56 protein-coding genes (2 of these 56 cut by a window edge) are annotated in these 57,325 nt (G+C 41.4%); 34 read left to right on the plus strand and 22 right to left on the minus strand.

Features of this window, described 5'->3' with window-relative positions:
• The 3 genes in view from CRO16_RS14225 to CRO16_RS14235 are tightly spaced (at most 23 nt apart) and all read left to right on the plus strand, a layout consistent with a single transcriptional unit that may run on beyond the window.
• Positions 1 to 753, plus strand: partial view of a RelA/SpoT family protein gene (locus CRO16_RS14225; RefSeq protein WP_097057056.1) — the 3' portion only. It extends 1,449 nt beyond the left edge of the window; 753 of the gene's 2,202 nt are visible here — the last part of the coding sequence; its start codon lies off the left edge, out of view; the stop codon is at positions 751 to 753.
• Positions 754 to 776: 23 nt separating this feature from the next.
• Positions 777 to 1,232, plus strand: coding sequence for a Fur family transcriptional regulator (locus CRO16_RS14230; protein ID WP_097057057.1), 456 nt, complete (start codon positions 777 to 779; stop codon positions 1,230 to 1,232).
• Between the two features lie 11 nt (positions 1,233 to 1,243).
• Positions 1,244 to 2,515 carry an adenylosuccinate synthase gene (locus CRO16_RS14235; RefSeq protein WP_097057058.1) on the plus strand — a complete coding sequence of 424 codons (1,272 nt, stop codon included), beginning with the start codon at positions 1,244 to 1,246 and terminating at the stop codon, positions 2,513 to 2,515.
• 194 nt (positions 2,516 to 2,709) lie between these two features.
• Here CRO16_RS14235 and CRO16_RS14240 read toward each other — a convergent pair whose 3' ends face one another.
• Complete coding sequence (locus tag CRO16_RS14240) at positions 2,710 to 4,113, minus strand: glycosyltransferase (protein WP_097057059.1); 1,404 nt, start codon at positions 4,111 to 4,113, stop codon at positions 2,710 to 2,712.
• A 136-nt stretch (positions 4,114 to 4,249) separates the two neighbouring features.
• Between CRO16_RS14240 and CRO16_RS14245 the strand changes: the two genes are divergently transcribed.
• The 8 genes from CRO16_RS14245 (at position 4,250) to CRO16_RS14280 (ending at position 14,417) form a co-directional block, all read left to right on the plus strand.
• On the plus strand, positions 4,250 to 4,492 hold the full coding sequence (locus CRO16_RS14245; protein WP_143544553.1) for a hypothetical protein: 243 nt from the start codon (positions 4,250 to 4,252) through the stop codon (positions 4,490 to 4,492).
• 164 nt (positions 4,493 to 4,656) lie between these two features.
• Positions 4,657 to 6,504 (plus strand): OstA-like protein, encoded by a 1,848-nt coding sequence (locus CRO16_RS14250; protein ID WP_097057061.1) that lies wholly within the window; start codon positions 4,657 to 4,659, stop codon positions 6,502 to 6,504.
• Positions 6,505 to 6,508: 4 nt separating this feature from the next.
• Positions 6,509 to 7,690 (plus strand): aspartate aminotransferase family protein, encoded by a 1,182-nt coding sequence (locus tag CRO16_RS14255; protein WP_097057062.1) that lies wholly within the window; start codon positions 6,509 to 6,511, stop codon positions 7,688 to 7,690.
• 104 nt (positions 7,691 to 7,794) lie between these two features.
• A complete protein-coding gene (locus CRO16_RS14260) occupies positions 7,795 to 9,195 on the plus strand; it encodes a tetratricopeptide repeat protein (RefSeq protein ID WP_097057063.1) in 1,401 nt (466 codons plus the stop codon).
• Between the two features lie 33 nt (positions 9,196 to 9,228).
• Entirely contained in the window at positions 9,229 to 10,182 is a 954-nt protein-coding gene (locus CRO16_RS14265) for a DUF368 domain-containing protein (protein ID WP_097057064.1), read from the plus strand.
• The gene (locus CRO16_RS14270; RefSeq protein ID WP_097057065.1) at positions 10,154 to 11,176 is read left to right on the plus strand and encodes a DUF368 domain-containing protein; all 1,023 of its coding nucleotides are present in this window, start codon (positions 10,154 to 10,156) and stop codon (positions 11,174 to 11,176) included. The genes CRO16_RS14265 and CRO16_RS14270 overlap by 29 nt, the downstream gene beginning before the upstream one ends.
• A complete protein-coding gene (locus CRO16_RS14275; RefSeq protein WP_097057066.1) occupies positions 11,169 to 11,903 on the plus strand; it encodes a shikimate dehydrogenase family protein in 735 nt (244 codons plus the stop codon). Before CRO16_RS14270 ends, CRO16_RS14275 begins: the two co-directional genes overlap by 8 nt.
• A gap of 111 nt (positions 11,904 to 12,014) precedes the next feature.
• Positions 12,015 to 14,417, plus strand: coding sequence for a DUF349 domain-containing protein (locus tag CRO16_RS14280; protein WP_097057067.1), 2,403 nt, complete (start codon positions 12,015 to 12,017; stop codon positions 14,415 to 14,417).
• 106 nt (positions 14,418 to 14,523) lie between these two features.
• Here the strand turns inward: CRO16_RS14280 and mazG are convergent, their stop codons facing one another.
• The 5 genes from mazG to ruvX form a co-directional block, all read right to left on the minus strand.
• Complete coding sequence (gene mazG, locus CRO16_RS14285; RefSeq protein ID WP_097057068.1) at positions 14,524 to 15,297, minus strand: nucleoside triphosphate pyrophosphohydrolase; 774 nt, start codon at positions 15,295 to 15,297, stop codon at positions 14,524 to 14,526.
• Between the two features lie 70 nt (positions 15,298 to 15,367).
• Positions 15,368 to 15,844: a DUF5606 family protein gene (locus tag CRO16_RS14290; RefSeq protein ID WP_097057069.1), complete on the minus strand. Its 477-nt coding sequence runs from the start codon at positions 15,842 to 15,844 to the stop codon at positions 15,368 to 15,370.
• Between the two features lie 57 nt (positions 15,845 to 15,901).
• Positions 15,902 to 16,492, minus strand: a complete 591-nt coding sequence (gene def / locus CRO16_RS14295) for a peptide deformylase (protein ID WP_097057070.1) — start codon at positions 16,490 to 16,492, stop codon at positions 15,902 to 15,904.
• A gap of 44 nt (positions 16,493 to 16,536) precedes the next feature.
• Positions 16,537 to 16,923 carry a four helix bundle protein gene (locus tag CRO16_RS14300; protein ID WP_097057071.1) on the minus strand — a complete coding sequence of 129 codons (387 nt, stop codon included), beginning with the start codon at positions 16,921 to 16,923 and terminating at the stop codon, positions 16,537 to 16,539.
• Between the two features lie 57 nt (positions 16,924 to 16,980).
• A complete protein-coding gene (gene ruvX, locus CRO16_RS14305) occupies positions 16,981 to 17,388 on the minus strand; it encodes a Holliday junction resolvase RuvX (protein WP_097057072.1) in 408 nt (135 codons plus the stop codon).
• 220 nt (positions 17,389 to 17,608) lie between these two features.
• Between ruvX and CRO16_RS14310 the strand changes: the two genes are divergently transcribed.
• The 4 genes from CRO16_RS14310 to CRO16_RS14325 are packed head-to-tail and all read left to right on the plus strand — an operon-like array spanning position 17,609 to position 21,272.
• Positions 17,609 to 18,424, plus strand: a complete 816-nt coding sequence (locus tag CRO16_RS14310; RefSeq protein WP_097057073.1) for a 2,3,4,5-tetrahydropyridine-2,6-dicarboxylate N-succinyltransferase — start codon at positions 17,609 to 17,611, stop codon at positions 18,422 to 18,424.
• 39 nt (positions 18,425 to 18,463) lie between these two features.
• On the plus strand, positions 18,464 to 19,543 hold the full coding sequence (locus tag CRO16_RS14315) for a glycosyltransferase family 9 protein (protein ID WP_097057074.1): 1,080 nt from the start codon (positions 18,464 to 18,466) through the stop codon (positions 19,541 to 19,543).
• Positions 19,540 to 20,226, plus strand: a complete 687-nt coding sequence (locus CRO16_RS14320; protein ID WP_097057075.1) for a phosphocholine cytidylyltransferase family protein — start codon at positions 19,540 to 19,542, stop codon at positions 20,224 to 20,226. The genes CRO16_RS14315 and CRO16_RS14320 overlap by 4 nt, the downstream gene beginning before the upstream one ends.
• Positions 20,223 to 21,272 (plus strand): CDP-glycerol glycerophosphotransferase family protein, encoded by a 1,050-nt coding sequence (locus CRO16_RS14325; RefSeq protein ID WP_097057076.1) that lies wholly within the window; start codon positions 20,223 to 20,225, stop codon positions 21,270 to 21,272. The genes CRO16_RS14320 and CRO16_RS14325 overlap by 4 nt, the downstream gene beginning before the upstream one ends.
• A 12-nt stretch (positions 21,273 to 21,284) precedes the next feature.
• Here CRO16_RS14325 and CRO16_RS14330 read toward each other — a convergent pair whose 3' ends face one another.
• The 3 genes from CRO16_RS14330 to CRO16_RS14340 are packed head-to-tail and all read right to left on the minus strand — an operon-like array spanning position 21,285 to position 23,954.
• Complete coding sequence (locus CRO16_RS14330; protein WP_097057077.1) at positions 21,285 to 22,043, minus strand: lipopolysaccharide kinase InaA family protein; 759 nt, start codon at positions 22,041 to 22,043, stop codon at positions 21,285 to 21,287.
• Positions 22,040 to 22,834 (minus strand): glycosyltransferase family 2 protein, encoded by a 795-nt coding sequence (locus CRO16_RS14335; RefSeq protein ID WP_097057078.1) that lies wholly within the window; start codon positions 22,832 to 22,834, stop codon positions 22,040 to 22,042. Before CRO16_RS14335 ends, CRO16_RS14330 begins: the two co-directional genes overlap by 4 nt.
• A 1-nt stretch (position 22,835) precedes the next feature.
• Positions 22,836 to 23,954, minus strand: a complete 1,119-nt coding sequence (locus tag CRO16_RS14340; RefSeq protein WP_097057079.1) for a glycosyltransferase family 4 protein — start codon at positions 23,952 to 23,954, stop codon at positions 22,836 to 22,838.
• Between the two features lie 160 nt (positions 23,955 to 24,114).
• On the opposite strand from CRO16_RS14340, the gene CRO16_RS14345 reads away from it, so the two are divergent.
• The 6 genes from CRO16_RS14345 to CRO16_RS14370 all read left to right on the plus strand — a co-directional run bounded on the left by CRO16_RS14345 (position 24,115) and on the right by CRO16_RS14370 (position 30,002).
• Entirely contained in the window at positions 24,115 to 25,233 is a 1,119-nt protein-coding gene (locus CRO16_RS14345) for a glycosyltransferase family 4 protein (RefSeq protein ID WP_097057080.1), read from the plus strand.
• Entirely contained in the window at positions 25,205 to 25,774 is a 570-nt protein-coding gene (locus tag CRO16_RS14350; protein ID WP_097057081.1) for an L-threonylcarbamoyladenylate synthase, read from the plus strand. Before CRO16_RS14345 ends, CRO16_RS14350 begins: the two co-directional genes overlap by 29 nt.
• A 91-nt stretch (positions 25,775 to 25,865) precedes the next feature.
• The gene (locus CRO16_RS14355) at positions 25,866 to 27,281 is read left to right on the plus strand and encodes a CCA tRNA nucleotidyltransferase (RefSeq protein ID WP_097057156.1); all 1,416 of its coding nucleotides are present in this window, start codon (positions 25,866 to 25,868) and stop codon (positions 27,279 to 27,281) included.
• A gap of 28 nt (positions 27,282 to 27,309) precedes the next feature.
• On the plus strand, positions 27,310 to 28,323 hold the full coding sequence (locus tag CRO16_RS14360) for a COX15/CtaA family protein (protein WP_097057082.1): 1,014 nt from the start codon (positions 27,310 to 27,312) through the stop codon (positions 28,321 to 28,323).
• Positions 28,324 to 28,373: 50 nt separating this feature from the next.
• Entirely contained in the window at positions 28,374 to 28,883 is a 510-nt protein-coding gene (locus tag CRO16_RS14365) for an IS1096 element passenger TnpR family protein (RefSeq protein WP_097057083.1), read from the plus strand.
• A gap of 60 nt (positions 28,884 to 28,943) precedes the next feature.
• Positions 28,944 to 30,002 (plus strand): nucleoid-associated protein, encoded by a 1,059-nt coding sequence (locus CRO16_RS14370; RefSeq protein ID WP_097057084.1) that lies wholly within the window; start codon positions 28,944 to 28,946, stop codon positions 30,000 to 30,002.
• Positions 30,003 to 30,164: 162 nt separating this feature from the next.
• Here CRO16_RS14370 and CRO16_RS14375 read toward each other — a convergent pair whose 3' ends face one another.
• On the minus strand, positions 30,165 to 31,226 hold the full coding sequence (locus CRO16_RS14375; RefSeq protein ID WP_097057085.1) for a hypothetical protein: 1,062 nt from the start codon (positions 31,224 to 31,226) through the stop codon (positions 30,165 to 30,167).
• Positions 31,227 to 31,316: 90 nt separating this feature from the next.
• Between CRO16_RS14375 and CRO16_RS14380 the strand changes: the two genes are divergently transcribed.
• The 4 genes from CRO16_RS14380 to CRO16_RS14395 all read left to right on the plus strand — a co-directional run bounded on the left by CRO16_RS14380 (position 31,317) and on the right by CRO16_RS14395 (position 36,448).
• Positions 31,317 to 32,219: an ABC transporter ATP-binding protein gene (locus tag CRO16_RS14380; RefSeq protein WP_097057086.1), complete on the plus strand. Its 903-nt coding sequence runs from the start codon at positions 31,317 to 31,319 to the stop codon at positions 32,217 to 32,219.
• Positions 32,219 to 33,055 (plus strand): ABC transporter permease, encoded by an 837-nt coding sequence (locus tag CRO16_RS14385; protein WP_097057087.1) that lies wholly within the window; start codon positions 32,219 to 32,221, stop codon positions 33,053 to 33,055. Before CRO16_RS14380 ends, CRO16_RS14385 begins: the two co-directional genes overlap by 1 nt.
• Before the next feature lie 87 nt (positions 33,056 to 33,142).
• Complete coding sequence (gene uvrB / locus CRO16_RS14390; RefSeq protein WP_097057088.1) at positions 33,143 to 35,146, plus strand: excinuclease ABC subunit UvrB; 2,004 nt, start codon at positions 33,143 to 33,145, stop codon at positions 35,144 to 35,146.
• A gap of 90 nt (positions 35,147 to 35,236) precedes the next feature.
• Positions 35,237 to 36,448: a hypothetical protein gene (locus CRO16_RS14395; protein ID WP_245859062.1), complete on the plus strand. Its 1,212-nt coding sequence runs from the start codon at positions 35,237 to 35,239 to the stop codon at positions 36,446 to 36,448.
• 184 nt (positions 36,449 to 36,632) lie between these two features.
• Here the strand turns inward: CRO16_RS14395 and CRO16_RS14400 are convergent, their stop codons facing one another.
• On the minus strand, positions 36,633 to 38,729 hold the full coding sequence (locus CRO16_RS14400; protein WP_097057089.1) for an acetate--CoA ligase family protein: 2,097 nt from the start codon (positions 38,727 to 38,729) through the stop codon (positions 36,633 to 36,635).
• Between the two features lie 123 nt (positions 38,730 to 38,852).
• Here CRO16_RS14400 and CRO16_RS14405 point away from each other — a divergent pair, with 123 nt between their 5' ends.
• Complete coding sequence (locus tag CRO16_RS14405; protein WP_097057090.1) at positions 38,853 to 40,070, plus strand: aminotransferase-like domain-containing protein; 1,218 nt, start codon at positions 38,853 to 38,855, stop codon at positions 40,068 to 40,070.
• 106 nt (positions 40,071 to 40,176) lie between these two features.
• On the opposite strand, the gene CRO16_RS14410 is transcribed toward CRO16_RS14405, so the two are convergent.
• The 3 genes from CRO16_RS14410 to CRO16_RS14425 form a co-directional block, all read right to left on the minus strand.
• A complete protein-coding gene (locus CRO16_RS14410) occupies positions 40,177 to 40,776 on the minus strand; it encodes an indolepyruvate oxidoreductase subunit beta (protein WP_097057091.1) in 600 nt (199 codons plus the stop codon).
• Between the two features lie 31 nt (positions 40,777 to 40,807).
• Positions 40,808 to 42,421, minus strand: a complete 1,614-nt coding sequence (locus CRO16_RS14415) for a thiamine pyrophosphate-dependent enzyme (RefSeq protein ID WP_097057092.1) — start codon at positions 42,419 to 42,421, stop codon at positions 40,808 to 40,810.
• A gap of 401 nt (positions 42,422 to 42,822) precedes the next feature.
• Entirely contained in the window at positions 42,823 to 43,269 is a 447-nt protein-coding gene (locus CRO16_RS14425) for an Hsp20/alpha crystallin family protein (protein WP_097057094.1), read from the minus strand.
• Positions 43,270 to 43,489: 220 nt separating this feature from the next.
• Between CRO16_RS14425 and CRO16_RS14430 the strand changes: the two genes are divergently transcribed.
• Together CRO16_RS14430 and CRO16_RS14435 are read left to right on the plus strand one after the other, a co-directional pair.
• The gene (locus CRO16_RS14430; protein ID WP_097057095.1) at positions 43,490 to 43,735 is read left to right on the plus strand and encodes a DUF1456 family protein; all 246 of its coding nucleotides are present in this window, start codon (positions 43,490 to 43,492) and stop codon (positions 43,733 to 43,735) included.
• Positions 43,736 to 43,738: 3 nt separating this feature from the next.
• Complete coding sequence (locus tag CRO16_RS14435) at positions 43,739 to 44,428, plus strand: phosphoadenylyl-sulfate reductase (protein ID WP_097057096.1); 690 nt, start codon at positions 43,739 to 43,741, stop codon at positions 44,426 to 44,428.
• 102 nt (positions 44,429 to 44,530) lie between these two features.
• Here CRO16_RS14435 and CRO16_RS14440 read toward each other — a convergent pair whose 3' ends face one another.
• The 4 genes from CRO16_RS14440 to CRO16_RS14455 all read right to left on the minus strand — a co-directional run bounded on the left by CRO16_RS14440 (position 44,531) and on the right by CRO16_RS14455 (position 47,501).
• The gene (locus CRO16_RS14440) at positions 44,531 to 44,854 is read right to left on the minus strand and encodes a hypothetical protein (protein WP_097057097.1); all 324 of its coding nucleotides are present in this window, start codon (positions 44,852 to 44,854) and stop codon (positions 44,531 to 44,533) included.
• Positions 44,855 to 45,034: 180 nt separating this feature from the next.
• On the minus strand, positions 45,035 to 45,376 hold the full coding sequence (locus CRO16_RS14445; RefSeq protein WP_143544554.1) for a hypothetical protein: 342 nt from the start codon (positions 45,374 to 45,376) through the stop codon (positions 45,035 to 45,037).
• 173 nt (positions 45,377 to 45,549) lie between these two features.
• Positions 45,550 to 46,740: an ADP-forming succinate--CoA ligase subunit beta gene (gene sucC / locus CRO16_RS14450; RefSeq protein WP_097057099.1), complete on the minus strand. Its 1,191-nt coding sequence runs from the start codon at positions 46,738 to 46,740 to the stop codon at positions 45,550 to 45,552.
• Positions 46,741 to 46,844: 104 nt separating this feature from the next.
• Entirely contained in the window at positions 46,845 to 47,501 is a 657-nt protein-coding gene (locus tag CRO16_RS14455; RefSeq protein ID WP_097057100.1) for an LON peptidase substrate-binding domain-containing protein, read from the minus strand.
• 184 nt (positions 47,502 to 47,685) lie between these two features.
• Between CRO16_RS14455 and lysA the strand changes: the two genes are divergently transcribed.
• Complete coding sequence (lysA, locus tag CRO16_RS14460; RefSeq protein ID WP_097057101.1) at positions 47,686 to 48,912, plus strand: diaminopimelate decarboxylase; 1,227 nt, start codon at positions 47,686 to 47,688, stop codon at positions 48,910 to 48,912.
• A 15-nt stretch (positions 48,913 to 48,927) separates the two neighbouring features.
• Here the strand turns inward: lysA and CRO16_RS14465 are convergent, their stop codons facing one another.
• Positions 48,928 to 49,905 carry a potassium channel family protein gene (locus CRO16_RS14465; RefSeq protein WP_097057102.1) on the minus strand — a complete coding sequence of 326 codons (978 nt, stop codon included), beginning with the start codon at positions 49,903 to 49,905 and terminating at the stop codon, positions 48,928 to 48,930.
• Positions 49,906 to 50,025: 120 nt separating this feature from the next.
• On the opposite strand from CRO16_RS14465, the gene CRO16_RS14470 reads away from it, so the two are divergent.
• The gene (locus tag CRO16_RS14470; protein ID WP_097057103.1) at positions 50,026 to 51,324 is read left to right on the plus strand and encodes an erythromycin esterase family protein; all 1,299 of its coding nucleotides are present in this window, start codon (positions 50,026 to 50,028) and stop codon (positions 51,322 to 51,324) included.
• Between the two features lie 9 nt (positions 51,325 to 51,333).
• Positions 51,334 to 52,020, plus strand: a complete 687-nt coding sequence (locus tag CRO16_RS14475; protein WP_097057104.1) for an MBL fold metallo-hydrolase — start codon at positions 51,334 to 51,336, stop codon at positions 52,018 to 52,020.
• Here the strand turns inward: CRO16_RS14475 and CRO16_RS14480 are convergent.
• Together CRO16_RS14480 and CRO16_RS14485 are read right to left on the minus strand one after the other, a co-directional pair.
• A complete protein-coding gene (locus tag CRO16_RS14480; RefSeq protein ID WP_179670554.1) occupies positions 52,017 to 52,739 on the minus strand; it encodes a DUF72 domain-containing protein in 723 nt (240 codons plus the stop codon). The two genes, CRO16_RS14475 and CRO16_RS14480, sit on opposite strands and share 4 nt — an antisense overlap.
• Entirely contained in the window at positions 52,736 to 53,521 is a 786-nt protein-coding gene (locus CRO16_RS14485; RefSeq protein ID WP_097057106.1) for an Fpg/Nei family DNA glycosylase, read from the minus strand. The genes CRO16_RS14480 and CRO16_RS14485 overlap by 4 nt, the downstream gene beginning before the upstream one ends.
• A 165-nt stretch (positions 53,522 to 53,686) precedes the next feature.
• Here CRO16_RS14485 and CRO16_RS14490 point away from each other — a divergent pair, with 165 nt between their 5' ends.
• Together CRO16_RS14490 and CRO16_RS14495 are read left to right on the plus strand one after the other, a co-directional pair.
• On the plus strand, positions 53,687 to 54,334 hold the full coding sequence (locus tag CRO16_RS14490) for a M48 family metalloprotease (protein WP_245859064.1): 648 nt from the start codon (positions 53,687 to 53,689) through the stop codon (positions 54,332 to 54,334).
• 277 nt (positions 54,335 to 54,611) lie between these two features.
• A complete protein-coding gene (locus CRO16_RS14495) occupies positions 54,612 to 55,292 on the plus strand; it encodes a hypothetical protein (RefSeq protein WP_317042534.1) in 681 nt (226 codons plus the stop codon).
• Between the two features lie 158 nt (positions 55,293 to 55,450).
• Here the strand turns inward: CRO16_RS14495 and CRO16_RS14500 are convergent, their stop codons facing one another.
• The gene (locus CRO16_RS14500; protein WP_097057107.1) at positions 55,451 to 56,989 is read right to left on the minus strand and encodes a GH3 family domain-containing protein; all 1,539 of its coding nucleotides are present in this window, start codon (positions 56,987 to 56,989) and stop codon (positions 55,451 to 55,453) included.
• Between the two features lie 155 nt (positions 56,990 to 57,144).
• On the opposite strand from CRO16_RS14500, the gene CRO16_RS14505 reads away from it, so the two are divergent.
• Positions 57,145 to 57,325 carry the 5' portion of a DUF3820 family protein gene (locus CRO16_RS14505; protein ID WP_097057108.1) on the plus strand. Its footprint extends 53 nt past the window's final position, so only the first 181 of its 234 coding nucleotides appear in the window; its start codon is at positions 57,145 to 57,147; the stop codon falls past the right edge of the window.

Here is a 57,325-nt window from a genome sequence, read left to right on the forward strand (position 1 = left end):
AAGATCAAATCTTCTTTAAAAGAAGAGAAGAAGAATATTGCCGAAGAAGGAAAAGCCATTCTCGCAAGAAAGTTGAGGGCTCAAAAAATACCTTTCAACGAAAAAACAGTGAATGAGCTGGTGATCTTTTTTAAGCTAAAGACCAGTCTTGACCTTTTCTATCGGGTGGGAGTGGGCACCATAGACAACCAAAAGCTTAAAGATTATGCTGCTTCCCGCAGTAATGCGCTGGTTAGCTTCTTTAAGAGCAAAATGAGGAAGTCTCCCTTGGTTGAAGATATTGACCGGGATGAAATTACCGCAAAATATGATCAACTGGTTTTTGGTAGAGATGAAGAAGTCCTGGATTACAAACTGGCGAACTGCTGTAACCCCATACCCGGGGATAATGTTTTCGGGTTTATTACTGTAAGTGAGGGAATAAAAGTTCACAAAAAGGATTGTCCTAATGCCATCCAGTTGCAGAGCAATTTTGCCTACAGGATCATTCAGGCAAAATGGAAAGATTCAACGCAGGAGGAATTCAAGGCTGTCATCAAATTAACCGGAATAGATAATATCGGGCTGGTAAATGATGTCACAAAGGAGATCTCCAACAACATGAATGTCAACATTAAAAACATTAATTTTGACAGTAGCGACGGAATCTTTACCGGAAGGATCACAGTGGTGGTAAAGAACAACAGTATCCTGAAGAAATTGATGGAACACCTCAAAAAAATAAACGGTATAGATAAGGTCTCACGTGAATAATCTTATACCTTTGCACCCATATCATGAGCAAGAAAGTAGTCAATAAAAATGACCAGGCCATTGTAAAGAATGTCTTTACAAAATACCTGGAAGAAAAAGGACACCGCAAAACACCCGAGCGTTTTGCCATCCTGCAGGAGATATACAACAGTGAAGAACATTTTGATATAGAATCTCTTTACATCAAAATGAAAAACAAAAAGTATAGAGTAAGCCGGGCGACTTTATACAATACCATTGAGCTTCTTTTGGAATGCGGGCTGGTGAGAAAGCACCAGTTTGGAAATAATCAGGCACAGTACGAGAAATCTTATTTTGACCGCAACCATGACCATATCATTCTTACAGATACGGGAGAAGTCATTGAATTCTGTGATCCCAGGATCCAGTCCATTAAACAAACTATTGAAGAGGTGTTTGACATTGAGATCAGCACCCATTCCCTCTATTTTTACGGAAACAAAAAAACAACCGAATAACCTGAATTTTTATGGCAGTAGACTTACTTCTTGGATTACAATGGGGAGATGAAGGAAAAGGAAAGATTGTAGATGTATTTACCAAACAATATGACATCATCGCCCGCTTCCAGGGAGGCCCAAATGCCGGTCACACCTTAGAATTTGACGGCAAAAAGCATGTGCTTCACACGATTCCTTCGGGAATTTTTCATGAAAACGCAGTAAACCTCGTGGGTAACGGGGTTGTGATTGATCCTGTGATCTTCAAGAGAGAACTTGACAACCTCACGAAGTCCGGCGTGGATTATTCAAAAAAATTAATAATTTCAAGGAAGGCACATTTAATACTACCTACACATCGCCTGCTCGATGCTGCCAGTGAGGCTTCAAAAGGCAAGGCTAAAATTGGCTCCACCCTTAAGGGGATTGGTCCTACTTATATGGATAAGACCGGGAGAAACGGGATTAGAGTGGGGGATCTGGAGCTAAGCGACTGGAAAGAGAAATACCGTACCCTTGCAGACAAGCATGAAGCGATGATAAGTTTCTATAATGTGGATGTTCAATATAATCTGGAAGAGCTCGAGGCAGAATTCTTTAAGGCTATAGAAACCCTTAAATCACTGCAGTTCATTGACAGTGAGGAATATCTTTATCAGGCTCAAAAAAGCGGAAAATCCATTCTTGCTGAAGGCGCCCAGGGTTCATTACTGGATATCGATTTTGGAACCTATCCTTTTGTTACCTCTTCAAATACTACGGCAGCAGGTGCCTGCACCGGTTTAGGGGTAGCACCAAATCAAATCAAAGAGGTTTTCGGAATCTTTAAGGCTTACACTACCCGTGTGGGTAGCGGACCTTTTCCAACAGAGCTTTTTGATGAGGACGGAGAAAGAATGGGCCGTATTGGGAAAGAATTTGGTGCCACCACTGGAAGACCCCGTCGTTGCGGCTGGTTGGATATGGTTGCATTAAAATATGCCGTACAGGTTAGTGGGGTTACCCAATTGATCATGATGAAGGCAGACGTTTTAAGCGGTTTTGAAACCCTAAAGATCTGTACAGCCTATAACTATCGCGGAGAAGAGATCACTCACCTGCCTTATAATATTGAAGCTGAAAATGTAACCCCTGTTTACACCCATTTTAAAGGCTGGAAGGAAGATCTTACCAAACTTAGTTCGGCTGACGAATTACCGAAAGAGCTTAAGGAATACATTACCTATATCGAAAAAGAACTGGAGATCCCAATCAAGATCGTTTCTGTAGGACCGGACAGGCTACAGACCATTGAAATGTAAATTTCAGAGTCAGGAACAAGGAGACAAGAACCAGGACCGGATTACGTTCTAAAATAATAAAGACCTCACAAGTTTCAGAAACCTGTGAGGTCTTATTGTTTTATCCCGATTGTTTTTTTGCTTTTAATTCAGCTCAGTCTGTCGTTTCCAACACTGCAACTGCGCACTGAATACTTAGCACTGCCCACTAATAATTATCCTCTGGTAAGCCAACCTCTTTTGCTCGCTGTTGCGATAGCATAAGGCGTGATCCAGAACAGGCCAAAGGTGTAAAGGATACTATAGGAATACGCCCAGAAGGATTCAGATAACTTATACTTTTTAGCATAGAACAGCACAGGGAAACTTGACCAAATCAAGATGCTGAAAAGTGTTGAAGCCAGGAACAATACCGGATCCATAGAGATGAAGAAAATCATCATTAGAATGGTGGGATAGCTCATCAATAGTTTCAACACCTGATTGAGAAATAAGACCCGTGATCCTGTTTTTGAACCCTCACGAAAATCGGTGAATACATATTTCGCCATGGCAATATTCTCCCGTACGTTACTTCTCCCCCATCTAATGAACATTTTATATAGCCCGGTGTATTTTTCAGGTACATTGGTATAGGCAAATGCATTTCTCTGGAACAGCACATGGTATCCCTGTTTAAGGATCATATTGGTCATTGCACGATCCTCTCCAATGTCTGAGGGACGCCCCATAAAAGTTTGGTTGATCCATTCATCCAGGCAACCGAAAACAGCTTCCCTCCTATAGGCCGCCAAAGCTCCAGGGGTACAAAGCACCGATTCCAGGCTGCTTTCAGCAGAACGTACGAATTCGAAGCTTAAAACAAAACTTACATCGAGCATTTTGGGCAACAAGGCTTTTTGTCCATTGTTTAGCACACGAATATTTCCTGCTACTGCTCCACATTTGTCGTTTACAACAAACGGGCTTACCAGGTTTCGTAAGGTATCTGCACTAACTTCAGAATCACTATCTACAGTCACAAAAACTTCTCCTGTACCCAGGTGGAATCCGCGGTAAAGCGCGTGACGTTTTCCTTTGTTCTGAGGTTGCTGGTAAATATTCACGCGATCGCCAAGATCTTCCTTAGCTTTTTGCATCCATTCCCAGGTATCATCCTTACTCCCATCATCAATCGCCAGTAACTCCAGTTTTCCTTCAGGATAGTCACTTTTCGCCAGGCTCATCAAAGTTGCCCACACCTGTTTTCCTTCATTATATGCAGGAACGATTACAGTTACTGTTGGCAGCTCTGCATCTGTTACCGAAGCAATAGGTTTATACCTCAGATACAGGTAAAGGTTATAGAAAAAGAATCCGGCTCTAAAAAGAAGCAGGGAACCTGTTACCGTCAAAATGGCTATTCCCCAGTTGGAATCAAGTCCGGATAAATTATACCGGCTAAAGTCATTCTGAAGTACATAGACCAGGTATGCGGCACCAAAAAGCAGGGCCAAACTTAGCGCTCTGACAAGAATTCCTTTAAGGTGTCTCGGTTTTTCTTTCTGAAGATCATTTGAAGCAGATTTCTCTGCGGAATTATTAATTTGAATTGGAGCTGTTATGCTATTATTTTTCATTCCTTTTATATTCTTATTTGTTTTTGGTCCTAACGGTGTTAACTACCAGTAGGACACCTGCCACACTTAGCAATCCACGTACCAAGAATTTAAAAGGCTTCAGTTTAACATTCTATGCATTACTAAAGATTAAAAATTGGGGAATTTCTCTACACCTTTTCCGGGATATACCCACAAAACTCCCACATTTGGGGCTATGATGGAACAGGCTGTACCTCTAAATATTTTGTTTCAGCCAAACCTTTTCTCTATAAAAAACTTTATTTTCTTCTGGCGGGACATATTTACCGTCGCCCGCCATGCTTTGAGAATGGGCTGGATCAGTAAAGATCAGTTAGACACCATCAAGAAAAGCTGCGAAGAAGACGCTGAAGAATAATTCGAACCTCTTTTTGTCAAAAAAGCTTAGGGAAATAATCCTGTAGCACAAATACTGCTGTACTTCAAAACAGGCAGCATAATATTCACATCATGGACAGTTCGAAAATATGCGTTGGCATAAAGTCTTCAGGAATTCACTACTTTTGACACAAAATTTTTCAATTGAAAAACACGCGCTCTTATCATACTTTTTTACTGCTTTTGCTGTGCGGCTTTACGGTTTTTGCACAACAGGGGCGGCAAATAGAATATGACAGCGACCGTACCATTGTGAATGAGGAGCGCTACCCCGGCGCTTTTATTCTGAGCAAAGTAGATAACCAGGTGGTATTTACCCATGAAGGGATCAAGGTGTGGTGTGACCAGGCGATACTGTATGACGAAGAAAATTTCTTTAAAGCCTATGGAAACGTGCGTATGGAACAGGGCGACACGATAACCATGACCAGTCAATATGCCGAATACAATGGAGATACCCAGTTCGCTTTTGCCAGCGGAAAGGTATTTATGCGAAATCCCCAATCCAGTCTGCAAACCGACACCTTATTCTTTGACCGTAATAAACAACAGGCCTACTACCGCAGCGGCGGAACCATACGAGATACTGCCAGCGTTCTAAAAAGCCGCATTGGCCGATATTATCTGGAGCAGGAGAAATATTCCTTTGCTTCGGAAGTAGTGATCACCAACCCGGATTATGTTTTGCAGTCTACCCAATTGGATTTCTATTCAGAAAATGGACACGCCTATATGTATGGTCCATCCACGATTACCAGTGAGGCATCTACAATTTACTGCGAACGCGGATTCTACGACACCCGTGGCGATACCGGCTATTTTGTAAAGAATTCCAGAATAGACTATGAAAACCGCATTTTAGAGGGTGATAGTCTTTACTTCAACCGGAATACCAATTTTGCGTCAGGGACCAATAATATAAAAGTTACTGACACCGTAAACAAAAGTGTCATTAGAGGACATTATGCCGAAGTTTTCCGCGACAAAGATTCGGTTTTTATAACCAGGAGAGCGGTTGCGGTAGCTCTTCAGGAAAAAGATTCCGTCTACATCCATAGTGACACGTTGATGGTTACGGGTAAACCTGAAGATCGGGTGATCCGCGGTTTTTATGATGTGCGGCTTTTTAAGAGCAACATGAGCGGGAAGAGCGATTCCATTCACGTAAGGGAAAGAACCGGTCTAACGCAAATGCTTGGAAACCCTGTGGTTTGGTCAGAAAACAATCAGCTAACCGGAGACACCATTCATTTGATCAGCAATGTGGAGACAGAAGAAATGGATTCTCTCAAGGTTTTCGACAATGCTTTTATGATTCAGCAGGATTCCCTTGGCGGCTATAATCAGCTTAAGGGGAAAGAGATGTACGGGAAATTCAGGGAAAATGAGCTTAAGCAGGTGGACCTTGTAAAAAATACCGAAACGCTCTACTATATGCGGGATGATTCAGGGCAGCTTATTGGGATCAACAAAACCCTTTCAAGCTCTATAAGCATCTTTTTTGAGGACAGGAAGGTAGAGATGATTGATTATATTCAAAATGTCGAAGGCACTATTTATCCTGAAGAAGACCTGCCTCCAAATGCCAGGGAGCTTTTAGGCTTCAACTGGCGGGGAGAGGAAAAACTGAATTCGATAGAAGATCTTTTTGCAGGAGAAGAGGAATATGAGCTCACTCCTATTCGCGGAATTCCATTACCAGAAGAGGAAGAAGGCTTTTTTGAAAATGGAGAGTCAGATGAACATTTGCTGAATGAAAAGTCCAGACTTCGTCTTGAAGATCTGCAGGAAAGGGCCGGGGACACCATCCCCGGGCTTCAGGAAAATACTGTTCGTGACAGCATAGCCCAACCCGAACCTCTTATTGGACCTGAGCTCCTGGAAAGCTTACCTGCCAATGATACTATACAGCCGGGGAATAACGAGCCGAGGCCTGAAACACGCGGGGATACAGTCTCCCCTGCTGTGATCCCACAACAAAAAAAGAAGTAAGCATTTGAAAGAGGATTTTCTAAAATATCAGGCGCAAACTTCGCCTTATCCGCTGGCGCTGGAAGTTTCACATGCTTCAGGCTCATACATTTACTCCACAGATGGCCGTAGGCACCTCGATTTCGTTGCAGGAGTTTCGGCCTGTACCCTGGGTCATTGCCATCCCCGGGTGGTCAATGCCATAAAGGAGCAGGCAGATAGGTATCTGCATGTTATGGTCTATGGGGAATACGCACAGGGTCCTGCTGTAGAATTATGTAAGCGACTTGCTAAATATTTACCTGCTCCTCTTGAGAAGACCTATTTAACCAATTCGGGTACCGAGGCCATTGAAGGAGCCTTAAAACTGGCGCGCCGCTATACCGGTCGCACCGGAATTATCGCTGCCAAAAATGCCTACCACGGCAATACTATGGGATCCCTGAGCTTGATGACCTATGAAGAACGTCAAAAACCCTTTCGCCCTTTAATTCCCGATGTCTCCTGGATCGAATTCAACAATGAGAAGGATTTGGAGCAGATCACAGAACATACTGCAGGAGTCATTTTGGAAAGCATCCAGGGCGGCGCTGGATTTATTCAGCCGCAGAATGATTATCTTAAAATGGTAAAAGATCGCTGTGAAGAAGTTGGAGCCTTACTTATCCTGGACGAGATCCAACCCGGCTTTGGGCGCACGGGAAAATTATTTGGATTTCAGAATTTTGACATGGTGCCCGATGTTGTGGTAATGGGCAAAGGAATGGGCGGAGGAATGCCAATAGGTGCTTTTACCGCTTCCGGACAAATGATGGATACGCTGAGTCACGATCCCAAGATGGGACATATCACCACCTTTGGTGGCAATCCCGTGATAGCTTCGGCAGCATTAGCAACTTTAAAAGAGCTGGTTGAAGGAAAACTGGTAGAAAAAACTCTTGAAAAGGAAAAACTCTTCAGGGAATTGCTGGTGCATCCGTTAATAACTGAGGTGCGTGGCCGTGGATTAATGCTTGCTCCGATCTTAACTTCCGAAGAAATTGTAAACGAATTGGTGCTGAGAGCCCAGGATAAAGGCCTTATCCTGTTCTGGTTGCTTTTTGAAGGAAAAGCTGTCAGGATCACGCCTCCGCTGACAATTTCCGAAGAAGAAATAAGAGAAGGTTGCGGCATAATTATTGACATATTGAATGATTTAACGCAGTAAACGCTGATTGTTGATTACTTTGTTAACAACAATTTTAGACAAATCAGGTGTCGCTGTAGAACATTTATAACTTTAATACTGTAGAAATCAGTAACAAATAGCTTATGCAATTGAGCCATAACGAAGAAAACAATTTCTCCCTTACTCGTTTTGAATCGATGCTGAAGACGAATGATGTATTGTTTTTTGATTCCGAGGAATTTGAGAACATTATTCATTATTATTTAGAGAACGGAAAAATTGCCCTTGCCAAGAAAGCTGTAAAGCTGGGACTTTCTCAACACCCTACCTCTGTTAACCTAAAGTTGCTACGGGTAGAAATCCTTGTCTTTGAAGATAAGCTGGACCAGGCAGAAAACATACTGAACGAAATTTACGATCTGGAATCTTCCAATGAGGAGATCTATATTCAAAAAGCTAATATACTTTCCAAAAAGGATCTGCATCAGGAAGCTATTCAAATGCTGGAAACAGCTTTGGAGCTTACCTATGATGAAGCCGATGTCTATTCCCTTTTAGGGATGGAATACCTGTTCCTTGAAGATTTCGAAAATGCAAAGCAAAATTTCATGAAATGTCTTGAAGCCGATGAAGAAGATTATTCGGCTTTATATAACATCATGTACTGCTTTGATTTTCTGGAACAAAAGCAAGGCGCTATTGACTACCTCAACACCTTCCTTGACAGGAATCCTTATTCTGAAGTAGGCTGGCACCAGCTCGGAAAACAATATTTTGATCTTAAAAATTATATAAAAGCACTTTCATCTTTCGATTTCGCGATCATAAGTGACGATACTTTTATAGGAGCTTATCTTGAAAAAGGAAAGGTCCTGGAAAAACTGGGCAGGTACAATGAGGCCATAGAGAACTACACTATCACTATGGATCTGGACGATCCTACTTCTTTCGCTTACCTTAGAATTGGAAAGTGTTATGAAAAACTCGGTCTTGATGAACTGGCACTAAAGAACTACAGGCAAACCGTACATGAAGATCCTTTGCTCGATAAAGGCTGGATCGCCATTACAGATTTCTTTTTTAAGAAGAAGAACTATCAGAAAGCTTTGTACTATATCAATAAAGCCATCAATATTGATGGTGAGAATGTGTTGTACTGGAAAAGGTATGCCCGTATCAATAATAAGCTGCAGCGCCTGGAGGAAGCCGAAAGGGGTTACCGCAGAAGCCTTGAGCTTGGAAATTATGAGCTGGAAACCTGGATCAAACGCTGTGATATTTTAATCGATCTTGGAGAATTTGAGGCGGCAGTACAAAACCTGCTTCAGGCCACAGAATTCTACCCGGAATCTGTTGAGGTTGAATACAGACTTGCAGGGCTTTATTTCATGTTACATGAACCTGAAAAAGGGAATTTCCACCTTAATACAGCCCTAAAGATGGATTCGGAATACTACATCATCATTGAAGAGCTTTTCCCATCGATCTTTGCCAGGAAATCTGTAAAAGACAAAATTAGCCTGCACCTTAAATCCTGTAGTTAATTCTGTTAACTTTGCGCCTTTCAAATTCAGGCGATGCGACGAAGTTTTAAAGATTACCTTATTATCTCGGTTAAAGGAATGGCAATGGGAGCTGCAGATGTGGTTCCCGGAGTGTCGGGAGGCACCATTGCCTTTATTTCAGGAATTTACGAAGAGTTGATCAACACCATAAGCGGGGTAAAGATTGGCCTACTAAGGACCTGGAAAGAAGCCGGGTTTAAAGCCATGTGGCAGGAGCTTAACGGCAATTTCATTGTCGCGCTTTTATCGGGTATTCTTTTAAGCATCTTTACCGTGATGAGACTGGCAAATTACCTGCTGGAAAATCATCCTATCCTTATCTGGGCCTTTTTCTTTGGATTGGTATTGGCCAGTGTGTATTACGTTGCAAAGCAGATCCCAAAATGGACCTTCAATGTATTTTTGTTTTTGCTCATCGGTGCCGCAATAGCTTTTTACCTGTCTTCCCTGCCTCCAATGGCGGCAGCGGCTAGTGAACTGTTCCTGTTCTTTGCCGGCGCAATAGCTATTTGCGCGATGATCCTTCCCGGTATTTCTGGTGCTTTTATTCTGGTGCTGCTGGGAGCTTATAAGACAGTAAGTGAAGCCGCCCATGATTTCGATATTAAAACCCTTGGTATAGTTGCCCTGGGAGCTGTTTTTGGTTTGCTTTCTTTTTCGAGGTTGCTCAAATGGCTTTTTGTAAACTACAGCACCCTCACCCTTGCAACCCTTACCGGGTTCATAGCCGGTTCCCTCAACAAGATCTGGCCATGGAAGCTAACCCTTGAGACCGCACAATACGGGGACAAGTCAATTGTGATAAGGGATCAGTCGGTATTGCCCTGGAATTTTGACGCAGAACCGCACACCTACCAGGCCTTTATTTTAATGCTTGCCGGGTTTCTTGTTATTCTTATCTTAGAGGGCCTCGCAGAGAAAAAACCGGTGCAGGAAAATGCAGCAAACCCGAACACTAACCGATAAAATATTTCTTGTTATCAAAGGTATCCTAATGGGTGCCGCCAATAAAGTTCCGGGAGTATCGGGAGGTATGGTTGCTTTTGTTGCGGGCTTTTACGAAGAGTTTATCTTTTCCCTAAAACGCATCAACCTAAATTCCCTTAAGCTCATCGTTAACGGCAGGTTTCGCAGTCTCTGGTATTACACCAATGCCAAATTCTTATCGCTGCTTATCCTGGGGATGGTGATAAGCTATTTTTCGGTTTCCCTGCTGCTCGATTATCTCATCACTCATTATGAACTCTATGTTTGGGCAGCTTTCTTTGGGATGATCCTTGGCTCCATCTATTATATCAGCAAAGATTTCGAAGAGTGGAACCGGCGGAATATTGGTTTCATGCTGCTGGGCGTTATTGCAGGGGTAAGCATCAGCTTTTTAGAACCTGCGGCTCAAAACGACAATTTATGGTTCGTCTTTTTTTGCGGCATCATAGGTGTTTCCGGGATGACGTTGCCGGGTTTATCCGGTTCCTTTATATTGATCTTACTCGGGAATTATGTTTTACTCCTGGTAGATTCGGTCAATGCCCTTTACCTTACAATTGCTGAAGTCTTTACCTGGGATTTCTCATTCGCACAGGATGAAGAGCGAAAACGTCTTTTACAGGTGCTTCTGGTTTTTACTTTAGGTTCTCTGGCAGGTCTGGTTAGCCTTTCCCATATTTTGGGATACCTCCTGAAGCATTATAAAAATGCCACTTTTGCCGTGATCATAGGTTTTATAACGGGTTCGCTTGGTGTGGTTTGGCCGTGGAAAAAAGCAGTTTTTCGTCGGAATGAAGAAGGTATTTTTCTATTCGATAAGACCGGAAACAGGATCATCGATAATTACGACAGGTACCTGCCGTCATTCCACGAGCTGAGTACCTGGATAGCCATTTTCTTAATCATTACAGGAGCATTGTTGGTGTTATGGCTGGCCTGGGCCGAACTTAAAAGTAAGAAACAGGATGCGTAGATTCGGACTTCTTGGCAGGAATATCTCCTACTCTTTCTCCAGAACTTATTTTACACAAAAATTTGCTGCGGAAGGCATTGAAGCCGTATACGAGAATTTTGACCTGCAGCATATTTCTGAATTTCCGGAGGTGCTTCGGAAGCATCCTGACCTTAAAGGTCTAAATGTCACAATTCCTTATAAGGAGGAAATTTTTTCATTTTTAGACCGCCTTGATCCTGAAGCTTCAACCATAGGCGCGGTAAATACCATTAGATTTGAAAATAACGGCAGTCTCTCCGGGTTTAATACAGATTACGTAGGTTTTACAAGCGCAATTAAACCTTTCCTGAAACCACATCATCAAAACGCCCTCATCCTTGGCACCGGCGGCGCTTCAAAGGCAGTACATTATGCGCTTAAAAAGCTAAAAATCAACCCTCTTTTTGTTTCGAGAAATCCTTCCGAAAATTCCATTTTATACGAGCATATTTCCTCAGAGCTCTTGAAAGAATATACTGCGATCATCAACACTACCCCTTTAGGTACCTTTCCTAAAACTGAAGAAATCCCGGCAATTCCGGTAGAATTTTTAAGTAAACAGCATCTGGTTTTTGACCTGGTTTATAATCCGCCGGAAACCCGGTTGATGCAGTTAGCACGACAACAAGGTGCCACTGTTTTAAATGGTCAGAAAATGCTGGAACTTCAGGCCGAAAAAGCCTGGGAAATCTGGAACCGCAGCTAAGGCTTTCAGGACATTTTTCACTTCACAAATAGCCCGAAACCTTTGTTAGGTACGCGGGGAGTTGTTATCTTTCAGGATTAATAAGTAACGACGAACCTAACATTGAAAGATATGTCTGAGAAAGAAAACCTGTCAAACAAAAATCTTCCGGAGAACGAGGAAAAAAACCTGCACTCACAGGACCAGAATACCCGCCCGGAAAAGACAGAAAATCAAGCTGAAAACACTTCCGAAGAAATGGAAGAGAGGGATTCCATAGCCGATGCTATGGTAGATGAGGCCAATGCAACCGAAGAAAAGAGAGATGCAGAATCTCCTGAAGCTGCGTTGGAGAGTGATGATGAGGTGGAGGAAAAACCAGCTTCTCAGAAAAATGAAACTACGCCGCCCGCTCCAGAGAAGCCGGTGACTCAAAATAAACCTTCCGAAGAACAGGAGGAGAAGGATCATATTTCGGACGCCATTGTAGACGAAAACAAAGCCACCGAAGAAAGAAAAGATGCCGAAAAAGTAACATCTCCCGAAGCAGCGCTGGAAACCGACGAGGAAGACGAGGAAAAAACAGCATCTCAAAAAGAAGATGAAGCTAAGGATTCAACTTTAGAAGAAGATGCTTCAGAGGGTCCAAAAAATCCATTTTTTGACGCCCCTGCTCCAAAAGAAAATCTTGAAGAGGATCAGGAAGAAGAAGAAACCTCTGAGCCGGCAAAACCCAGGGATGCACAGAGCGAAATGGACGATGCGGTTGCCGAAGACAGTGAGGATGAAACTACTCACGAGCGACATGGGATCGAGAAAAAAGATTACCACGCCATGAGCAAGGAAGCTCTTGTAGCCGAACTGGAAAAACTTCTTAAGAAAGAGAAAGTACAGGCTATTAAAGAGCACGTAGAGGAAATAAAAGTTGAATTCAATGCGAAGTTTGACGAGGAAGTAGAGGAGAAAAAAGAAGAATTCCTTGCCGAAGGCGGGAATATCATCGACTTCCACTACTCTACTCCACTAAAGAAGCAATTCAATTCCCTGTATTTTGACTACAAGGAAAATCGCAATAAATATTACCAGCAATTGAAACAGGATCTAAACAAGAACCTGGAAAAAAGGCTGGAGATCATAGAAGAGCTTAAAGGTCTGCTTGATGTCGAAGAGAACATCAATACCACTTACAAACATTTTAAAGACCTGCAGGATCGCTGGAAAACCGCAGGACCAATTCCGCGGGATAAGTACAACACGGTTTGGAACACTTACCACCACCATGTTGAAAATTTCTATGACTTTCTACACCTCAACAGGGAATTCAGGGATCTTGACTTCAAACACAATCTGGAGCAAAAATTAAAGATCATTTCCCGTGCAGAGGAACTCACCCAGGAACCAGATACAAACCGCGCTTTTAGGGAGCTGCAAATGCTTCACAAAATGTGGAAAGAAGATCTTGGGCCGGTAGAAAAAGAATACCGCGAAGATATCTGGCAAAAATTCAGTGAAGCTACCAAGCAAATACATGATAAACGCCAGCAGTACTTTGAACAGCTCGAAAAGGAATTTGAAAAGAACCTGGAGAAAAAACAGGAGATCATTGCCAGGATTCGTGAGATTGCTGATGGAAGCTACACCTCACATAAACAGTGGCAACAAAAGATCACCGAAGTTGAAGCACTGAGGGAAGCTTTTTTTAATGCAGGAAAGGTGCCTAAGCAGGTAAATGATGAAACCTGGAAGAAATTTAAAGAAGCAGTTAGAACCTTTAACCGCAATAAAAATGCTTTTTACAAGAATCAGAAAAAGGAACAGTACGATAATCTTGAGAAGAAGCAGGAGTTGGTAAAACTGGCCGAAGAACATAAGGACAGTGAAGACTTTAAGGCTACTACTCCCATCATGAAAAAGATCCAGGCAGACTGGAAGAACATAGGTCATGTTCCGCGCAGGGACAGCGATAAGATCTGGAAAAAGTTCAAGGCTGCCTGTAACCATTACTTCGACCGGCTTCACGCGTCAAGAAATGAGGAAAATAAAGAAGAGAATGAAGCTTTTGAACAAAAGCGGGAACTTCTGGATAAATTGAAAAATCAGGAGCTCTCCGGGGATCGTAAAAAAGATCTTCCGGTGATTAAGAGTTATATCGAGGAGTGGAAAAAGCTGGGTAGAGTACCTCAAAGCAAGCGCTATATTGAAGGAAAATTCAACCGGGCTTTAGACCATGCTTTTGACAAACTCGATATGGACAAGAAGCAAACCGAAATGCTCAAGTACGAGAACAAGGTGCAGGCTTTGGAAGATGCCGACGATTCCCGAAAACTGAATAACGAGCATTATTTCCTTACCAAAAAAATTGAGGAAACCAAGGCAGAGATTCGCCAGCTGGAAAACAATTTGCAGTTCTTTTCCAATGTGGATGACAAGAACCCACTTGTGCAGGATGTTCACAAGAACATCCGCGATCATAAAGAGCAGCTAAAGATCTGGAAGGAAAAACTGGAAAAGGTAAAATCACTATACGACCAATAAAAGTCATTGCTTACATAAAGAAGCCTTCAAAAAACTTATTTTTGAAGGCTTCTTTAATTTGATCTACTAAAAAAGTTCCGACTCCGGGCTCCCCGTTGCTGGTTTTCTAGATTTTTTTCGCTTCTTCCCAGTAGACATCCATTTCGGCCAGGGTCATATCCTTTAAACTTTTATCGAGCTCCTTTGCCTTTCCCTCAAGGTATTGAAATCTTTTTATGAATTTCTTATTGGTCCTTTCCAGGGCGTCTTCGGGATTTACTTTTAGGAAGCGAGCATAATTGATCATACTGAACATTACATCCCCAAATTCCTCCTCAATTTTCTGCTGATTGTTACCGTCAACTTCGTGTTGCAATTCCTCCAGCTCTTCCTGAAGTTTCTCAAAAACCTGTTGTGGCTCCTCCCAATCAAAACCTACTCCCGCTACCTTATCCTGAATTCGGCTGGCTTTCACCAGGGCAGGAAGTGAAGCTGGTACACCTTCAAGTACACTTTTTTTTCCTTCCTTCAATTTGAGTTGCTCCCAATTGCGCTTTACGTCATCCTCATTCTCCACTTTGGTATCGCTATAGATATGTGGATGCCGGCTAATCAGCTTTTCCGAAATGCCATTGGCGACATCGGCAATATCGAAATCCTGAGTCTCGCTTCCGATTTTAGAATAGAAAACTATGTGCAACAGTAAGTCACCCAACTCCTTTTTCACCTCCTGCAGATCGTTATCAAGAATAGCATCACCCAGTTCATAAGTTTCCTCGATGGTAAGGTGGCGCAGGGATTGTAGCGTTTGCTTTCGATCCCAGGGGCATTGCTCCCGCAACTCATCCATAATGGTTAGTAACCTGTCAAATGCCTTTAGCTGTTCTTCTCTTGTATTCATGCGTCTCTGTAAAAGGGTAATTTAAAAACAAAAAACCAACTGAGATCAGTTGGTTTCGATATTGTGAATACTATTCTTCTTCGCCTCCGGAATCTTTCGGTTGCTTTTTGCTGGTGGTTTCTTCTTCTGAAGTTCCTTCTTCCACAGTCGTATCTTCAGCCTTCGAAAAGTCGGTGTAACCTTTGCTCACCAGCAGGTTGTACCATTGAAAGATCTTTTTGATATCACTCACGTAAACACGATCTTCATCATAATCTGGTAACACTTCGCTGAAGTATTCCTCCAGCTTAGCCTTAGATTCCTTGTGGCTGATGGCCTCTCCCCCATTTTCCTTTTCAGAAATCTTCTGAAAAACCTCTCTAAGAGGCACTTCTTCGGTATAAGTATATATGGCGATCTCGCTAAGCAGGCTCACATTGTGGCGCAGGTTAACAGAGATCTTCTTTCCGTCTAACATAGATTCCGCTACAAAACCACCTCTGGTTTGAGCTTTAAGTTCATACAATCCCGGCTTTCCGGAAATCGACAACACTTTATCTAACTTCATATTTTTTTCAATTTTGGATGGCAAATATCAGGTGTAACACCTAGAAAACAAAAATAATTAACGGCCTTTTTTAAGTTCAGGGAACTTCATGCGGTAATCTACCTGGATCTTTCCTTTAGAGATGTTGGCAAGTTTTCCTTTTATCAGTCTTTTTTTAAGGCTGCTAAGCTTATCGGTAAACAGAATTCCTTCAATATGATCATATTCGTGCTGGATCACCCGTGCCGCCAAACCATCATATTCTTCGGTATGTTTATTAAAATCCTCATCAAAATATTCAATTTTGATCTTAGGTTTTCTAAAAACATCCTCCCTTATGTCAGGGATACTTAGGCAGCCTTCATTAAATGCCCATTCGTCTCCCATGTCTTCCAGGATGGTAGCATTAATAAAGACCTTTTTGAGAGATTCCAGTTCTTTCTTCTCTTTTTCTGTCAATTCTTCATCTTCGGCAAAAGGAGAAGTATCCACAAGGAAGATCCTTATTGGCAGACCCACCTGCGGCGCCGCCAAACCTACTCCGTAAGCTCCATACATGGTATCCCACATATTCTGAATAAGCTCCTTTAGATTAGGATAATCCTGTTCAATATCCTTTGCTTTCTTTCTTAGTACCGGGTCTCCGTATGCTGTAATTGGTAAAACCATATCAATGTTTAACGTTTAATGTCTAATGTTTAATCTTTTAAATTTTAAGGCTGCTCTTGCTCATTTTTCCCACTTGAACGTAAAAGAGATTTTTCAGCAGTCCTTCTTGAAGCAACGAAAATTGCCGTTAGCTCCCGGGCTTCCCTTAATATATCCTCAAATTTTCCTTGTTGAAGTAATTTCTCTTCTTCCAAAAATTCAATCCAAAAAATACATTCGTCTGCTTCTTCAATAACAATACTCAATTTTGAAATAAAAGATCTTTTGGTCTGGCCCAAATTAGCAGCCCTGTAATTTGCGGCTACAGATGTAGAGGCTCTAATTAATTGCTTTTGAACATGATCTTCAAGAACACCTCTTTTAAAAGAAAGAGCGAGATTTACACATTTGTGAGCAAAATTGTTTGAGCGTTTCTTAAGATCACTTTCCATTATCCTTTCTCCTAATCTATCAATTTTATTAATTAATCCTTTAACCTTAGACCCTAATCATTTATACAGATAGCTCTGCAGGATAATCGTTGCGCTTATCTCATCCACAAGGGCTTTATTTTGACGCTGTTTCTTTTTAAGTCCGCTGTCGATCATGGATTGAAAAGCCATTTTTGAGGTGAACCTTTCATCTACTCTTAGCAGTTTCATCTGGGGAAAGGCTTCCGTAAACTTTTTCAGAAATTCCTGAATGCCTACCTCACTTTGAGAAGCCGTATTGTCCATTTGCTTCGGCTCTCCCAGCAGGACGAGCTCAACTTTTTCTTCGGAAAAATATTTCCTGAGAAATGTCAACAGGTTGGCAGTTGGAACTGTGGTCAAACCCGAAGCTATCATTTGAAGCTCGTCGGTAACCGCAACTCCGGTGCGTTTGCTGCCGTAATCTAATGCCAGAATTCTCGCCATGAAATATTTTTGGCAAAGATAGCTTTAATCATGGAAACCTGAAATTTACCACCTCCAACTACTCTTCAGATCGATGATTTTTTGCTGATCTTTAAATTTCAAGAAGTATGGAAGAATGCATGCGGAATCAGGATTGGTCTTATTTCTTCACTTTTCCTGTTTAAAATAAAGCACATCATTTAACTTTGCCCTTTTAGCAGAAGTAAAATCAGAAACTGAAATGCAGGAATTAAAAATTATAATTGAAGATGCCTGGGAAAACAGGGAACTTTTAAAAGAAGATAAAACTACAAAGGCTATCAGGGAAGTTATTGACCTGCTTGACAGCGGAAAACTCAGGGTAGCCGAACCAACAAATGAAGGCTGGCAGGTGAATGAATGGGTGAAAAAAGCTGTAGTTCTTTACTTTCCTATCCAGAAAATGGAAACTTTGGAAGCAGGGATCTTTGAATACCACGATAAGATCCCGTTAAAGACAGGATATAAGGAAAAAGGAATTCGGGTGGTGCCAAATGCAGTGGCCAGGCATGGCGCCTATATCTCAAGCGGAGTCATCATGATGCCGAGTTATGTGAATATTGGAGCTTATGTAGATGAGGGTACCATGGTTGACACCTGGGCTACCGTAGGAAGCTGTGCTCAAATTGGCAAAAACGTGCACCTTAGCGGAGGAGTAGGAATAGGAGGCGTCCTTGAACCTTTACAGGCAGCCCCGGTAATCATAGAAGACAATGCATTTCTTGGTTCCCGCAGTATTGTAGTAGAGGGCGTAAAAGTGGAAAAAGAAGCTGTCCTTGGAGCTAATGTGGTATTGACTGCCTCTACAAAGATCATTGATGTTACGGGAGACCAACCTGTAGAAATGAAAGGAATTGTACCCGCTCGTTCTGTAGTGATCCCGGGAAGCTACACCAAAAAATTCCCTGCAGGCGAATATCAGGTGCCTTGCGCTCTGATCATTGGGAAAAGAAAAGAAAGCACCAATAAAAAAACTTCTCTTAATGACGCTTTGAGAGAACATAATGTTGCCGTGTAATAATTAAAAATATTTTCCTGGGGTAAAGGAAAGTGGGCTATGAAAGTACTGGTGATTCAGCAAAAAATGATAGGAGATGTGTTGACATCTTCTATCTTATTTGAAGCTTTAAGAAAAAAATATCCTGCCGCCCGGTTGGATTATCTTATCCATCGCCATACCGCAGCCGTGGTAGAACACAATCCGTTTATAGATGAGCTCATTCTTTTTGATCCCATAGCAGATCAAAAACCTGCCGCTTTTTTTCGGTTTTTGAAGAGTATAAAAAAGCAGAAATATGATATTGTGATCGATGTCTACTCAAAAATTAATACGGCCTTAATTACCAGATTTTCCGATGCAAAATTGCGGATCTCCTACGACAAATGGTACACCAGGAAAGCCTATACTCAAACCTTTAAAAACAAGAAAAAAAGCGAGACCAACGCCGGACTTGCCATTGAAAATCGCATGCAGCTCCTGCAGGCTATAAGCCCTGATTTCCCTGTGGAGATCAAACCTAAGATCTATCTTACTTCCGAAGAAAAAGAGAAAGCTGAACAACGACTATTGGCTGACGGGATAGATTTGAAAGAACCGCTTATCATGTGCGGGATCCTGGGAAGTTCAGAAGCTAAGACCTATCCTTTACCTTACATGGCACAGGTGCTGGATTTCATTGTGGAAAAAACCGGCGCCCAGTTGTTATTCAATTACATTCCCAAACAAGTGGAAGCAGCGGGAACTCTTTATGATCTATGTAAGCCAGAAACACAAAAGCAGATCTTTTTTGACATTTTTGGAACCTCCCTTAGGGAATTTATGGCCATCACTTCTTTTTGCGATGCTTTAATAGGCAATGAAGGTGGAGCAGTAAATATGGCCAAAGCTTTGGATGTACCCACTTTTGCTATTTTCTCTCCGCAGATCAAGAAGCAAAACTGGAGCATTTACGAGAATGGCACCACCAATGTTTCTGTACATCTTGCCGACTTCTCTCCCACCGAACTGGATGGTCTTACAGTTTCGGAAATCACAAAAAAAGCTCCGGAATTATATAAACTCCTAACTCCAAACCTTATATTCGCTAAACTGGAGACTTTTTTAAAATCAAATTCAGAAATAAAAAATAATCTATGAAGATCATCATCCTGGCTGCAGGAATAGGTTCCCGCCTTGGAAATCCATTTCCGAAGCCTCTTACCCCCTTAAAAGACGGAAGAACGATTATGGAAAGACAGGTAGAAAGTCTTTCAGATGCTTTTTCTGAACATGATATTACCATCGTGGTGGGGTTTAAAAAAGATCTTATTATGGAAAGGTTTCCCGATCTTACTTACATCTACAACCAGTTTTTTGACGCCACAAACACCTCAAAAAGCCTTTTAAAAGCTTTAAAGAAAAACCAGAATGAAGATGTGTTGTGGCTTAATGGAGACGTGATCTTTGAACCGTCGATCTTTGATGTTCTTAAAAAAGAAATAGCCCGTAAAAATTCGTTTGTATCTGTAAACACAAGCCGGGTGGCCGAAGAAGAGGTGAAATACACCCTCAAAAATGGGACGATTGAAGAGCTTTCCAAAACTGTAAAGAATGGCCTCGGAGAAGCCGTGGGCATTAATTTTATAGCCAAAAAAGATGTGCAACTTTTGATCGAGCACCTGGAAAAATGTGGCGACAATGACTATTTTGAACGCGGAATAGAAACTGCGATCCAGGAAGACGGTATGAAAGTTACAGCTTTAGATATTTCCCAATATCGCTGTATGGAGGTTGATTTTAAAGAAGACCTGGAGGTAGCAAATAAAATTTTTCGATCATGAAATTCATCCTTTTTTGTCAGAACCCTTATGCCTTCGGTATTCTGGAGCCAATCATGCAGGAACTCAAGGAGCAAAAGGAGGAATACCTGTGGTTCCTTACAGAAAATTTAAAAGGTAAATTTCCTTTTAAGGAGGAGCCGCATACCTGTGACATTGAGGAGCTGGTTGCATGGCAAAGCGATGCGATCTTTTGCCCCGGCAATGAAGTCCCACATTATCTTAGGGGAGTAAAAGTGCAGATCTTCCATGGACTGGCAGGAGAGAAAAAAGGACATTTCAGAATAAGGCACTATTTTGATCTCTATCTCACCCAGGGACCATATTTCACTAGGAAATTCCGAAGGCTCAAACGCCGTCACAGGAATTTCGAGGTGGTGGAAACAGGATGGCCAAAGCTGGACATTTATGCAAGGGATCTTCAGATATATGAGACTGAAAAGAAAACTTTACTGAATGAACACAAGGCTGAAAAACTGATTTTATATGCCCCTACTTTTTCTCCTTCCCTTACCTCTGCCCCACATTTACTGAAGGAAGTTAGGGAACTTGCAAAAGAAGAAAATTATCTTATCGTGATAAAGTTCCATGATCTCATGGCTCCCGAAGTCGTGGAAGAATACCGGAAACTCGCCGCCAACGCTCCAAACATTATTTTGGAAGAAGAACCTAATATTGTAAAGTTCCTGCTAATGGCCGATCTTATGATCAGCGATACCTCATCTGTGGTCTATGAATTCCTGTTGCTGGATAAACCGGTGATCACCTTTAAAAGTAATTCTCAAACTAAAGTTTGGGACAATGCGAACGAATATGTTGGTCTGGCCAGAAAAGTTAGAATAAACCTGGAACAGGATCCTTTTAAAGAAGAACGCAAAGAGGTCATTGAAGAATATCACCCTTACGATGACGGAAGAAGCGCCGAAAGAATGGTTAAGGCTGTAAAAGATTACATCAAAGAATTTGGTGTTCCCGCAAGAAGAAAACTTCCTTTCCTTAGAAGGCGTAAGATGAACAGGATGTTCCGCAGAAAGAGGTCCGGAAAATAGGTTTTTTGGAACTTATTTTTTCCAAAACTTTATTTTCTTCTTGAGCGCCTTTTTCTTTTGGAAATCCTTCTGGAATTCCTTTGTATATCCCCACATTTTCTCAAAGATCTTTTCCTCGGGTTGTGAAATGAGTTTGGAATATTCAGATGCCATTACTCTAACCATATCTTTTTGGGGAGTTAGCCGTGAAAAATTCTTCATTCTTTCCTCAAGGGAAAGATTTTTAAAATTCATTCGGTTTAGATCCACAAGGAAGAACTGGTAATCTCCTTTATTCAGCCGTATCAGGGTATTACCCGGAGAATGATCCAGAAATTCGACTCCGTTTTCGTGAAGTTTCCAGGTAAAGCGGGTAAAAGCCCTTAAGATCTTCTCATGGTCAGGATAATCTGATTGCTGCACCAGTTCGCGGTAAGTAAGATCGTAACTTAAATGCTCGCTGATGTAGTAGCTGTGGACGAATGTCACAGGATTTTTCTCTTCCAGGTAAGCAATAGGACGCGGCGTACCTATTCCTTTCTCAAGTAATCTTTGAGCATAGGTAAAGGATCTTTCTGCCTTGGATTTTCTGAAAAACCGGTATACTACCCGATTAACAGCATTCGGTACTTTAAAAGCTTTGACATTGACCCTCATTCCTTGGAGATCGAACAATTTTATCCGGTTGCGGACTCCATTACCCAGCTGCTCCCCTTTCTTATCAAAATTGTCAATGAGATCGAGGATCTCTGCTTTTGAATTCCGGAAATTTTCTGAGATCACTAATTTCATGCTTGCTCAAGATATTTATCAATCCCCTTTTCACAGCGAAGTTTCTTCTCTCTCATTGTTCGTTCCTGGATCTCGTTATTACGCTCCAAAAATTCTTTGGACTTTTCAGGATGAAATATATGATAGACAATTCCGCCATATCGAAGCCTTTTTCCTTTAACGCCATAGTTCAAAAGCCTTATTACATACTCTGAATCTTCCCTTCCCCAGCCTTCCATAACTTCATCATAACCATTTACTGCAATAAAATCTTCACGCCAGTAAGAAAGATTACAGCCTCTCGTCTTCCCTGAAAACCCGGAGGTAGGTTTATAAAACCTTTGCACCAATGGAATTCTCAGGTTTCGGGATTTATTTTTAATAGCTTCGGAAAGTAAAGAAAATTTTGCCTGATCCATTTCCAACACCTCGCTTACTGCTGAAGGTTTAATGTTGACCCTGGAGCCAAAAAGAAAAATTCCTTTTTCTGCACGAGCCAGATGATCTTTAATAAAATGCGGATGTAAAATGCAGTCCCCATCGATTTGGATGATATAATCTGCTTTTGTTCCTGCAACAGCTTTATTTAAGATAGCCGACTTACGGAAGCCTTTATCCTCCTGCCAAACATGCTTCACCGCAACCCTGCTTTTATTAGAGAATTCCTCAATAACTGCTTTAGTCTGGGCTCCCGAACCATCATCGGCAATAAGGATCTCATCCGGAAGCCGGGATTGGATAATGATGCTGTTCAAAACAGACCTCAGTGCTTCGGGCCAGTTATATGTTGAAAGTAGTAAGGCTGTCTTCATATTAATGAACCAGGTTTCTTTTTGAGGTCACTAATTCCTTATATACATCGAGGGTTTTTTTTCCCAAATGTTCCGCAGTAAATTCGTTCCGGTATTTTTCAAAAGAAAGATCACCAAATTGCTTTTCAAGCTCCGGATTCCTGATAAATTCTATCAATTTTTGAGCTAGAGCCTCAGGATTTTCAGGTTCTACAAAAAATCCATTTCTCCCGTTTTCAATAACTTCCTCCACAACTCCCACTCTAGTTGTGATCACTGCCGTTTTCTGAGAAAAGGCTTCCATTAAAGAAGATGGCCCTCCTTCTCTTTTTGAGCTTATAACGAGAGCATCAAGCTGTGGCATGAAAGAAACCGCATTAGCTACAAATCCTAAAAAGGTAAAATATGGACCAATTCCTGCAGCTTCAACAGCCTTTTTAAATTCCGGGGTCAGTTTAGAAGGTGAACCCATTTGAACCAGGTGGAAATTAGTAACCCCTTTTTTTACCACAATTTCTACAGCTTTAACAAGAGTCATTAGATCTTTTGCCCTGGTATGGTTTGCAATATTTCCAAAAAGTACAAGCTCCTCTTGCAAGCCAAGTTTTTTTCTAATGGAAAATTCAGGTTCTCCACGGTCAATTTGTTTGATCCCATTATGAACCGTTACCATTTTGCTGTGATTCTTTCTTTTAAGTACCTTTTTGAAGTTCTCTCTGACATATTCAGAGATCACTATGATCCGGTCAATAGCGGGGTAATTGTACTTGTATTTGCTCAGGATGCTGTTCTTTTCCCTTACCCCTTTTTTAGCAAAAACAGTAGGAATTCCAATAACTTTAAATAGGTCCGTGACCACAAAACCTGTAACAGAATCACTGGTGTGAAGGTGAATAACATCAATTTTATGTTGTTCCACAAGATTCCTAAAGAACTTCCTGTATGCTGAAGTATGAGGCTTTTTATACTCCATGGCTAAGATTTCCACGGGATGGTTTTTCACCTCTTCAAATAAAGGGGTTCCGGTAAAACAAAAGATTTTCTGTTCCACCCCCAGCTTTTCCAGCTCATCAATTAGGTACATCAACTGCTGTTCATTACCACCCCAGCTGCGGGCGCCCGAAACGTGTAATACTTTCATAAAGATCAATCTTCACAAACAAAGGTAAAGGTTTTCCCTTGCAGTACCCATTTTGTATACAGTCCCAATAAAAATTTACTGAAATAACGGCTTTTTGGATACCTCCTTTCCTCCCCTGTTTTAAAATTATAAAGTAATTTTACCGGCGTAAAAAATTGAAGTGAAGATCTTACATCTTTCGGCTGCGGAAAAATGGGGCGGTGGTGAAAACCACCTGGAAAACCTGTGTCATGAGCTGAAAAATGAGATTTCCAACACGGTTTTTTGCGTAGCTGAAGGCATGCTGCACGAACGCCTGAAAAAAAATGGAACGAGGATAATACCTGCCCCCCTGGCCAACAAAATGGATCCGCGTTTTGTCCTGAAGCTGGCACGTACCTGCAAAAAGGAAAAATTCGACCTGCTTCACATTCACGACAGCACAGCGCTCACCCTTGCAGTGATGGCCGACCATTTTGGGGAACTGCCGCCATTCATTTTCAGTAAAAAAACATCTTTTCCCATAAGACCCCGACGCCAAACCCTTTTTAAATATAATTATCCCAAGGTCAAAAAGATCCTTTGTGTTTCAGAAGCTACCCGCAGGATCAGTTCAGAGAATCTAATTGGACAGGAACGCCTCGAAGTAATTTACCACGGCACCCGTCTTGACAACAAGCGTCAAAAATCCCCTTTTTGGATAAGAGATAAATATGAAATTCCTGAAGGTGCAAAATTGGTAGGGAATATTGGAAATCATATTGAAGCAAAAGACCTGGAGACCTTTATTCGCACTGCACATCACCTGGTGAACCTGAAGCAGCAAAAAGATCTTTATTTCATCCAGATTGGAAGTTTTAGCAGGAGGACCGAAGCCTTACTGGCGATGGTAGAAGAATTTCAGCTTCAAAAGCATGTGATCTTCACAGATTATATTCCGGAGGCTTCTGCATTGATCCCACAGTTTGACGTGATGCTGCTGACTTCAGAAAATGAAGGTATTCCGCAGGTGATCTATGAATCATTTTACTATAATGTGCCGGTAATTAGTACCGAAGTCGGCGGAATTGCTGAAGTCATTGAAGACGAGGTGAACGGGTTCTTATGCAAACCATATGATCACACGGGAATAGGTGAAAAGCTGTTGTTTTTAATTGCTAATCCGCAGGTAATCCCGACCTTTGCAAAAATTTCCAGGGAAAAACTGTTGCAGCATTTTACAAGTGATATAATGGCGCAGAAAACCCTGAAAGAATATAAAACAGCGATCAATGGTAGATTATACAGAGGAACTGAATAACGCATTAGCCGTTCTTAAAAGAGGCGGAATTATTTTATATCCTACCGATACGGTATGGGGAATTGGCTGTGATGCAACCAATGCCGATGCCATAGACAAGATCTATGCTTTAAAGAAAAGGAGTGAAGAAAAGGCCCTTATCTGCCTGGTTTCAGATTTTAAAATGCTGAACCAGTTTGTTGAAGAAGTACCCGAAGTAGCATACGATATCCTAAAATATGCCGCTAAACCTACCACGATCATCTACGATAAACCTATTAGAGTAGCAGAAAACCTGGTGGGCAAGGATAATACTTTAGGAATACGGGTTACCAAGGACGATTTTTGCCAGAAATTGATCCGGAAATTAAAGCGGCCCCTTGTTTCTACATCGGCAAATTTAAGTAACCAGCCCACCCCTGAATCCTTTGCCCAAATTGCTCCCGAAATTTTAAAGGGTGTAGACTATGTGGTAAATTTACAACAGTCTATAAAGACTCCTAAGCCTTCAGCTATTATCAAGCTGAGCAATGATGGAGAAGTAAAAGTAATTAGAAAGTAAAAATTTTTATAGACCTCACAGGTTTTTAAAAACCTGTGAGGTTTTGCCTCTGAAAATATTCGTGGATTCGTGGCAAGAAAAATTACAATACGTGAACAACTATAAGCAAGCCCTTTCAAACAACATTTTTAAAGTTATTTCTTTAGCAGCCAAAGAACTGCAGTTGGAAAGCTATGTAATTGGTGGTTTTGTGAGGGATTATATTCTGCAGCGTGGGGAACATAAGGATATTGATATAGTCGCAGTGGGCAGCGGGATCGAACTGGCAAAAAAAGTATCTTCCCTGCTTCCACATAAGCCAAAAGTGCAGATCTTCAAAACCTACGGTACGGCTATGCTACGGGCATATGATATGGAAGTGGAATTTGTTGGCGCCCGTAAAGAAAGCTATTCTGAAGAAAGCAGGAATCCGGAAGTTGAGACCGGTACTCTTGAAGATGATCAAAACCGAAGGGATTTTACCATCAACGCCCTTGCCCTAAGCCTTAATGATGAGACCTATGGCGACCTGCTGGACCCGTTTAACGGACTGCAGGATCTAAGCGCCGGAGTGATAAGAACTCCGTTGGACCCCGACGTTACTTATTCTGATGACCCGCTTAGAATGCTAAGGGCAATACGATTTGCCTCGCAATTACAATTCAGGATCGAGAAGGATTCTCTGCAGGCGATCACCCGCAACAGGAACCGGATCAAGATCATCTCGCGTGAAAGAATTGTTGATGAACTGAACAAGATCCTGCTTTCTCCAAAACCTTCAGTTGGTTTCAGCCTTTTACACAAAACCGGAATGTTGGGATTGCTCCTGCCCGAACTTACTGCACTTGAAGGGATAGATGAAATTGAAGGGCAGCGCCACAAAGATAATTTTTGGCACACCCTGGAGGTGGTCGACAACATTTCAGAAAACACTAATGACCTGTGGCTGCGATGGGCAGCCTTACTTCATGATATAGGTAAAGCTCCCACAAAAAAGTTTGATGAGAATTTGGGCTGGACCTTCCATGGTCACGAATTTGTAGGATCCAAAATGGTGTACAAGCTATTTAAGCGCCTTAAAATGCCATTGAATGAAAAGATGAAGTTCGTACAAAAGATGGTCTATATGAGTTCGCGTCCTATTGTTCTTTCGCAAGAGGTAACGGATTCGGCAGTGAGAAGACTTATTTTTGATGCAGGAGAAGATATTGAAGATCTCATGACACTTTGTGAAGCAGATATTACCACGAAGAATCCGAGGAGGTATCGCAGGTATCACAATAATTTCAAGGTTGTAAGACAAAAAATTAAAGAAGTCGAGGAGCGGGACCATGTGCGGAATTTCCAACCCCCGGTTTCGGGAGAAGAGATCATGGAAACTTTTGACCTTAAACCTTCCAGGGAAATAGGAGTCATAAAAGATGCAATCAAAGAAGCCATTTTAGAAGGAGTTATTCCAAATGAATATGATGCGGCCAGAGAGTTTATGCTTCAAAAAGGAAAAGAAATAGGTTTATCCCCTAAATAAATCATGCGTTACCTTCACATTCACCCCCATGAAAGACAATAAGAAAGTAGTTTACTGGCTGTACACCGGTTGTTTTCTAATTTTTGTAATGGTTGTTGTAGGTGGGATCACCCGCCTTACAAATTCCGGTTTATCTATTTCAGATTACAAATTGATCACCGGGACCATTCCCCCTTTGACAGAGGAACAATGGGTGGAAGAATTCGAATTCTACAAACAATTTCCTGAATACCAGAAATTGCATTACCACTTCACCCTTGAAGATTTTAAAGGAATTTATTTTTGGGAATGGCTGCACCGGGTTATTGGAAGGCTCATAGGACTGGTCTTTGTTTTTCCATTCCTCTATTTCCTGGCCACCAAACAACTTACGCGTCCCACGATTTATAAATCTATTGTTCTGTTATTCCTGGGTGGATTTCAGGGATTTCTTGGCTGGTACATGGTTAAAAGTGGCCTTGTAGATATGCCGGCAGTTAGCCATTATCGCCTCGCTGCCCATCTAACTACAGCTTTTGTAACTTTTGCCTACTGTTTTTGGGTTGCCATGGACCTGGTCTATCCAAAGAAAAAACAGATCAATAAAAGCTTCAGGAATCTTATTTGGGTGGGAATGATCATTCTGCTCCTGCAGATCATTTGGGGCGCTTTTGTAGCCGGCCTGGATGCAGGATGGATCCATAATTTCTGGCCAAAAATGACAGGTGGCGAATGGATCCATGAGACCGTTTATATCGAACAAAACCCGCTGTGGAGGAATTTCATCGAAGGAAAAAGTGGGGTGCAATTCGTTCACCGCTACCTGGCTTATGTGGTAGTAGGGGTCATAGTATATATCTGGTTCAGATCAAGAAAAATGGCACTCACTCTTCCGCAGCAAAAAGGAATAAACTGGCTCCTGGGATTAGTGTTTCTGCAATTTATTTTGGGTGTCCTAACCTTGATCTATGCGGTGCCGCTATGGTTAGGAGTTGCACACCAGGTGGGAGCATTTTTCCTGCTTACGGCGATGACATTTACGCTCCACAGATTTAGCAGATAGCTGAAAAATGTCATCTAAAAATGTATCTTTGCAATCCAATTTTTTGATTTATGCTTTATAGATTTAGAATTATTCTTGATGCCGAAGAAGATGTGTTTCGTGATATAGAGATCATGGCCGATAACACATTGGAAGACTTACACAACACCATACTACAATCATTTGGTTTTGATGGCACCGAGATGGCTTCATTCTACATAAGTGACGACGATTGGAACCAGGGGGAGGAGATCTCCCAGTTTGACGTTACAGATGGAGATGCATCTGTACGCCTCATGAATGAGACAACACTTGATGATGTGGTTTCAGAATCCCAGACCAAATTGATCTACATTTACGACTTCCTTAGCATGTGGACTTTTTTGGTGGAACTGGCAGAGATCGCAGAACCCGATCCACAAATGGACTACCCGAATCTTCTCTTTGTACACGGTCAATTGCCCGTGGCTGCACCCGAAAAGGAGTTTGAAGCTGAAGCCGATGACCTAGGGCTGGACTTTAATGATGATTTCGACGTAGACGATTACGACGATCTTTCTTTCGACGAGAACTGGAACTAGTTCCTTTTTTCCTATTTTTCGCATTTAATTAACCCGGTAACTTAACCGCAGCTTTTCAATATGATCAATTTATATAACGCTCAAATTGAGTCTCTATCTATTCACAGGGTTGGCAACAAGAGCCGAAATGAGAATATTTTTCTCTCCACCCAGCCTTTTCATTTGAATGATGAGATCACTCCTCTTATTAAGGAATATTTCCTGAAGCCCTTTAGGGAAAAAGAAGAGAATTATTTTCAGTTCTCAAACGAGGTGGATGTGGATTTCAACCCGTTGTATGAGATCGTAAATCACATTTTTGACAATCCGCAGGATGTACATGAGCAGTCAAAGAAGATCACCACCTTGCTTTTTGAACAGTCTGCCCATCCGCATATTAAAAGTGGAGAGGTTTACGTGGTACATTTTGAGAACATCATGCTCGATAATGAAAAGACCAACGCTATCGGAATTTTTAAATCTGAATTGAAGCACGATTTCCTGCAGTTTCAGGAAAAGGAGAGCATTTTGGAAATGATCATTCAGCAGGGGATCAACCTGAACAAACTTGACAAAGGTGCTCTTATTTTAAACCGCAACAGAGCCGAAGGTTATAAGATCCTTTCGGTAGATTCCAATAAATATGATACCAAATACTGGCTTGAAAATTTTTTAGGGGTTGATGTACTGGCCGATGAGAATTTCCACACTAAAAAGTACCTGAAATTCTGCCAGAATTTCGCTAAAGACGTGGTGCTTCCTGCGGAAGATAAAAAGGAAGAAGTGATGTTCATGAACCGAAGTGTGGATTACTTCGCCAAGAATGATGAATTTGAAGAAACTGCCTTCCTGAATTCGGTAATAGACAATCCCGATCTAATTCCGGAATTTAAAAACTATAAAACTGAAAAGGCTCCAAAATACAAGATCGAAGACCTTACCAGTTTTCCAATTTCCAATACAGCTGTGACCGCAGCCAGGAAATCTATAAAGAACACGATCAATCTAGACACCAACATCCAGATAAGAATGGATTTCATCAACCCGGAATCTGCGGAAAAATTTGTAGAAAAAGGCTGGGATGAAGAAAAACAGATGTATTACTACCTGGTGTATTTTAACAAAGAGCAAAAAAGTTAAGACAGCTACGGTCTAGAGTCAAGAACCTAGAGCCAGGACTTTTTAATTCAAGATTTCGGATTCAGGGTTTAAAATCCCTGGAGAAAAAGAAGGAGCCTCAAAAATCACATTTTTGAGGCTCCTTCTTTTAGAGGTAGTCAATCCTGAATTTTGAATTTTGAATCATATAAGTCTTTTCATATTCACATCCTCATAATTTCTTTTTACAAAGTCGAGGGCGGTTCTAAGGATTTGTCCCATGGAGCGGGCTCTTTTGAACTTCATATCATTCGAGAATTCATAGAGTTCTTTTCGCAGCTGCCTTACATTAGGTTCATTGGAGATCTGGTCATTTAGTATACAGCGCATCAATTCTTTATACCTCGTCTGGGCGTTGATTATTCTCTTTGCAAGTAAAGAACGCTCTTCCCTTCTGTATTGTTCTATTGAATTCTCCTGAAGCTTTTCCGCAACCAGCTGCACCATCTTAAAGTTCTCCTTAAAGAACTGTGGCCGGTAAACTTTCAGATTCCCTTCATAGCATTGCTGATCAAAATCTATAGCCCGAATCTGGTACTCCACATGATCAAAATCATGAGTAGGAATGATCACATAATTATAGGATCTCATGTCCCCCAAAAGCCGAATTGTACAGCGTTCATTGAATTTCACAAACTGCTTGGCGATCTGTGTTTTAGCACGTTCATCACACATAGGCAATTCGTTTTCAATAAATACATCCCCGGGAATTCCGGCAATATGTTCCTCAATAAGAGTATCGCGGTACACCAGGAAGTTGATCCTGTGAGGAGAAAGTATATGTTCAAATTCAAGCCCGTAAATGCGGGAAGCATCGGCTTTCTTTACATAGAAATAAGTAAAACTGTCGTTGAGAATATTCCTGACCTTGATCCTGAAAGGCTTTGAATTTCCGAAGGTGCAGTAATCAATAGCATCAACATTCAGAAATTCCAGGGAATCATCGCTCCCGTCTGAATGCAGGATGGTATATACCTGTTTGAGGCTGTTATCTATGTCATCCCTTTCATAATCCGGGTAATAGCAACGCACCCAATAAGTATCCTCTTCATGCTGATCGTAGACCACTATTGATCCCGAAAACCGGAGCAGGTCATCATAAAAAACGGGAATTTTTGTATTGCGATTGTATTTTGCAAGGTATTTATGAAACCTGTCATTTACGGGAAATGACGGCTTCTTTTTTGACATTAACTTTTCCTGCATACCTTGAATTTCCTCAAAAATAAGACTTCTTTTTATTTACGGGTGTAACAAAACGTTAACTTAGACGTCGAATGTTAAAACGCGTTAATTTTGAGCACCATACTTCGACTGAATAACCTTACAAAAAAATATGGACCGGTCACTGCCGTAAAGGATCTGTCTTTTTCCATTGAAAAAGGCAATGTATATGGCATTCTGGGTCCCAACGGGAGCGGAAAATCCACAACTCTCGGTATAGTCCTGAATGTTGTGAACAAGACCAGTGGAGATTTCCAATGGTTTGACGGCACCCAAAATACCCATGAAGCCCTTAAGAAAGTTGGTGCGATCATAGAACGACCCAACTTCTATCCTTATATGACTGCAGCTCAAAACCTGGAGCTGGTTTGTAAAATTAAAAATGTACCTCCTAATAAAATTGATGAAAAGCTGGAACTGGTGGGTTTATTAGACAGGAGGAACAGTAAATTTCGCACCTTTTCGCTGGGAATGAAACAGCGGCTTGCTATAGGGTCTGCCCTTTTAAACGATCCTGAAATTCTCATTTTAGATGAACCTACCAACGGACTCGACCCACAGGGAATTCACCAGATACGGGAGATCATTACCAGGATCGCCGCCGGCGGAACCACTATTTTGCTGGCATCTCACCTGCTTGATGAAGTTGAAAAGGTGTGTACGCATGTGGTGATCATTAGGAAAGGTGAAAAACTATACAGTGGGCCGGTGGATCAAATGAACGCCAGCTTCGGATTTTTTGAGCTTAAAGCTGCCAATGAGGAAAAACTACTGGCGCTATTAAATTCTCATCCTGCCATTGGTAAGGTGAGTCAAAAAGGGGAAATATATACTGCTTTCCTGGAAGAACCGCTGGAGCCGGAAGCTTTAAACACTTACCTTTTTGAAAATGGTCTTATTCTTTCCCAGCTCGTAAAACGTAAAGAAAGCCTGGAAGAGCAATTCCTGTTGTTAACCAACCAAACCACCGTCTAATGCTACGATTACTCAACATAGAATATCATAAACTAAGGTACAGCAAATCGTCCAAAGTACTTATCACCACCTATTTTATCCTGATCACCTTTATCGCACTAATCGCGTCTATAGAATTTAAATTTGGAGGGATAAATTTTCGGGTGGCAGATCAGGGGATATTTAATTTTCCATACATCTGGCATTTTAACAGTTATATCGCTGCGCTGCTTAAGCTGTTTCTGGCTATCGTGATTGTTTCCATGGTTTCCAATGAATACAGCAATCGCACGATCAAACAAAACCTCATCGACGGGCTGAGCAAAAAGGAATTTATCCTTTCAAAATTCCTTACAGTGGTCTCTTTTTCCTTTTTATCCACCGTATTCCTTTTCGTTGTATCCCTGATCCTTGGTCTTATATTTTCAGATTATACAGAGATCTCCATCATATTTTCTGATATGGAATATCTGCTGGCATATTTTATAAAACTTACAGGATTTTTCGCCTTTTGCATGTTCCTGGGAATGTTGATCAAACGTTCGGCTTTTGCATTGGGCTTCCTCTTCGTTTGGTGGATCCTCGAAAGCATCGCCCGCGGACTTATGAAATACCAGATCTTCAGGGATACCGATATTGCTGAAAATATAGCACAATTCTTTCCGCTGGAATCTATGGCGCTGCTGGTAAAAGAGCCTTTTTCACGATTGAACGTTATTCAATCGGCGGCTACACAACTGGGATCAGAATTCACCAAGGACTACGGGGTGCATTGGTATCAATTGTTGGTCGTTATTATTTGGACCGCAATTTTTGTCTATTTCTCCTATTTGCTGCTGAAGAAACGCGACCTGTAAGAGCGCTCATCTTTATGATTTTGGGAGCAGGCATAATTTGCCGAAAACCATGGAATTAGCTACTTTTGCAGGTCAGCAAAAAATTCTATGAAATTCAAGGTAAAATCTGATTTTAAACCCACCGGGGACCAGCCTCAGGCAATTAGCCAGCTGGTCAACGGCATCAATAATAAAGAGAAATATCAAACCTTACTTGGAGTAACCGGTTCCGGAAAAACCTTTTCGGTTGCCAATGTCATCCAGGAAGTGCAGAAGCCTACGCTGGTCCTGGCGCACAATAAAACCCTTGCAGCTCAGCTTTATTCCGAATTCAAGCAATTCTTCCCCGATAATGCCGTGGAATATTTTGTGAGCTACTACGACTATTATCAGCCGGAAGCCTTTATTCCCACTTCGGGCACTTATATTGAAAAGGATCTTTCCATAAACGAAGAGCTCGAAAAAATGCGTTTGAGCACTACCTCTTCCCTGCTTTCCGGAAGAAGGGATATTATTGTGGTGGCATCTGTTTCCTGTCTCTACGGAATTGGGAATCCCGTGGAATTCAAGAAGAACGTCGTTTCCATTCAGAGAGATATGGTGATCTCCCGAACTCAATTGCTTCACAGGCTGGTACAGAGTTTATATTCCCGAACTGAAGCCGAATTCAGCCACGGAAACTTTCGTATAAAGGGAGATACGGTTGACATTTTTCCAAGTTATGCAGATAACGCTTTTAGAGTCCACTTTTTTGGAGACGAGATCGAAGAAATTGAAGCTTTTAATCCTGCTACTAATGACATTATTGAGAAATACGACCGTTTGAATATCTATCCGGCCAATATGTTCGTGACCTCTCCTGATGTTTTGCAGGGAGCAATAAGAGAAATACAGGACGACCTTGTCAAACAAGTGAATTACTTCCAGGACATTGGGAAACATCTTGAGGCAAAACGCCTGGATGAGCGAACCAACTTTGATTTGGAAATGATCCGGGAATTAGGTTACTGCTCCGGAATCGAGAACTATTCCCGTTACCTCGACGGCCGCCTGCCCGGCACCAGGCCATTCTGTTTGCTGGATTATTTCCCGGATGATTATTTAATGGTAGTGGATGAAAGTCACGTTACCATCCCACAAGTGCATGCCATGTATGGCGGAGACAGGTCTAGAAAAGAGACACTGGTAGATTACGGTTTCAGGTTGCCTGCAGCTATGGATAACCGTCCGTTAAAATTTGAGGAATTTGAAGCGCTTCAGAATCAGGTGATCTATGTAAGTGCGACGCCGGCAGATTATGAGCTTCAGAAAACAGAAGGGATGTATGTTGAACAGGTGATACGTCCTACCGGACTGTTGGATCCTGTGATCGAAGTGCGGCCAAGTCTGAACCAGATCGATGACCTTATCGAGGAAATGCAACTACGAATTGATAAAGATCAACGAATTCTCGTTACAACGCTTACCAAACGCATGGCCGAAGAGCTTACAAAATATCTTACCCGGATCAATATACGTTGCCGTTACATTCACAGTGATGTGGACACCTTGGAGCGGGTGGAAATTATGCAGGACCTTCGAAAAGGGCTTTTTGACGTTCTGGTTGGGGTGAACCTGTTGAGAGAAGGTCTTGACCTTCCGGAAGTCTCTTTGGTAGCCATTCTGGATGCAGATAAGGAAGGTTTTCTTCGTAGTAACCGTTCCCTTACCCAAACCATTGGTCGTGCGGCCCGTCATCTGGAAGGAAAAGCTATCATGTATGCAGACAAGATCACAGACAGCATGCAGAAAACGATCGATCAAACCGAGTACAGGAGAGAAAAGCAGCTAAAATATAACGCCGATAATAACATCACTCCTACTGCCCTGAAAAAATCTTTCGAAAACATGCTGGTTCGCAAAAAGCCGGAGCTATATACCTACGAGGTGGCGCCCGATCTTAAAGCTGCGGAAGCGGAAACAGAATACTTCAGCAAACCTCAACTGGAGAAGCGCATCAGGGAAAAACGCAAGGCAATGGAGTCGGCAGCGAAAGAGCTGGATTTTATGACAGCGGCAAAGTTGCGGGATGAGATCAAAATGCTTCAGGAGAAAGTGCAGACTGCATCATAAAGTGTTAAATTATTTATAGAAGCCTCTGCTTCAGAAGAATAAATATTTATATTTAATTCTCTTTGGTGCCTCCCCACAATACTTTCAGCTTTGAAAAAGATCACTATTATTTTAGTGCTGGGCTTCCTGTGGTTGACAGAAACTGCTGCACAGGTGGGGATAAATACTACAGATCCCAAGGCACAACTGGATATTCACACCTCAGATCCTGCGACTCCCGGTCCTGCAGATGGTATTTTGATCCCGAGGCTTGACAAATTTCCGGCCACCAATCCGGGTACAGATCAAAACGGAATGCTGATCTTCCTTACCTCCCAAAAAGGGGAATTTTCTCCGGGGTTTTACTGGTGGAATTCTTCCGAAGGAAAATGGGAAGGCATGTCGGGAAAAGCATCTTCAGATTTTTATAAGGTAGGTACTACAGGCCCGGCAGCCAATCCCAACGAGGCAGTTTTCCGGAAAGGAAATGTAAATATTGGAGGCTCTTCCCAGAACGTGAAACTCAAAGTTATGATAGATGCCACTGAGGAAGCAACCACCCGCACCGGACTGGAGGTGGAGAATGCCAGTTCCACTCCGACGAATGTCACCTATGGCATTGTGAGCAACAACAAAAGTCTAACTGCTGATAAAAAATATGGGATCAAAAACAGCGTTTCGGCCGACGGAATAGGAATACATTACGGGATCTTCAATGAGGTTAATCAAAATACCAATGAAGAGATCTATGGGATTTGGAACGATGTGGGGAAAACCTTCGGTGCAACCAAGAACCATTATGGCATCTACAACGTCATTGGCACTATACAGGGAACCGGCTTTGTCTATGGTATTTACAGCAAAGCACTGGGAAATGATCCGAAAAAATTATTTGCCGGCTATTTTGAAGGCAGAGTGGGAATAGGTACCCCGGGCACAGATTACATACTTCCTGCCACCCGAGGTAGTCTGGACCAGGTGCTGGTTACCGACGCCGGCGGAATTGTCTCCTGGAAATATCCATATTTCAAGACCTACTCCTCCACTACTTCTTCCACAGGAGCTTATTCCATTCCTGATGACACCTATACTTTAAGAATAAACAACCAGGTGAGCAGTATAATAATTCCGGATGCAGCAGCTAATAAAGGTCGGTTGCTATACCTCATCAACTGGCCGGGAAATTCTTATAAAAGTTTCGACTTTTTGGGCAGTAATGATCTTTTTGACATTACTACGAATTCGACTGTTACAGGAATTGCCGCGGGACAGAAATATTTGATCCAAAGCGCAGGGAACAGGTGGATACTTTTAGATAAATAAACTTAAGAAAGATTTTGGCTAAAGCCCTGCTGATATTTTAATTCTAAATCCTCCGGGTAAATCCGGGGGCAATTCATGGAATCCATATTAATCTTTCCGGGGAATTGAATTACCTCCGCCTTTAGGCGGAGGTTAAGAAGCCGCTATTCCAAGGGCTTTAGCCCAACTGGATTTCAGATTCAATTTAAACGAACTCATTTGTCTCATTAGGCTGCAGCTTCTTAACTGATCTTTCCAAACGAATTCTTACGTCTACGGCTGTAAGGTCTTTTTCAGATGCCATGAGAGGATTCAGATCTAATTCTGCAATTTCGGGCACTAGAGTCAGGAGATCTGAAATTTTTACGATGGTTTCAGCAAATAATTTAATGTTGATACTGGCCTGACCTCTAATCCCTTTTAAGATCGGAGCTGCTTTTAGATCTGTGATCATCTTTAAAGCCTCTTCTTCTGAAACAGGGATCATAGAAGCACTTATATCTTTTAGAACTTCCACAAAAATACCTCCGAGTCCGCATAGAATGACGTGAGGATAGTTTGTTTCTTTCTTTGCTCCAATGAATATTTCCTTGCCTTTTATCATAGGCTGGATCATGACAGAAGTTGCTCCTTCGATCTGCATCAACTTGTGGAAACCATCATGTAGTTCGGATTTATTAGATACGTTTAAAATGACCCCACCGACATCAGATTTATGCAACGGACCTTCAACCTTTAGAACTACCGGAAAAATTACAGTATTTGCAAAATAGTTTAGCTTTGCTTCATTCTTAACCTGAAGTGGAACAGCGAATTTCACTCCTGCAGTTTCCAGCAATGTAACGGCTGCTTCTGTGGGCATATATCCATCGGGAAGTGCATCTATCAATTTCCTGATTTCTGTAGAAAATTTGGGGTCAGGATTTTCAGTTTTTATACTAACCGACGCGTGATTATAAACCTTAGCTAAGGCCTGTCCGAATAAGACCTCATCCTGAAAAGCAATATTTCCTTTCTTTAAAAACACCTGAATTTCATCTTTCACATTCACCACTGATGGTAAAACGGCGTAGATCGGTTTTTCAGAAGATTTTATTCTCTCATTCAATACTTGATAAACATCGTCTACAGCTGTTAAACCGGGACTTCCAAAAATAACTGCCATAGCATCGATCCGGGGACTGGATTCACAAACTTCAAGAATTGCTTTTAACTGCCCGGCATTGCCTGTAGCCAAAAAATCAATTGGATTGGAGACCGAGGAGCCGTCAAACAATTGATCCAGTAGAGCTTCACTTTCTTTACCTTCTATATGCGGAATTTTCAAACCGTTATTTGACAGCACATCTGTCAGCATTACCGCAGGTCCGCCGGCATGGGTGATGATAGCTATATTTTTTCCGGCGGTTTCTTTTTGCTGAAGGATCCCGGCAACTGTAATAAGTTCGTTCCTGCCAAAACATCGAATGATTCCGGCTTTTTTGAACAGGGTGTCTACAAAGACATCAGAATTGGCAATAGCTCCGGTATGCGACGAAGCCGCCCTATTCCCTTCTTCAGAACTACCCGCTTTAATAGCTGCTATCTTGCAGCCCTTAGCTATTAAGGAAGTGGTATGCCTTAAGAACTTCAGTGGATCCTTGATACTCTCTATGTAAAGCAATTTAACTTTCGAACTTACTCCTTTCTCAAAAGAATGATCTAAATATTCAAGGATCTCCTCCACCCCTATCTGGGCGCTGTTTCCAACGGTATACACACTGGAAAACGTCAATCCAAAACTCTGAGCCGCTTCAATAATAAAAACTGCCGTCGCCCCGGAACCTGAGATGAGATCAACTCCTTTTTCATCAAGTTTTGGTATGGGAGTGGTAAAGACTCCGGCATAATGTTTATTGATCATTCCAATATTGTTGGGACCTAAAAAACTACCGCCTGCTTTGTCAAGGAGCTTAACGATCTCCTTCTCCAATAGCGCACCGGCCTCATCTTTTTCACTAAAGCCTGCCGAGAAAATTATGAAGCCTTTCGTATTTTTCTTTTGCGTAAGCACCCTAACGGCTTCAACAACATATTTTGCAGCAATGGCGATAATTGCCAGATCCACTTCAGGCAGATCATTGATGTCATTATAAGATCTCACCCCCTGCACCATGTCCTGTTTGGGATTGACCACGAATAAATCGCCTTCGAATTGATGGTCGAGCAGGTTTTTCAAAACTCTTCCCCCGGGACTGTGAATATTGTCGGAACCTCCAACAACTACTATGCTTTCAGGATGGATCAATTTCGAGTGCAGCATAAGAAATAAGGAATTTTGGTATGGTAAAGGAAGAAATTTTAAAAAGGTTTTTAGCTGATATTGATCAGCATCTGTTTGATTACATCTTCGTTAATTTGATAAAACAGCTAAATTTTTCAGGTTATGTATGCATTTTCGAAAGCAGTCAATTCCATGCATTCAGAGGACGTTAAACAATTGATGAAACAGGCTTCGGGGAAGAACCTGATCTCTTTTGCCGGCGGTATGCCGAACAATGATCTGTTTCCTGTAGAACAGATCGATGAGCTATATAATTCTTTATCCCCAGAGATCAAAAAATTATGTTTTCAATACGGCCCTACCTCGGGATATCCTCCCCTGGTGAAATCATTGGAGAGCTACCTGGAAAAGAAAGGCCTGATCATAGGCGATAATAAGATCCTGATCACGACCGGGTCACTGCAGGCAATATCCATAATTACCCAGGAATTTGTCAATGAAGGAGATATCATACTTACAGAAAATCCTTGTTTTGTGGGAGCTTTAACAGTCTTTGAAACTTTTGGAGCCGAGATCCACAGTATACCTATAGATAAGCATGGCATCAATATCGAAGCCTTAAAAAGTAAAATCGAATCTTTAGATCGAAAACCCAAGTTCTTATATGTTACGCCTAACTATCATAATCCTGCCGGAATCATTTATTCCCCCGAAAGGAAGAAAGAACTCCTGGAAACCCTGGCCGGTACCGGGATTATCTTAATTGAAGATGATGCCTACAGTGATCTTTATTTCAACGAGGAAGAGAAATCTCTGACTAAAGCCATGAAATCTAATGGGGTTCAGGATGTAGAGATCATCTATACCGGATCATTTTCAAAAATACTGGGTCCGGGTTTCAGACTGGGTTATATGCTTTCTTCTGAAGAGATCTTCGAAAAAGCAGAAACGGTGAAACAAGCCCTGGATGCCTGTACTTCCAGTTTTATGCAGATACTGGCAAATGAATTTTTAGTTCAAAATAAACTTGAGCCATATTTGACATTTTTGAGGAGTGAGTATCTGGAACGCAAGGATTTGCTTCAGCAGTATCTGAAGACTTACATGCCCGAAGAAGTTACCTGGAATGAACCAAAAGGAGGTTTTTATGTCTGGCTGAAATTACCTTCTCATATCAAGTCAACCGAGATCTTCAATGAAAGTGTTTCCAGAGGTGTGGTCTTTGTGACAGGTCGAACCTTTGATCCCGCCAGTGAAAAAGATGACAGGCTGCGACTTTCCTTTTCAAACATGCCAAAGGATCAAATTGAAAAAGGGGTTATTATTTTGTCTGAAGCAATAAAAAAAGTGCTTCAGAATTCAAAAATGGTGCTTTCATAAGTCAGCCGTAAATAGAAACCAGGTTCTGCTCAAAAAAAATATCGGGAGATAAGCTTTTTAAAAAAGCCCACTCCCGATATCTATTTTCAGAAATATTTTTGTTGATCTATTGATTCGCAGCCAGATTAGTAATTCCTTCTGCTACTTTTTTACCTTCAGCAAAAGCTTCCAGGTTCAATTTTATGATCTTTTCACTTTTATGTTGAAACAGGGTTTTTATTGCTTCGAGCAAGCTGTCTTCGGACAAAGGAATGATGGCAGATGCTGTGCCCAGCAAGACCATATTTGCAACTTTTGAATTCCCGATGCTTTTCGCGATTTGAGTTGCATCAACGATCACATGATTCGGATGTTTTTTTATTTCTTCAAAGAGATCGTCCTTTTCAGGATAATTGGAGGTGTTGATGAAAGGTTCTGAATCTGTTACCAGCCAGCCATCCTTTTTCAAAAAAGGTATATACCTCAACAGTTCCATGGGTTCTACCGATAGGATAAGATCGGCTTTACCTTCGGGGATGAGATCAGAAAATATTTCCTTGTCAGATATTCTCACGTGAGATTGTACTGCTCCGCCACGCTGGCTCATCCCGTGAACTTCAGATTGTTTTATGAACAGGTCCTGGTTTAGAGCAGCGGTATCCAAAACCGCAGCAATGGTAAGGATGCCCTGACCACCAACTCCTGATAATATGATATTTGTATTCATGGTTCTCTTAAATTTTAGTGGATGAGTTGGTCTAATTCAGGGCTGCGATCCTGGCTTTGATTTGCTCCTTTTGATCCCTGGATAATCGCACACAAGGCCTTTCTGAAATAATAACTGATACTCCTTTATATTTTAATTCATTACGCAGGATTTCCACATTTTCTTCGTGATTCTTTTTCAGTGGCACTATAGTCTTCAAATGATCGGGATGGACCCCTATTCCTAAACAGATCTTGTGCAATCTTCCCACTGCCGTTGATTCCTGGGCTCCTGTCATAGCAACAGCCGAGTTATCTGAAATGATGACCGTGATAGGTGTATTTTCATAAACCGCATCCAGGAGTCCTGTCATGCCTGAATGTGTAAAAGTTGAATCTCCAATAACTGCAATCGCATTTTCCAGCCCGGCATCTGCGGCACCTTTGGCCATGGTAATTGAGGCTCCCATATCTATAAGGGTGTTGATGGTACCCAGAGGTGGTAAGGCCCCGAGTGCATAACAGCCAATATCCCCAAATACATTTTTGTCTCCTATCACGGGAATTAATTCATTTATGGCGTTGAACAGATCTGTATGACCGCATCCTTCGCAGAGTTGGGGCGGTCTGGGAGTCACCACAGAAGGAATGGGTGCCATTTTGTTCTGGAAAAGACCTAAAGATCTCCCTACAATATTGGGATTAAGTTCTCCTGTTCGCGGCAGATCCCCCGATAACTTTCCTTTTATTTTGTCATCTTCATCAAAATAATTGTGCAGTAATTCTTCCACTATAGGGTAACCATCCTCTACAACCAGGATCTCGTCACAATGATCGTAGAGCGCTTTTACTTTTTCTTTGGGTAAAGGGTACTGCGAGATCTTAAGGATCGAATAATCAGTTTCCTCATCTCCTATATTTTCCATTACATAATTATGGGCTATCCCACATGCAAGAATTCCCACTCCCCTGTTTTTGCCTTTTTTAAGGCTGTTCAAATTGGATTTTTCTGAATATTCGATCAAAGCGTCCTGTTTATTCACCAGGAGATCAAATTGCTTTCTCGCATTCATGGGAAGCAAAGCAAATCGCGAGGTATCTGTCGGTAAATTAATATCATTGGGGCCACGCCTCTTTCTTAATACTATACCAGCCCGGGAATGTGATAAACGGGTGACCATCCTTAGTAGAACCGGCAGTTTTACCTCTTCTGAAAGATCAAAGGCATACAACATACTGTCATAAGCTTCCTGTTGATTTGACGGTTCCAGGATAGGGATCATCGCGAACTTACCGTAGAAGCGTGAATCCTGTTCATTTTGAGAGGAGTGCATGGAAGGATCATCAGCCACTACCACTACGAGTCCGCCATTAACTCCGGAAACAGCCATATTCATAAAAACATCTGAAGCCACATTGAGCCCCACATGCTTCATGACCACCATGGATCTCTTTCCAACATAGGACATACCCAGTGCAGCCTCCATGGCTGTCTTTTCGTTGACAGACCAGGTGGTATGTATATTCAGCTCCTTCGCGAGTTTTGACTTCTGAATGTACTCGGTTATTTCGGTTGACGGCGTACCGGGATATGCATAGACTCCCGAGAGACCTGCATCAATACTCCCCTGGGCAAGCGCTTCGTTACCTAAGAGTAAACTTTTCATCTGATTAAAAATACTTTTAGTTGTGCAAACTAATTTAGAAGGTTAAGAGGTAACAGAGTATGACCTATGTCATACGATGAGGATTACACAAGCGAGAATAAGAAGGAGGTCTTAAAAAGGGGATTTTTGAATGGTATTGGTAAAACCATTTCAGAAGGAGCTTTTTTTGTTCAACATGAACCCAGGATAATCCAGGGTGTTCAAGAAGATCTCAAAAGTACAGGTTACATGTTATCTCGGTCCGCAGCCGGAGGTAAGAAATAGCTCCATTTAAAAAGTTTAGTCAAAAGAAACCCTGGAAAAGGTTTCAAAAATGACATTTTAAAGAGGTATTAAAAAAAGAAACGCCCCGAAGGGCGTCTCTTAAATTTTAATCACCAGTTAACTAAATCTATCGTTCATTATTTAATATCGATCATTCTCTTTGCCTGTACTTTAGCATCTTCGCGTTTTGGAAGCTCGATCTTCAATACCCCTTCATTATATTTTGCAGAGATCTTTTCGGGATCTACAGTTTCAGGCAAACTAAAGGCTCTTTTGAAGCTGGTGTAGCTAAATTCGCGACGGGTGAATCTTCCTCCATTTTCTTTCTTCTCATCTTCTTTTTTGACTTCAGAAGAAATAGTAAGCACTCCATTATCCAGTTCAAGGTTGAAATCTTTTTTGGACATTCCGGGAGCAGCAACTTCCAGAGTGAAAGATTCATCATTTTCGGCGATGTTCACTGCAGGTACGCTGGTTCCAATCCTGCTCATTCCATTGTTTCCATTGTCCATCCAGTCGGTTTTAAACATGTCATCAAAAATCGATGGAAGCCAATTGTCGGTGTTTCTTTTAATAAGGTTCATAATTGTAATATTTTGAGGTTATACTTTTAAAATTTCAAAAACATCCAGTCAAATTAGATACCACAGCAATATTTCAGACTTTTTGGCGTATATCGATTGAGTTTTACCGACAAATTGTCATTCATTGAAAAAAGATGTACTCGTCCTTTTTTCTACTTTTGAAGTTGGAACTCCCATTTATTTAGTAAGGTTTCGTAATTTTATCCCGTAAAAACAACCTATGCCCCTATCCAATAACGATATCTTCAAAAAACTTAGAGTTGCTTTAAAGCTCCGCGATGAAGACATAGTACACATCTGCTCCCTGGTGGATTTCAAAGTCACCAAAAGTGAGATTGGAGCCATCTTTAGAAGTGAGGATCACCCAAAATACGTGGAATGCGGGGATCAATTCCTGCGGAATTTCCTTAACGGCCTGGTGATCTACAAACGCGGCCCAATGCCCAAAAAGGAAGAAAAGAAGTAGTTCATGGAGGTAATTTCAGAAAAACGAGAGGTTTCAGCTGCTGAAATAGCACAGCTGAATCAAAAATACAAAGACCTCAACCTTCACCAGAGAATTTCAGAATTATATAATGATTTTAATGAGGCAGAAGTGATGTTAACCAGTTCATTTGCTGCCACCTCTGCTTTTCTGCTCAAACTATTTTCTGATGTTAACAGGAATCAGCTTGTTTACTTCATTGACACCGGATACCATTTTGAACAAACTCTGGAATATAAGGAGCAGCTAACAGAACTCTATGGGCTGCGGGTAAAATCTATTAGTGCGGTGAAGGAAGAACACGAGTTCACCAAAACTGACGAGACCTGGAAGAAGAATCCCGATTTTTGCTGTTACATCAATAAAGTTAAGCCGCTGGACCTCATAAAATCCAAATATACCGTTTGGGTAAGCGGATTAATGGAGTGGCAAAGCGACCATAGGGCCACATTAGATATTTTTGAACAGAGAGGAGAGATCCTGAAATTTTATCCTCTCTTAGATGTTTCAAAAAAAGAACGGAACGAATTCATTGAAAAACATCAATTGCCTTTTCACCCTCTTGTGGCAAAAGGATATCATTCTATTGGCTGCTCCCACTGCACTGTAGCAGGTGATGAACGTAGCGGCCGCTGGAATAACAATCCCAAGACAGAATGTGGGTTACATCTGTAACTTTAAAGACCCAGGAACCTGTAGGCAGGAATCAGGACATGACATAAAAAAATCCCGGAGTGATGAGTTCCGGGATTCTTTGTTTAGTAAATTCGGCTAAATCTAACATAGAGGCTTTACCACTGTAAGTTCATAGATCTTACCTTTCATCCAATCTGAAGGCAAGGCTTTATTGGCAAGTTTCTCTTCCAGCAATTTGCTCACTTCCTTATTGTCTGAGGCTACAGACAGACTCTGGATCTTTTGATCTTCAGAAACCGAGAAGAACAAAGTTACTTGCAGGGTTTTACCGTCTGCCGATTTAAACTCCTTCAGGATTTTTTCAATTTCTAGAGAAACTGAATCCGGATTGCCAACTGTTCCGGCCTGTGTGGCCGAAGTAAGGATCATTGCAACTACTACTAACAACATCTTGATACTTTTCATAATATTCGTTTTAAGATTGACTGATTTATTTTTTGATGATTAATGATTTACTATAAAGACTTAAAAAAGAGAGAGTTGTTACAACCAGAAATATATTTTAACAAAACTTTCACTATATTTAATGTAAGGATAAAAAAAAACCCGGGGATGAGCCGGGTTCTTTATTTAAAGGAATGAAGATTATCTCCTGGATTTCACCTTAACAGGTAACTCATAGAATTTTTCTGTAGACCAACCTTCTCCCTTTAATTTGCGATGGTTCAATCTCTTTTCAATAAATTCATTCACTTCCTCGTTCTGAGATTTTACCGAATAGATCTCAATCTTTTGTTCCTGATTCACTTCGAAGATAACAGTGACAGTAAATTCTTCTTCAATGATTAACCCTGAATCTTTCAGCATCTTTTCAATTTCATAGGTGATGCTGCCCCTGTTAGCTTCAAAATAATAAGCTGAATTGGCAAAAGTTGATGCAGTCAACATTAAGGCAAAAGCCGCGAAAAATAATTTTAGTTTTCTCATGACAGTTCGTTTTTAGTTATTGATTATTGATTGATGTTATACCTTAAAGACTGCCGGGATATATTTCTTGTTACAGTACTATTTTCTTCTTAACTACAATTTAACATTTTAGATTCTGCATAAAAAAACCCCGGCAGTTGCCGGGGTCCGTATTCATTAAGTTTTGGCACACTTTAAGCCAACACTTCCTGTACTTTATCTGCTGCTTCCTGAAATTCTACTGCACTGTAGACATCCAGTCCGCTATTGTCGATCAATTCCTTTGCAATATCTGCATTGGTTCCCTGTAAACGCACAATGATAGGTACGTGGATGTTCCCCATGTTCTTATATGCATCAACAATTCCCTGAGCAACTCGATCACAACGAACAATTCCTCCAAAAATATTTACGAGGATAGCCTTTACTTTTTCATCTTTTAAAATAAGACGGAAAGCTTCTTCCACTCTCTTGGCATCTGCTGTACCTCCCACGTCAAGGAAGTTTGCAGGTTCTCCTCCGGCCTGTTTAATAAGGTCCATTGTTGCCATTGCAAGTCCGGCACCATTTACCATACAACCTACGTTTCCGTCAAGGTCCACATAATTAAGTCCCACTGCACGCGCTTCTACTTCTACAGGACTTTCTTCCCGCTCGTCGCGCATTTCAGCGTAATCTTTATGACGGAAAAGGGCGTTATCATCTAAAGTTACTTTAGCATCAACAGCCATGATTTTGTCATCACTTGTCTTCAAGACAGGGTTGATCTCAAAAAGAGTAGAATCAGATTTTGTGAAGGCTTCATAAAGCGACATCACAAATTTGGTCATTTCTTTAAAAGCAGTTCCGCTAAGACCAAGATTGAAAGCAATTCTGCGGGCCTGGAAAGGCAGTAATCCTGTTGAAGGATCAATTTCTTCATTAAAGATAAGATGCGGAGTCTTCTCTGCAACTGTTTCTATATCCATCCCACCTTCGGTAGAATACATGATCATATTTCTTCCGGTGGCCCGGTTTAGGAGCACAGACATATAATATTCTTCCGGCTCATTATCTCCCGGATAATATACATCTTCAGCGATTAAAACCTGGTGTACCTTTTTACCTTCCGCAGAAGTTTGAGGCGTTACAAGATTCATCCCAATGATTTGTCCCGAGATCTCTTCTACTTCCTGAAGGTTTTTGGCAAGTTTTACTCCTCCACCTTTTCCACGTCCACCAGCATGAACCTGAGCTTTAATTACATGCCAACCTGTACCGGTTTGTTCTGTAAGTTTTTTTGCAGCTTCTACTGCCTCTTTTGGATCCTGGGCAACGATCCCACGCTGTATGCGCACTCCAAAACTGCTTAAAATCTCTTTTCCCTGATATTCGTGTATATTCATAATAAGGTGTTTCTTCAGTGTTTGTTATGGTCCACAAAAGTAACAAATGTTATAGGATAATGCCAATCTTTTTTAGGCGCAGCGCGCAGCTCGTGGGAATTTTGCTATTTTTTGGTCCTCAACCTAAATTCGGTAAAATCCAGGGGATCAAAATTCCTGAAATGCCCATTCAATTCAATAGTCTGTTTGGTGCGATTTAATTCCTGAATTATGGGGATTGTAATGAGAAGATGATTAATTAAAAATTCCTGCCTTGCCTTTTCTGAATCCAGTTTTAACAGGGTATATTCCTGTTCCAGGGACAGGCCGATTTTATGTGCTAAAGTATAGCTTCGGAAGGAGGGGATATCGATCTTTGGACCCGGCACCCCTAGATGCATATAAAGTTCCCGGATCAACTCCAGCAATTGATTCTTTAAAGTTTCTGAAGCATCATCTTTATCCTGTAGAAATTCCACATCTCCCCCGGCATAATATTTCCCCTTTTCCATGGGGTCAAAATTTTTAATCCTAAAAACTCTTAGGCCCCGACAAATAATATCCTTCGCTCCATTTTCATAGTTCACCACTACATTTAACAGCTCCATTTCAGTTCCGTATTCCAGCTGATTGTCTTTATACAAAGGAATGCCAAAGTTAATCCCGGATTTTTCACAATCGGTGATCAACTGCTTGTAGCGTTTTTCAAAAATGTGCAAGGGCAGCTTCTCCCCGGGATAAACCACGTTTTGTAAAGGAAAAAGCGCCAGTCTGGATAACATAAGACTCTGATTTTCAATATGGAAAATTACAAAATTTCTTTACCTAATTTAATTTTTCTCACCTAAATTTTACAACTCTGTCTCATATGCAAATAACAATTCACGGGAATTGGTTATTTTTAAACCGGTGGTGCGTTCCACCTAAAAAATCTCCCTTATTTTTGCAGCTTTAATTTTAGATAGCATGACAAACCAGGATCTTTTAAAAATAGCAGAAAAATTCGGCAGCCCGGTATACGTATATGATTCAGAAAAGATCATTTCGCAATATAACAGGCTTACCAATGCCTTTAGCAAGGTAAAAAACCTGCGAATTCACTATGCTGTCAAAGCTTTATCAAATATTTCCATTTTAAGTCTTTTCCAAAACCTTGGTGCAGGTCTTGACACAGTTTCTGTGCAGGAAGTAAAACTGGGATTACAGGCCGGAGTAGATCCTTCAAAGATTATTTATACACCTAACGGGGTTTCTCTTGAAGAAATTGAGATGGTTGCCAAAATGGGAGTCCAGATCAATATCGACAACCTCTCTATACTGGAACAGTTTGGTACAAAACATCCGGAAGTTCCGGTATGTATAAGGATCAATCCTCACGTAATGGCCGGGGGCAACACCAATATTTCTGTAGGGCACATAGATTCAAAATTCGGCATTTCAATTCACCAGATCCCGCATGTTCTAAGGATCGTGGAGAACACCGGGATGAACATCAATGGAATTCACATGCACACAGGAAGTGATATCCTGGATATTGAAGTGTTCCTGTATGCTTCAGAGATTTTGTTTAGCACTGCCCTCCAGTTTAAAGACCTGGAATTTCTTGACTTTGGAAGCGGTTTTAAAGTGCCTTATAAAGAAGACGACATTGAAACCAATATAGAAGAGTTAGGAGAAAAACTTACTGCTAAATTCCAGTCTTTCTGTAAACAATATGGAAAGGAACTTACCCTGGCATTTGAACCGGGAAAATTCCTTGTTAGTGAAGCCGGGAAATTCCTGGTAAAGGTCAATGTGATCAAGCAAACCACCTCCACAGTTTTTGCGCAGGTAGACAGCGGTTTTAATCATCTCATCAGGCCGATGCTCTACGGTTCCCGTCATGAGATCTACAACATTTCCAATCCCGAGGGAAAAGAAAGATTTTATTCGGTTGTGGGTTACATCTGCGAAACCGACACCTTTGCCAGCAACAGAAGAATTTCAGAGATCAAGGAAGGCGATATTTTGGCTTTTAAAAATGCAGGAGCTTATTGTTTTTCTATGGCAAGCAATTACAATTCAAGGTTCCGTCCGCCCGAAGTGCTGTGGCATGAAGGCAAAGCACACCTCATTAGAAAAAGAGAAACTTTTGAAGACCTTATCCGCGGACAGGTAAAGATGGAATTCACTCCGGAAAAAGCCGAAAAATAATTTCTCCTAAAAACATCATTTTTGAAAGGCCTTGAGCCGGTAAACATCTTCCCAGTCCCAACCTGCATATTGCAGGCTGGAATTGAATTGTTTATCGATATAAGTATTTTCAGGAAATTCGTACCCATGCTTTTTCCAGTAACTTCTAAGGGTTTTCAGCTTTTCAGGATTGAATTCTCCCGCTTCAGGTTCTTCCAGGCCTAATTCAAGAAATTTTTCGATTGCCTTAATAATAGAGTTAATCTTCTCATATTGGATGGTATTGGGCTGCCAATCCAGCCTCACTACCTTTAGCACCTCGTACATGGCAGCCAATTGCACGATAAGCACAGATTTTCTTTCTCTGCTCAAAAAGTAATTCGACATAGGAAAAGCGAGATAACTACTGGAGTTCTGCAGAATTTGCTGTCTAAAACTGGACGCATCAGAAACAAGAGAAGCCAGATCGTCCTGCTTCTTTAAGTATTGAAATAACTCCTCCACATCTTCTCCTGTTGTAGAAATAAAAAAGGATAATTGCTTTTTTGAAAGAACTGCGTTTAAAACACTCAGGAGATAAGTAAGTCCGGTGGTTATCAAAACAAAACCGGTGAAAGAAAGTATTCCGGTTAGTATCCTGCTCGTTTCATTCCCCGGCACGAAATCTCCAATTCCCAGCGTTGACAACACATAACCGGTAAAGTAGAATCTTTCTATTTTGGTGGCAGGCAATCCTGTTGTCCCATTGACTACCATTTGTTCATCTGCAGTATAAATGATAAAAACTCCTAAAAACAGGATTGCGAGCCAGAGAAATGTGGTAACCAGGAGGTGAGTAATTCCTGAATAGGTGAAGATTTTCCTGTTCCTGTTTTGAAGGATTAATCTGTTAAGCAGTTGGTTTATAATCCTTGAGAAAATTCCGAACCCGTTTCCTGACAGGGTTGTATGGAAAAAATCAAGGAAGATCAATACAATAATAAGTACTCCAACTGCGATTTGAACGGTTTGCATATTTCTAAAATTACAGAAAAAATGATAAAAGCATCCTTAAACTTTTCTAAAGCTCCTACTAAACCTTTCCTTCCCCTGCTTCATTTTTGGTAACTTCATACAAATCAAATTTTTAGCATCATGATATCAAATTTTTCAGATAAAAGTAATTTTGAACATATTACTCCCTTGCAGGAACCTAAAGATCTGGATCCTCTTATTGAAAAGATAGGAGATTCCAAATATGTCCTTTTGGGAGAAGCCAGCCACGGAACGCATGAATACTATACCTGGCGTGCAGAAATATCCAAACGATTAATAAAAGAAAAAGGATTTTCCTTCGTTGCGGTAGAAGGTGACTGGCCGGATTGTTTTAAGATCAATCGCTGGATAAAAAGCCAGAAAGGCACTCCGTCTTCTATTGCCGAAGTGCTGCAGGAATTCAATCGTTGGCCCACCTGGATGTGGGCGAATTGGGAAATTGCCGCCTTTTCTGAATGGCTTAAAGATTATAACCGGCACCTGGAGTACAAAAAGAAGATTGGATTCTACGGCCTGGACGTTTACAGTCTTTGGGAATCCATGGAAACTATTGTAAAGTATCTGGAAAAAGAAGACCCTGAAACTGCTGCCCTGGCCCGGCAAACAGCAGAATGTTTTGAACCCTACAGGAGAAATGATTCCTACGTTACCGCCTACCGCGGATTAAAACAAAAGTGTCGTAATGAGGTGGTCCAATTGCTGCGGGAAGTGCGTCAAAGAGCAGACCGGTATGAGGATGAGCCTGAAGCAGGCCTTAACGCCGAACTTAATTCCTTGGTACTTAAGAATGCCGAAAAATATTATGAAGCCATGGCACATTTTGACCATTCCTCCTGGAATGTGAGGGACAGCCATATGGTAGAAACCTTAAATACTTTGATGGACTACCACGAAGAGGACGCCAAAGTCATTGTCTGGGAACACAATACGCATATTGGAGATGCGCGCGCCACAGATATGGCAGCTTCAGGTTTACACAACGTGGGGCAGCTGGTAAGGCAACAGCATAAAAAAGATGGCGTGGTACTGGTAGGATTTGGATCTTATGAAGGATCTGTAATGGCAGGTGAATTCTGGGGCGCCCCTATGCAGAACATGGAGTTACCCAAGGCCATTGATGGAAGTATTGAAAAATTGCTTCATACCATGGATTCGAGAAATAAGTTGTTGCTCTTTGAAGAAGGATCTGATCTCAACGAAAAGCTCAAAAAGAGTATTGGTCATCGTGCAGTGGGTGTAGTGTATGATCCTCACCGGGAAAGAGGAAATTATGTTCCCTCAAAAATGGCAAAAAGGTATGATGCTTTCCTGTTTCTCGACAAAACCCAGGCTTTACATCCACTCCATCTCAAACCTGACGGAAGTAAAATTCCGGAAACCTATCCTTTTGGAATTTAAGCTGAAGTTATGAAGATCAGGATACTTGGAACCCGCGGAAAAATTGAACCCAAAGCTGAAGATCATGTGAACCATACGGGTTTTTTAATTGATGAAAAGATACTGGTAGATGTGGGAGAGGAAAAATATATGGATTACAGGCCGGAAGCTGTCGTTTTCACCCATTTTCATCCCGATCATGCTTTCTTTGTCCCCGAAAAACAAAAATTCTCTCCAAAAATTCCCCTTTTTGGACCCGAAGCTCACGAGCTAATTCCGCAACTCAAGGTCATTACAGGACCCTTTGAGATTGATGGCTACAAATTCACTCCTGTGCCCGTGATCCATGCCTTAAGGCTGAAGTCTTTAGGGTATATTATTCAAAAAGGGCAAAAAAAAGTCTTTATTACAGGTGATGTTGCCTGGATCGAAAAAGCAAATCTTGCTGAAATATCAAACCTGGACCTGGTAATTACTGAAGCCACTTTTATCCAAAAAGGTGGCAGGATAAACCGCAAAAAAGACCGAATTTTTGGCCATACGGGCATTCCGGATCTTATTCGATTACTGAGTCCGCTTTCCCCCAAAATCGCTTTTTGCCATTATGGGGAATGGTTCTTTGAGAACAAGGCTGAAGAAAGCAAAGAATGGATCAAATCTATGGAAGCAGACGTTGAATTGATCCCGGCGTATGATGGTATGCAGATCGAAATCTAATCCTGTCCAAAAAGCTCTTTTAGCTGAACAGCATTTTTGGGAGCATGGGCGTGAATATCATTATTGAAATAGATATAGATCTCTTTGAGTCCGCTGTCTGTGATCTTTTTATGCCACTCCTTCAATTCATCTTTAGAGTAAAGATGGTCATACCAGTTCTTTGAGGTGCCATGAAAGCGTAAATAACCTGTTTTACCTGTCGTGATGAGATCATCGGGAAATTCCGGGCTGGAAATAGCACAGAAAATGATTTTGTTTTTCTCCAGGATCTTATAAACTTCCGGCTCATACCAGGAGTTATGTCTAAATTCGATTACATTTTTAAATGAAGGATCAAGGATGTCGCAGAACTCCTCCAGTTTTTCATCATTCCTGTGGAGATTGGGCGGCAATTGCCAAAGAATGCAGCCAAGATTTTCTTTAAGCATTTTTGCCAGGACCTCGAAATCCTTAACCGGACGTGCAGCCTCCTTTAATTTTTTCCTGTGCGTTACAAACCTGTGGCCCTTTAGGGTAAACTGAAATTTCTTATCTACAGTTGCTGCCCAATTCTCCAGCATTGACTCCCTCGGAAATCTGTAAAATGTATTATTGATCTCCACCGTATCAAAGACTGAAGCATAATGCTCAAGCCACTTTCTTTGCGCCAGTTTTTGTGGATAAAACGGCCCCCGCCACTCTTTATAGTTATATCCCGAACAGCCAATGTGCACCTTCATCCTTCCTCTTTTTGACAGGTGGGACAAAAATAGGTACTCCGCCCTCCTACTTTGATCTTTTTTACCTTTCCGTCGCATTTGGAACAATCGGCTCCATCCTTGCGATGTTGTATCATCCATGTCTTCGGAAAATCCTTTCTCACCCCCTCTTTGTCAATGGCCATCTCTAATACATGCTTCATCTTCTTGTATAGCTTCTTTTTATCTGAAGCTGAAATTTCACTGGTCTTTGTCTTGGGGTGTATCTTACACTGATACAACATTTCGTCTGAATATACATTGCCTATCCCGGAGATCACATGTTGATCTGTTAGTACGGCTTTTATGGCTCCGGTTTTTTCCTCCAGTAAATTCAGAAACTCTTTTTCAGAAATTTCCAATGCATCGGGCCCCAGCTCATTCTCCTTCTTAAATGACTCAAGATCTTCAGTTAAATAGATCTTTCCCAGTTTTCTCCTGCAGGTAAAAGCCAAACGATAATCATCTTCAAAATAAAGTATCATCTTGGAATATTTCGGCGGATCCTGGTTTGAATAATACTCCAACTTTCCGGTCATTCCAAAATGAAAGATAAGGGAAGGGCTACCTGTGGTGGTGATCACCAGGTATTTGCCTAACCTTTCCGCAGCCTGGAATTTCTTACCGATAAGTTCATTTTTGAAGTCTTCAGCAGGAGCCTGAAGCAGGGAGGACTCGGGAAAATCGATCTTTTTAATGGTCTTTTTTAAGGAGGTTTCTCGTACATAATTTCTAAAGAGGGTGATCTCGGGAAGCTCTGGCATAATGTATGTCTTAACTGGTTTAGCATTAAATTACTTAAAAACAATCTGCTACGCCACATTTTAGGAAAAGTTTCAAATAATTGAATTAAGGAAACTTTATATTGAATGGACGTGCCGAAAAATCATATTGTTATTTTGAAAAGACCTTTGTACCTGATTCTTATAATGATTCCCCTACTTGCGGGAAACTGGAGTTGTGCAGCAAAAAAAGACATGGAAGAAAAAAAGATCGTATATCAGAAAAATAAGATAATTCCCGAAAGTATTTTGAATGAAGCTAAGATCGCGCTTTCTTACTATCCCGAACTGGAAGATGTGGAAATAGAGTTTAAGTTCAAGGAGGATATCAAGAAGTCGTTCATGCAGGCACAGCCAAAAGTTAGCAACCTCTTTAAGGGCAGGAAACATCGAAGCTATTATGTCTTTATGAGCAGTAAGTTTGCTATTGAAAAGGAAGAATTCTCTATGGCCGACGTGCCTCCGGAAGTTCTCATTGGATGGCTGGGGCATGAACTTGGACATATTATGGATTACCGCGATAAATCGGCTATGGGGCTGGTGATCTTCGGCTTAAGGTATATCACTTCTGCCAATTACATTAAACAAGCCGAACGCGCTGCCGATACATTCGCTGTTAAAGGCGGCATGGGAGAATATATTCTTGCCACCAAGAATTTTATCCTGAACCATTCCCATCTCTCAGATTCCTACAAGGCACGCATTGCCAGACTTTATCTTTCGCCTGACGAGATCCTGGTGCTGGTCAACAAATTGGAAGCAGACCTGGAAGAAGCGGAACGGGAAGGAGGGTGATTGAGTAATGAGTAATGAGTAATGAGTAATGAGTAATGTGAAATTTTCTTTAGAGTTAGTACCACGATTTTCCCTGAAATAATATTCCTGAAAAAGGGAGACCATCATAGGTTGTGGCACGCTGGTTGATTTACTAACTATTAAATTTCTCTAACCAGCACGCAGCCCCTCTTCTATGAAAATTTTTAAAAAATCCGGTTTCTTTTGGCACCTCTCATTTCAGGATTTACAAAAATTAAAATTCCCCAGATCCATTAAAAAAATTATTTTTTTCACGTTGATTTTACCTTTCCTCGCAGGGAATTGGAGTTGTGCTGCAAAGAAAAATTATCAGGAGAATAAAACTGTTCACCGGGGAAATAAAACAATTCCAAAAACCATTCTGGAGGAAGCGACCATCGCCCTCTCACATTATCATGAACTCGAAGAGGTAGAAATAGAGTTTAGATATAAAAGCAACATCAAAAATGCCTTTATGCAGGCACAGCCAAAATTCTCTAATCTGTTCAAAAGCAAAAAAAACCGTGGCTATTATGTTTTTATGAGTAATAAATTTCTCATTGAGGACGAAGAATTTTCTATGGCCGATGTGCCTTTAGAAGTCCTTATCGGCTGGTTGGGTCACGAGCTGGGACATATTGTAGATTATACAGATAAATCGGCAATGGGACTGGTGATATTTGGAACCCGATATATTGCTTCAGAAAAATTTATCAAAAAAGCTGAACGAACAGCAGATACCCACGCTATAAATCACGGGATGGGCAATTATATTTTTTCAACGAAAGATTTTATTCTTAACCACTCCGGTCTGTCCGAATCCTATAAGAAAAGAAAAGCCCGCCTTTACCTCTCTCCCCAGGAGATCCTGGTACTAGTAAATGGCCTGGATGAAGAAGTTGCGGCGGAATTAGATGAAGAACTTATTTTAGAATTAGAAGAAGAACCGGAAAGCTAAATCAATGTATATTGTATATTGAATATGTATATTGTAGAATAGTGTGTATTTAGTAAAATTATTAGACAGGGTGTTAGACTAAACTCCCGTCCATTGACGATCGCCTATCCTAGTTACCATTGATGATGGGTAACTGCTAATTATTCCCTGTTAATTGTTTATTGTTTATTGTTCATTGAACTCACAAATTCCTCCCACTCCGCAAATTTTTCTTCGTTCATCACCTTTTCCATTTTTACCTGTCCGCCCTTCTTTTTGTTGGTGGCGCTCCATTCGGTAAAAACTTTGGGAGAAACGGCAACTACTTCCACTCCTTTTAAGGCTTTACTTCGGGCTACACCGTAGTTTTTATTTGCCGCCTTAAGTTCTTTATCCAGCGCTTCGGCGAGTTCTTCCTCTCCTGCTTTTCCTTCCTCAATTCCTAAATACCATTTATGGATATAATCTCCTTCGGAATTCTTTACAGCTGCAACTGTAAATTCCGGAATGGTGATATCAAACTGCTGCTCCAGTTCCTTCACAGCATCATTCATTTTGTTGACGGACAATTGAGACCCTACCACATTAAGGAAGAATTTTGTCCTTCCGGTGATCCTGATCTCGTGCCTTTCAACATCTGTAAATTTTACGGTGTCTCCTATAAGGTATCTCCACGCCCCAGATACAGTGCTGATAAGCAGCACGTAATCTACTTCGGGCTCTACATCTTCTAAAAGCACAACAGGGGCTTCAGGTTTGATGGAACCATCTTCAGCAATATATTCAGGTTTAAAGGGAACAAATTCGAAATAGATCCCGTTGTCCACTACCAGCTTCATCGAGTGAGTTTCGGGACGGGACTGGAAGGCCATGAACCCTTCAGAAGCAAGGTAAGTGTCGATCACCACAAGCGGATGAGCCACGAGTTTCTCAAATGCTTTTTCATAGGGTTCAAAGGCCACTCCGCCTGTGGTATAGACCATTAGATTTGGCCAGATCTCATGAATATTCTGCGCATTATGATATTCCAGGATCTTTTTGATCATTAACTCGGTCCAGGAAGGAATGCCGGACATAGCTCCAATATCCCAGTTCTTCGCCTCTTTTGCAATCTCCAGGACCCGCTCGTCCCAATTTTCTATCTGTGATATTTCTACTCCGGGTTTATAAAAATTCCGGAACCAAAAAGGAATATTGCTGGCGCTAATCCCACTTATCTCCCCTTCCTCATGGTCTTCCACCTTATTAAGATCTGTAGAACTCCCCAGCATCATGATCTCCTTTGTAAAAAAATCTGACGGCAATTCGTAGTTCGCCAGAGATCCTACCTGCTTGATCCCGGTTTGACGAATGGCTTCTACCATATCATCTGTTACCGGAATCCTTTTACTGGATTTTCCGGTGGTTCCCGAACTTAGTGCAAAATATGGCGGCTTCCCCGGCCAGGTAACATTTTCTTCCCCCGCATGCATCCTGCTCCACCATTCCTCATTGATTTTGTTGTAATTAAAATAAGGGACTTTTTCAGCAAAAGCCTTTTTTACATTCTCACTACCAAGGATCTCTTCAAAATTATAATTTTGTCCAAAAGCAGTATCCTTTGCTTTTTCAAGAAGGTCTCTCAAAACCTTTTCCTGAGCTTCAACAGCATCGGGTTCAGAAACCACTGCATCTCTTGCATGAATTAATCCTTTAATAATTGATCCTATAACGGCCATTTCTCTGATTTTTGCGGAAGTTAATTAAAAGCCGAAAGTCCGCTTCTTAACCTGAATTTAATTACCAAGATTTTAACCTTTTAAAAGTCCCATTCCGCCTGAAATCTTTCAGAAAAAACATCAATAAATTTTACCATTATTAAGACCTTTCGGCCATGGAACTTAAACCCGATCACAAGGCGTTGATAGAACTGGCTCATGCCAAAATGCATTTTGGCAAATACAAAGGGCGTTATCTTTCGGAATTGCCTGAATTTTACCTGGTCTGGTTCAGGCAACAGGGATTTCCGAAGGGAAAAACCGGAGACCTGCTCCAACAGGTGCTGGACCTAAAAG

It is taken from the genome of Salinimicrobium sediminis, assembly GCF_900215295.1.
Taxonomy (GTDB): domain Bacteria; phylum Bacteroidota; class Bacteroidia; order Flavobacteriales; family Flavobacteriaceae; genus Salinimicrobium; species Salinimicrobium sediminis.

What these genes read in the sequence shown, in the direction of transcription:
- CRO16_RS14230 (WP_097057057.1), top strand. Translation starts at nt 777, where the DNA reads ATGAGCAAGAAAGTAGTCAATAAAAATGACCAGGCCATTGTAAAGAAT.
- CRO16_RS14235 (WP_097057058.1), top strand. Translation starts at nt 1,244, where the DNA reads ATGGCAGTAGACTTACTTCTTGGATTACAATGGGGAGATGAAGGAAAA.
- CRO16_RS14240 (WP_097057059.1), bottom strand. Translation starts at nt 4,113, where the DNA reads ATGAAAAATAATAGCATAACAGCTCCAATTCAAATTAATAATTCCGCA.
- CRO16_RS14260 (WP_097057063.1), top strand. Translation starts at nt 7,795, where the DNA reads ATGCAATTGAGCCATAACGAAGAAAACAATTTCTCCCTTACTCGTTTT.
- CRO16_RS14265 (WP_097057064.1), top strand. Translation starts at nt 9,229, where the DNA reads ATGCGACGAAGTTTTAAAGATTACCTTATTATCTCGGTTAAAGGAATG.
- CRO16_RS14270 (WP_097057065.1), top strand. Translation starts at nt 10,154, where the DNA reads ATGCAGCAAACCCGAACACTAACCGATAAAATATTTCTTGTTATCAAA.
- CRO16_RS14275 (WP_097057066.1), top strand. Translation starts at nt 11,169, where the DNA reads ATGCGTAGATTCGGACTTCTTGGCAGGAATATCTCCTACTCTTTCTCC.
- CRO16_RS14280 (WP_097057067.1), top strand. Translation starts at nt 12,015, where the DNA reads ATGTCTGAGAAAGAAAACCTGTCAAACAAAAATCTTCCGGAGAACGAG.
- mazG (WP_097057068.1), bottom strand. Translation starts at nt 15,297, where the DNA reads ATGAATACAAGAGAAGAACAGCTAAAGGCATTTGACAGGTTACTAACC.
- CRO16_RS14290 (WP_097057069.1), bottom strand. Translation starts at nt 15,844, where the DNA reads ATGAAGTTAGATAAAGTGTTGTCGATTTCCGGAAAGCCGGGATTGTAT.
- def (WP_097057070.1), bottom strand. Translation starts at nt 16,492, where the DNA reads ATGGTTTTACCAATTACAGCATACGGAGACCCGGTACTAAGAAAGAAA.
- CRO16_RS14300 (WP_097057071.1), bottom strand. Translation starts at nt 16,923, where the DNA reads ATGGAAAGTGATCTTAAGAAACGCTCAAACAATTTTGCTCACAAATGT.
- ruvX (WP_097057072.1), bottom strand. Translation starts at nt 17,388, where the DNA reads ATGGCGAGAATTCTGGCATTAGATTACGGCAGCAAACGCACCGGAGTT.
- CRO16_RS14310 (WP_097057073.1), top strand. Translation starts at nt 17,609, where the DNA reads ATGCAGGAATTAAAAATTATAATTGAAGATGCCTGGGAAAACAGGGAA.
- CRO16_RS14315 (WP_097057074.1), top strand. Translation starts at nt 18,464, where the DNA reads ATGAAAGTACTGGTGATTCAGCAAAAAATGATAGGAGATGTGTTGACA.
- CRO16_RS14320 (WP_097057075.1), top strand. Translation starts at nt 19,540, where the DNA reads ATGAAGATCATCATCCTGGCTGCAGGAATAGGTTCCCGCCTTGGAAAT.
- CRO16_RS14325 (WP_097057076.1), top strand. Translation starts at nt 20,223, where the DNA reads ATGAAATTCATCCTTTTTTGTCAGAACCCTTATGCCTTCGGTATTCTG.
- CRO16_RS14330 (WP_097057077.1), bottom strand. Translation starts at nt 22,043, where the DNA reads ATGAAATTAGTGATCTCAGAAAATTTCCGGAATTCAAAAGCAGAGATC.
- CRO16_RS14335 (WP_097057078.1), bottom strand. Translation starts at nt 22,834, where the DNA reads ATGAAGACAGCCTTACTACTTTCAACATATAACTGGCCCGAAGCACTG.
- CRO16_RS14340 (WP_097057079.1), bottom strand. Translation starts at nt 23,954, where the DNA reads ATGAAAGTATTACACGTTTCGGGCGCCCGCAGCTGGGGTGGTAATGAA.
- CRO16_RS14350 (WP_097057081.1), top strand. Translation starts at nt 25,205, where the DNA reads ATGGTAGATTATACAGAGGAACTGAATAACGCATTAGCCGTTCTTAAA.
- CRO16_RS14360 (WP_097057082.1), top strand. Translation starts at nt 27,310, where the DNA reads ATGAAAGACAATAAGAAAGTAGTTTACTGGCTGTACACCGGTTGTTTT.
- CRO16_RS14365 (WP_097057083.1), top strand. Translation starts at nt 28,374, where the DNA reads ATGCTTTATAGATTTAGAATTATTCTTGATGCCGAAGAAGATGTGTTT.
- CRO16_RS14370 (WP_097057084.1), top strand. Translation starts at nt 28,944, where the DNA reads ATGATCAATTTATATAACGCTCAAATTGAGTCTCTATCTATTCACAGG.
- CRO16_RS14375 (WP_097057085.1), bottom strand. Translation starts at nt 31,226, where the DNA reads ATGCAGGAAAAGTTAATGTCAAAAAAGAAGCCGTCATTTCCCGTAAAT.
- CRO16_RS14385 (WP_097057087.1), top strand. Translation starts at nt 32,219, where the DNA reads ATGCTACGATTACTCAACATAGAATATCATAAACTAAGGTACAGCAAA.
- uvrB (WP_097057088.1), top strand. Translation starts at nt 33,143, where the DNA reads ATGAAATTCAAGGTAAAATCTGATTTTAAACCCACCGGGGACCAGCCT.
- CRO16_RS14400 (WP_097057089.1), bottom strand. Translation starts at nt 38,729, where the DNA reads ATGCTGCACTCGAAATTGATCCATCCTGAAAGCATAGTAGTTGTTGGA.
- CRO16_RS14405 (WP_097057090.1), top strand. Translation starts at nt 38,853, where the DNA reads ATGTATGCATTTTCGAAAGCAGTCAATTCCATGCATTCAGAGGACGTT.
- CRO16_RS14410 (WP_097057091.1), bottom strand. Translation starts at nt 40,776, where the DNA reads ATGAATACAAATATCATATTATCAGGAGTTGGTGGTCAGGGCATCCTT.
- CRO16_RS14415 (WP_097057092.1), bottom strand. Translation starts at nt 42,421, where the DNA reads ATGAAAAGTTTACTCTTAGGTAACGAAGCGCTTGCCCAGGGGAGTATT.
- CRO16_RS14425 (WP_097057094.1), bottom strand. Translation starts at nt 43,269, where the DNA reads ATGAACCTTATTAAAAGAAACACCGACAATTGGCTTCCATCGATTTTT.
- CRO16_RS14430 (WP_097057095.1), top strand. Translation starts at nt 43,490, where the DNA reads ATGCCCCTATCCAATAACGATATCTTCAAAAAACTTAGAGTTGCTTTA.
- CRO16_RS14435 (WP_097057096.1), top strand. Translation starts at nt 43,739, where the DNA reads ATGGAGGTAATTTCAGAAAAACGAGAGGTTTCAGCTGCTGAAATAGCA.
- CRO16_RS14440 (WP_097057097.1), bottom strand. Translation starts at nt 44,854, where the DNA reads ATGAAAAGTATCAAGATGTTGTTAGTAGTAGTTGCAATGATCCTTACT.
- CRO16_RS14445 (WP_143544554.1), bottom strand. Translation starts at nt 45,376, where the DNA reads ATGAGAAAACTAAAATTATTTTTCGCGGCTTTTGCCTTAATGTTGACT.
- sucC (WP_097057099.1), bottom strand. Translation starts at nt 46,740, where the DNA reads ATGAATATACACGAATATCAGGGAAAAGAGATTTTAAGCAGTTTTGGA.
- CRO16_RS14455 (WP_097057100.1), bottom strand. Translation starts at nt 47,501, where the DNA reads ATGTTATCCAGACTGGCGCTTTTTCCTTTACAAAACGTGGTTTATCCC.
- lysA (WP_097057101.1), top strand. Translation starts at nt 47,686, where the DNA reads ATGACAAACCAGGATCTTTTAAAAATAGCAGAAAAATTCGGCAGCCCG.
- CRO16_RS14465 (WP_097057102.1), bottom strand. Translation starts at nt 49,905, where the DNA reads ATGCAAACCGTTCAAATCGCAGTTGGAGTACTTATTATTGTATTGATC.
- CRO16_RS14470 (WP_097057103.1), top strand. Translation starts at nt 50,026, where the DNA reads ATGATATCAAATTTTTCAGATAAAAGTAATTTTGAACATATTACTCCC.
- CRO16_RS14475 (WP_097057104.1), top strand. Translation starts at nt 51,334, where the DNA reads ATGAAGATCAGGATACTTGGAACCCGCGGAAAAATTGAACCCAAAGCT.
- CRO16_RS14480 (WP_179670554.1), bottom strand. Translation starts at nt 52,739, where the DNA reads ATGAAGGTGCACATTGGCTGTTCGGGATATAACTATAAAGAGTGGCGG.
- CRO16_RS14485 (WP_097057106.1), bottom strand. Translation starts at nt 53,521, where the DNA reads ATGCCAGAGCTTCCCGAGATCACCCTCTTTAGAAATTATGTACGAGAA.
- CRO16_RS14490 (WP_245859064.1), top strand. Translation starts at nt 53,687, where the DNA reads ATGATTCCCCTACTTGCGGGAAACTGGAGTTGTGCAGCAAAAAAAGAC.
- CRO16_RS14500 (WP_097057107.1), bottom strand. Translation starts at nt 56,989, where the DNA reads ATGGCCGTTATAGGATCAATTATTAAAGGATTAATTCATGCAAGAGAT.